Annotated in this window: 53 protein-coding genes and 1 tRNA gene (2 of these 54 cut by a window edge); 17 read left to right on the forward strand and 37 right to left on the reverse strand. The window is 69.6% G+C overall.

From position 1 onward, the window contains the following. A protein-coding gene (locus QSJ33_RS04335) for a S9 family peptidase (RefSeq protein ID WP_285723321.1) crosses the window boundary here: on the forward strand, positions 1-1,248 show its 3' portion. 918 nt of this gene lie to the left of the window's left edge; only the last 1,248 of its 2,166 coding nucleotides appear in the window; its start codon lies beyond the left edge, outside the window; it ends in the stop codon at positions 1,246-1,248. Positions 1,249-1,305: 57 nt separating this feature from the next. Continuing rightward, positions 1,306-2,691, forward strand: coding sequence for a peptide MFS transporter (locus QSJ33_RS04340; protein ID WP_285723322.1), 1,386 nt, complete (start codon positions 1,306-1,308; stop codon positions 2,689-2,691). Between the two features lie 3 nt (positions 2,692-2,694). Here the strand turns inward: QSJ33_RS04340 and QSJ33_RS04345 are convergent, their stop codons facing one another. The 8 genes from QSJ33_RS04345 to QSJ33_RS04380 all read right to left on the reverse strand — a co-directional run bounded on the left by QSJ33_RS04345 (position 2,695) and on the right by QSJ33_RS04380 (position 11,051). Then, a complete protein-coding gene (locus tag QSJ33_RS04345) occupies positions 2,695-3,126 on the reverse strand; it encodes a CBS domain-containing protein (protein ID WP_285723323.1) in 432 nt (143 codons plus the stop codon). Between the two features lie 10 nt (positions 3,127-3,136). Further along, a complete protein-coding gene (locus QSJ33_RS04350; RefSeq protein ID WP_285723324.1) occupies positions 3,137-3,841 on the reverse strand; it encodes an ABC transporter ATP-binding protein in 705 nt (234 codons plus the stop codon). Next, complete coding sequence (locus QSJ33_RS04355) at positions 3,834-4,553, reverse strand: ABC transporter ATP-binding protein (RefSeq protein ID WP_285723325.1); 720 nt, start codon at positions 4,551-4,553, stop codon at positions 3,834-3,836. The genes QSJ33_RS04350 and QSJ33_RS04355 overlap by 8 nt, the downstream gene beginning before the upstream one ends. Next, positions 4,553-5,602, reverse strand: a complete 1,050-nt coding sequence (locus tag QSJ33_RS04360) for a branched-chain amino acid ABC transporter permease (protein WP_285723326.1) — start codon at positions 5,600-5,602, stop codon at positions 4,553-4,555. The genes QSJ33_RS04355 and QSJ33_RS04360 overlap by 1 nt, the downstream gene beginning before the upstream one ends. Positions 5,603-5,612: 10 nt before the next feature. Continuing rightward, entirely contained in the window at positions 5,613-6,482 is an 870-nt protein-coding gene (locus QSJ33_RS04365) for a branched-chain amino acid ABC transporter permease (protein ID WP_285723327.1), read from the reverse strand. A gap of 63 nt (positions 6,483-6,545) precedes the next feature. After that, positions 6,546-7,688, reverse strand: a complete 1,143-nt coding sequence (locus tag QSJ33_RS04370) for an ABC transporter substrate-binding protein (protein WP_285723328.1) — start codon at positions 7,686-7,688, stop codon at positions 6,546-6,548. A gap of 145 nt (positions 7,689-7,833) precedes the next feature. Beyond that, positions 7,834-9,096: a porin gene (locus tag QSJ33_RS04375; RefSeq protein ID WP_285723329.1), complete on the reverse strand. Its 1,263-nt coding sequence runs from the start codon at positions 9,094-9,096 to the stop codon at positions 7,834-7,836. A 278-nt stretch (positions 9,097-9,374) separates the two neighbouring features. Continuing rightward, a complete protein-coding gene (locus tag QSJ33_RS04380) occupies positions 9,375-11,051 on the reverse strand; it encodes an AMP-binding protein (protein ID WP_285723330.1) in 1,677 nt (558 codons plus the stop codon). Positions 11,052-11,265: 214 nt separating this feature from the next. Between QSJ33_RS04380 and QSJ33_RS04385 the strand changes: the two genes are divergently transcribed. The 6 genes from QSJ33_RS04385 to QSJ33_RS04410 all read left to right on the forward strand — a co-directional run bounded on the left by QSJ33_RS04385 (position 11,266) and on the right by QSJ33_RS04410 (position 19,635). Beyond that, positions 11,266-12,405, forward strand: a complete 1,140-nt coding sequence (locus QSJ33_RS04385; protein ID WP_285723331.1) for a porin — start codon at positions 11,266-11,268, stop codon at positions 12,403-12,405. Positions 12,406-12,479: 74 nt separating this feature from the next. After that, positions 12,480-13,400 (forward strand): MBL fold metallo-hydrolase, encoded by a 921-nt coding sequence (locus QSJ33_RS04390; protein ID WP_285723332.1) that lies wholly within the window; start codon positions 12,480-12,482, stop codon positions 13,398-13,400. A gap of 19 nt (positions 13,401-13,419) precedes the next feature. Next, the gene (locus tag QSJ33_RS04395) at positions 13,420-15,363 is read left to right on the forward strand and encodes an acetate--CoA ligase (RefSeq protein WP_285723333.1); all 1,944 of its coding nucleotides are present in this window, start codon (positions 13,420-13,422) and stop codon (positions 15,361-15,363) included. Between the two features lie 71 nt (positions 15,364-15,434). Continuing rightward, complete coding sequence (locus tag QSJ33_RS04400) at positions 15,435-17,870, forward strand: bifunctional acetate--CoA ligase family protein/GNAT family N-acetyltransferase (protein ID WP_285723334.1); 2,436 nt, start codon at positions 15,435-15,437, stop codon at positions 17,868-17,870. Positions 17,871-17,884: 14 nt separating this feature from the next. Then, positions 17,885-18,514 (forward strand): CBS and ACT domain-containing protein, encoded by a 630-nt coding sequence (locus QSJ33_RS04405; protein ID WP_285723335.1) that lies wholly within the window; start codon positions 17,885-17,887, stop codon positions 18,512-18,514. Continuing rightward, on the forward strand, positions 18,502-19,635 hold the full coding sequence (locus tag QSJ33_RS04410; RefSeq protein WP_285723336.1) for an acetoin utilization protein AcuC: 1,134 nt from the start codon (positions 18,502-18,504) through the stop codon (positions 19,633-19,635). The genes QSJ33_RS04405 and QSJ33_RS04410 overlap by 13 nt, the downstream gene beginning before the upstream one ends. A 4-nt stretch (positions 19,636-19,639) precedes the next feature. Here the strand turns inward: QSJ33_RS04410 and QSJ33_RS04415 are convergent, their stop codons facing one another. The 4 genes from QSJ33_RS04415 to QSJ33_RS04430 form a co-directional block, all read right to left on the reverse strand. Further along, positions 19,640-20,404, reverse strand: a complete 765-nt coding sequence (locus tag QSJ33_RS04415) for an SDR family oxidoreductase (protein WP_285723337.1) — start codon at positions 20,402-20,404, stop codon at positions 19,640-19,642. A gap of 71 nt (positions 20,405-20,475) precedes the next feature. Beyond that, positions 20,476-21,222, reverse strand: a complete 747-nt coding sequence (locus QSJ33_RS04420; protein ID WP_285723338.1) for a hypothetical protein — start codon at positions 21,220-21,222, stop codon at positions 20,476-20,478. Positions 21,223-21,415: 193 nt separating this feature from the next. After that, positions 21,416-21,492, reverse strand: a tRNA-Arg gene (locus QSJ33_RS04425). Between the two features lie 17 nt (positions 21,493-21,509). Then, positions 21,510-22,742: an FAD-dependent oxidoreductase gene (locus QSJ33_RS04430; protein ID WP_285723339.1), complete on the reverse strand. Its 1,233-nt coding sequence runs from the start codon at positions 22,740-22,742 to the stop codon at positions 21,510-21,512. Between the two features lie 50 nt (positions 22,743-22,792). Between QSJ33_RS04430 and QSJ33_RS04435 the strand changes: the two genes are divergently transcribed. Next, positions 22,793-24,016, forward strand: coding sequence for an MFS transporter (locus tag QSJ33_RS04435; RefSeq protein ID WP_285723340.1), 1,224 nt, complete (start codon positions 22,793-22,795; stop codon positions 24,014-24,016). Positions 24,017-24,026: 10 nt separating this feature from the next. Here QSJ33_RS04435 and QSJ33_RS04440 read toward each other — a convergent pair whose 3' ends face one another. Genes QSJ33_RS04440 through QSJ33_RS04460 form a run of 5 tightly spaced genes read right to left on the reverse strand, consistent with a single transcriptional unit; the run spans position 24,027 to position 27,248 of the window. Continuing rightward, positions 24,027-24,554 carry a hypothetical protein gene (locus tag QSJ33_RS04440; RefSeq protein ID WP_285723341.1) on the reverse strand — a complete coding sequence of 176 codons (528 nt, stop codon included), beginning with the start codon at positions 24,552-24,554 and terminating at the stop codon, positions 24,027-24,029. A 51-nt stretch (positions 24,555-24,605) separates the two neighbouring features. Then, positions 24,606-25,334: an SDR family NAD(P)-dependent oxidoreductase gene (locus QSJ33_RS04445; RefSeq protein WP_285723342.1), complete on the reverse strand. Its 729-nt coding sequence runs from the start codon at positions 25,332-25,334 to the stop codon at positions 24,606-24,608. Then, positions 25,331-25,969, reverse strand: a complete 639-nt coding sequence (locus QSJ33_RS04450; RefSeq protein WP_285723343.1) for a DUF502 domain-containing protein — start codon at positions 25,967-25,969, stop codon at positions 25,331-25,333. Before QSJ33_RS04450 ends, QSJ33_RS04445 begins: the two co-directional genes overlap by 4 nt. Further along, positions 25,966-26,619: a CDP-diacylglycerol--glycerol-3-phosphate 3-phosphatidyltransferase gene (gene pgsA / locus QSJ33_RS04455; protein ID WP_285723344.1), complete on the reverse strand. Its 654-nt coding sequence runs from the start codon at positions 26,617-26,619 to the stop codon at positions 25,966-25,968. Before pgsA ends, QSJ33_RS04450 begins: the two co-directional genes overlap by 4 nt. A gap of 56 nt (positions 26,620-26,675) precedes the next feature. Beyond that, positions 26,676-27,248: a hypothetical protein gene (locus QSJ33_RS04460; RefSeq protein WP_285723345.1), complete on the reverse strand. Its 573-nt coding sequence runs from the start codon at positions 27,246-27,248 to the stop codon at positions 26,676-26,678. Between the two features lie 16 nt (positions 27,249-27,264). Between QSJ33_RS04460 and QSJ33_RS04465 the strand changes: the two genes are divergently transcribed. After that, on the forward strand, positions 27,265-28,209 hold the full coding sequence (locus QSJ33_RS04465) for an epoxyqueuosine reductase (protein WP_285723346.1): 945 nt from the start codon (positions 27,265-27,267) through the stop codon (positions 28,207-28,209). Positions 28,210-28,300: 91 nt separating this feature from the next. Further along, complete coding sequence (gene speA, locus QSJ33_RS04470) at positions 28,301-30,190, forward strand: biosynthetic arginine decarboxylase (RefSeq protein ID WP_285723347.1); 1,890 nt, start codon at positions 28,301-28,303, stop codon at positions 30,188-30,190. A 2-nt stretch (positions 30,191-30,192) separates the two neighbouring features. On the opposite strand, the gene QSJ33_RS04475 is transcribed toward speA, so the two are convergent. Then, positions 30,193-30,675, reverse strand: a complete 483-nt coding sequence (locus QSJ33_RS04475) for a nucleoside deaminase (RefSeq protein ID WP_285723348.1) — start codon at positions 30,673-30,675, stop codon at positions 30,193-30,195. Between the two features lie 8 nt (positions 30,676-30,683). Further along, on the reverse strand, positions 30,684-31,163 hold the full coding sequence (locus QSJ33_RS04480) for a DinB family protein (protein WP_285723349.1): 480 nt from the start codon (positions 31,161-31,163) through the stop codon (positions 30,684-30,686). Positions 31,164-31,271: 108 nt separating this feature from the next. Between QSJ33_RS04480 and QSJ33_RS04485 the strand changes: the two genes are divergently transcribed. Continuing rightward, positions 31,272-32,159, forward strand: coding sequence for a 3-hydroxyacyl-CoA dehydrogenase family protein (locus QSJ33_RS04485; RefSeq protein WP_285723350.1), 888 nt, complete (start codon positions 31,272-31,274; stop codon positions 32,157-32,159). 1 nt (position 32,160) lies between these two features. Further along, entirely contained in the window at positions 32,161-32,511 is a 351-nt protein-coding gene (locus QSJ33_RS04490; RefSeq protein WP_285723351.1) for a hypothetical protein, read from the forward strand. Here the strand turns inward: QSJ33_RS04490 and QSJ33_RS04495 are convergent, their stop codons facing one another. The 4 genes from QSJ33_RS04495 to QSJ33_RS04510 all read right to left on the reverse strand — a co-directional run bounded on the left by QSJ33_RS04495 (position 32,512) and on the right by QSJ33_RS04510 (position 36,376). Further along, positions 32,512-33,195 carry a LytR/AlgR family response regulator transcription factor gene (locus QSJ33_RS04495; RefSeq protein WP_285723352.1) on the reverse strand — a complete coding sequence of 228 codons (684 nt, stop codon included), beginning with the start codon at positions 33,193-33,195 and terminating at the stop codon, positions 32,512-32,514. Next, the gene (locus tag QSJ33_RS04500) at positions 33,192-34,187 is read right to left on the reverse strand and encodes a sensor histidine kinase (RefSeq protein ID WP_285723353.1); all 996 of its coding nucleotides are present in this window, start codon (positions 34,185-34,187) and stop codon (positions 33,192-33,194) included. Before QSJ33_RS04500 ends, QSJ33_RS04495 begins: the two co-directional genes overlap by 4 nt. 88 nt (positions 34,188-34,275) lie before the next feature. Continuing rightward, a complete protein-coding gene (purD, locus tag QSJ33_RS04505; protein WP_285723354.1) occupies positions 34,276-35,580 on the reverse strand; it encodes a phosphoribosylamine--glycine ligase in 1,305 nt (434 codons plus the stop codon). Between the two features lie 40 nt (positions 35,581-35,620). Then, positions 35,621-36,376, reverse strand: coding sequence for a metal-dependent hydrolase (locus tag QSJ33_RS04510; protein ID WP_285723355.1), 756 nt, complete (start codon positions 36,374-36,376; stop codon positions 35,621-35,623). A gap of 283 nt (positions 36,377-36,659) precedes the next feature. On the opposite strand from QSJ33_RS04510, the gene QSJ33_RS04515 reads away from it, so the two are divergent. After that, complete coding sequence (locus tag QSJ33_RS04515) at positions 36,660-37,232, forward strand: hypothetical protein (protein ID WP_285723356.1); 573 nt, start codon at positions 36,660-36,662, stop codon at positions 37,230-37,232. Between the two features lie 52 nt (positions 37,233-37,284). Here the strand turns inward: QSJ33_RS04515 and QSJ33_RS04520 are convergent, their stop codons facing one another. Both QSJ33_RS04520 and QSJ33_RS04525 read right to left on the reverse strand, forming a co-directional pair. Beyond that, on the reverse strand, positions 37,285-38,046 hold the full coding sequence (locus tag QSJ33_RS04520) for a LytR/AlgR family response regulator transcription factor (RefSeq protein WP_285723357.1): 762 nt from the start codon (positions 38,044-38,046) through the stop codon (positions 37,285-37,287). Continuing rightward, the gene (locus tag QSJ33_RS04525; protein ID WP_285723358.1) at positions 38,043-39,137 is read right to left on the reverse strand and encodes a sensor histidine kinase; all 1,095 of its coding nucleotides are present in this window, start codon (positions 39,135-39,137) and stop codon (positions 38,043-38,045) included. The genes QSJ33_RS04520 and QSJ33_RS04525 overlap by 4 nt, the downstream gene beginning before the upstream one ends. 168 nt (positions 39,138-39,305) lie before the next feature. On the opposite strand from QSJ33_RS04525, the gene tpx reads away from it, so the two are divergent. Next, positions 39,306-39,851, forward strand: a complete 546-nt coding sequence (tpx, locus tag QSJ33_RS04530) for a thiol peroxidase (protein WP_285723359.1) — start codon at positions 39,306-39,308, stop codon at positions 39,849-39,851. A 112-nt stretch (positions 39,852-39,963) separates the two neighbouring features. On the opposite strand, the gene QSJ33_RS04535 is transcribed toward tpx, so the two are convergent. The 6 genes from QSJ33_RS04535 to polA form a co-directional block, all read right to left on the reverse strand. After that, a complete protein-coding gene (locus QSJ33_RS04535; protein ID WP_285723360.1) occupies positions 39,964-40,455 on the reverse strand; it encodes a 3-isopropylmalate dehydratase small subunit in 492 nt (163 codons plus the stop codon). A gap of 2 nt (positions 40,456-40,457) precedes the next feature. Continuing rightward, positions 40,458-41,747 (reverse strand): 3-isopropylmalate dehydratase large subunit, encoded by a 1,290-nt coding sequence (locus tag QSJ33_RS04540; RefSeq protein WP_285723361.1) that lies wholly within the window; start codon positions 41,745-41,747, stop codon positions 40,458-40,460. Between the two features lie 10 nt (positions 41,748-41,757). Beyond that, positions 41,758-42,957 (reverse strand): CaiB/BaiF CoA transferase family protein, encoded by a 1,200-nt coding sequence (locus QSJ33_RS04545; RefSeq protein WP_285723362.1) that lies wholly within the window; start codon positions 42,955-42,957, stop codon positions 41,758-41,760. Continuing rightward, positions 42,954-43,862 carry a hydroxymethylglutaryl-CoA lyase gene (locus QSJ33_RS04550; RefSeq protein WP_285723363.1) on the reverse strand — a complete coding sequence of 303 codons (909 nt, stop codon included), beginning with the start codon at positions 43,860-43,862 and terminating at the stop codon, positions 42,954-42,956. The genes QSJ33_RS04545 and QSJ33_RS04550 overlap by 4 nt, the downstream gene beginning before the upstream one ends. 8 nt (positions 43,863-43,870) lie before the next feature. Next, positions 43,871-44,989, reverse strand: coding sequence for an isocitrate/isopropylmalate dehydrogenase family protein (locus QSJ33_RS04555; RefSeq protein WP_285723364.1), 1,119 nt, complete (start codon positions 44,987-44,989; stop codon positions 43,871-43,873). A 158-nt stretch (positions 44,990-45,147) separates the two neighbouring features. Continuing rightward, positions 45,148-47,958: a DNA polymerase I gene (gene polA, locus QSJ33_RS04560; RefSeq protein ID WP_285723365.1), complete on the reverse strand. Its 2,811-nt coding sequence runs from the start codon at positions 47,956-47,958 to the stop codon at positions 45,148-45,150. Positions 47,959-48,147: 189 nt separating this feature from the next. Here polA and QSJ33_RS04565 point away from each other — a divergent pair, with 189 nt between their 5' ends. Both QSJ33_RS04565 and QSJ33_RS04570 read left to right on the forward strand, forming a co-directional pair. Further along, positions 48,148-48,600 (forward strand): cache domain-containing protein, encoded by a 453-nt coding sequence (locus QSJ33_RS04565; protein WP_285723366.1) that lies wholly within the window; start codon positions 48,148-48,150, stop codon positions 48,598-48,600. Between the two features lie 91 nt (positions 48,601-48,691). Continuing rightward, positions 48,692-49,147, forward strand: a complete 456-nt coding sequence (locus QSJ33_RS04570) for a cache domain-containing protein (RefSeq protein ID WP_285723367.1) — start codon at positions 48,692-48,694, stop codon at positions 49,145-49,147. 6 nt (positions 49,148-49,153) lie between these two features. Here the strand turns inward: QSJ33_RS04570 and QSJ33_RS04575 are convergent, their stop codons facing one another. The 6 genes from QSJ33_RS04575 to QSJ33_RS04600 all read right to left on the reverse strand — a co-directional run. Then, a complete protein-coding gene (locus tag QSJ33_RS04575; protein WP_285723368.1) occupies positions 49,154-50,008 on the reverse strand; it encodes an SDR family oxidoreductase in 855 nt (284 codons plus the stop codon). Positions 50,009-50,011: 3 nt separating this feature from the next. Next, entirely contained in the window at positions 50,012-50,299 is a 288-nt protein-coding gene (locus tag QSJ33_RS04580; RefSeq protein WP_285723369.1) for a hypothetical protein, read from the reverse strand. A gap of 30 nt (positions 50,300-50,329) precedes the next feature. Further along, the gene (locus QSJ33_RS04585; RefSeq protein WP_285723370.1) at positions 50,330-52,336 is read right to left on the reverse strand and encodes a hypothetical protein; all 2,007 of its coding nucleotides are present in this window, start codon (positions 52,334-52,336) and stop codon (positions 50,330-50,332) included. A 43-nt stretch (positions 52,337-52,379) separates the two neighbouring features. Continuing rightward, positions 52,380-54,101, reverse strand: a complete 1,722-nt coding sequence (ispH, locus tag QSJ33_RS04590) for a 4-hydroxy-3-methylbut-2-enyl diphosphate reductase (RefSeq protein ID WP_285723371.1) — start codon at positions 54,099-54,101, stop codon at positions 52,380-52,382. 77 nt (positions 54,102-54,178) lie between these two features. Further along, on the reverse strand, positions 54,179-55,069 hold the full coding sequence (locus QSJ33_RS04595) for a hypothetical protein (RefSeq protein ID WP_285723372.1): 891 nt from the start codon (positions 55,067-55,069) through the stop codon (positions 54,179-54,181). Further along, a protein-coding gene (locus QSJ33_RS04600; protein WP_285723373.1) for a J domain-containing protein crosses the window boundary here: on the reverse strand, positions 55,066-55,088 show its 3' end. Its footprint extends 721 nt past the window's final position; only the last 23 of its 744 coding nucleotides appear in the window; the start codon falls outside the window, past its right edge; the stop codon is at positions 55,066-55,068. The genes QSJ33_RS04595 and QSJ33_RS04600 overlap by 4 nt, the downstream gene beginning before the upstream one ends.

The following is a 55,088-nucleotide window of genomic DNA, read 5'->3' on the forward strand; positions in this document are numbered from 1 at the left end:
CGCTTCGAGGGCGCCACCTCGAAGGCCCTCCTCCACGAGCAGGGCCCGGCCTGGCAGGAGCGCCTGCCCCTGCCGGTCTTCCTGAAGGACGGCGGCTTCCTCTGGGAATCGGACCGCACGGGCCGCCACCACCTCTACCGCTACGCGGCGGACGGCCGACTCGTCGGCCCCGTGACCTCCGGCCCCTGGGATGTCCGCGCTCTCCTCGGCGTGGATCCCCAGGGCCGCCACGCCTACTTCGAGGCCACGGAGCGCGGCCCCCTCGGCCTGGACGCCTACCGCGTCGGCCTCGACGGGAAGGGCCTGACGCGCCTGACGGAACGCCCCGGCACCCACCAGGTCCGCTTCAACAAGGCCTTCACCGCCTTCCTGGACACCTGGAGCGACATCCACACGCCGCCCCAGCAGGCCCTCTGCGACGCCACGGGGAAGCAGCTCCGCGTCCTCCAGGCCAACCCCGCCACGGCCTGGAAGGCCCTGGCGCTCGGGCAGGTGACCTTCCAGCAGGTGAAGACCCGCGACGGCTTCCCCATGGCGACGATGCTGGTGAAACCCACGGACTTCACCCCCACGAAGCAGTACCCGGTGTTCCAGTACATCTACGGCGGTCCCGGCGCCCAGGTGGTGCGCGACGCCTGGAACCCCCAGATGCCCTGGTTCCAGTTCCTCGCCCAGCACGGCATCGCCGTGTGGCTGTGCGACAACCGCAGCGCCTCGGCCCAGGGGCAGGCCAGCGCCTGGGGCATCTACCGCAACCTGGGGGCCCAGGAGCTGCAGGACCAGCTGGACGGCCTGGCCTGGCTGAAGGCCCAGGGCTGGGCCGACATGGATCGTGTCTGTCTGGACGGCTGGAGCTACGGCGGCTTCATGACCTCGTACGCCCTCACCCACAGCACCGCCTGGAAGCTGGGCATCGTGGGCGCCCCCGTCACCGACTGGCACCTCTACGACAGCATCTACACCGAGCGGTACATGGGCCTGCCCGCGGACAACCAGGAAGGCTACACGACCAGCTCGGTGGTGAATGCCGCCGCGGCCCTGCACGGGAAGCTCCTGCTCCTGCACGGCACCCTGGACGACAACGTGCATCCGCAGAACACCATCGAACTGCTCGACGCAATCCAGAAGGCGGCCCTGCCCACGCCCCCGCTGATCCTGCTGCCCGGCTCGGACCACAGCCCCCGCGCCCCCCAGCACGGCTGGGCCCGCTACCAGGCCATGTGGGACTTCCTCGAGCGCAACCTGTAGCCGGCAGCTGACAGCGGTCCCGCCCTGCCCCCATACTGGCCCTTTCCCGGATGTGACATGAGCGAAGCCATTCCCCACCAGGATCCCCGTCTGCTCGACAACCGGGGCATCGCGGGCCACCCGCGGGGCCTGATGGTCCTCTTCTTCACGGAGATGTGGGAGCGCTTCAGCTACTACGGCATGCGGGCCCTGCTCATCCTCTTCCTGGTGGCCCCGGCCGCCCAGGGGGGCATGGGCATCCCCCTGGCCAAGGCCGCGGGCATCTACGGCACCTACGAGATGTCCGTGTACCTGGCCAGCCTCCCCGGCGGCTGGGTGGCGGACCGCTGGCTCGGCCAGCGGAAGGCCGTGGCGCTCGGGGCCGCCCTCATCGCCCTGGGCGAGTTCATCCTGGCCGCCTCGCCCACGATCCACGTCTTCTTCGCCGGCCTGGCGGTGATCGTGGCGGGCACCGGCCTGCTGAAGCCCAACGCCGCCACCCTGGTGGGCGCCCTCTACGCCGACAACGACGCCCGGCGCGATCCCGGCTTCACCATCTACTACATGGGCGTGAACCTCGGCGCCCTCATCGCCCCCCTCATCTGCGGCTTCCTGGCCCAGGACCCCGTGTTCCTGAACTTCCTGACCCGCATGGGCCTGGCCAGCACCAGCGGGTGGCGCTGGGGCTTCGGCGCCGCCGGGGCGGCCATGGTGCTGGGGCTCATCCAGTTCGGGCTGCAGCAGGCGAAGTTCGGCAGCGCCGGCCTGAAGCCCGGGTCCCAGCAGGTGGAGCACGGCCACGCCAGCACCCGCGAGCCCCTGACGCCGGAGGAGCGCAAGCGCCTCTGGGTGGTGGCCATCCTCTTCGTGTTCTCCGTGATCTTCTGGATGACCTACCAGCAGGCGGGCTCCAGCCTGAACCTCTTCGCCGACCGCCTCACCCGCTCGCAGGTCCTGGGCTGGAGCTTCCCCTCCACCTGGTTCCAGAGCGTCAATTCCGCCTGGCTGCTCCTCCTGGCGCCCATCCTTTCCTGGCTGTGGGTGCGGATGGGCCACCGGGATCCATCCAGCCCCGCCAAGTTCGCCCTGGGCCTGCTCTTCGTGGGCCTCGGCATGCTCCTCCTGGTGCCCGCGGCCAGGATGGCCACACCCCTCACCCGCGTGGCCCCCTGGTGGCTGGTAGGCACCTACGGCCTGCACACCATCGGCGAGCTGCTGCTCTCCCCCGTGGGCCTCAGCACCACCACCAAGCTGGCACCGGCCCGCTACCAGGGCCTGATGATGGGCGTCTGGTATGTCTCCCTGGGCCTGGGCAGCAAGCTGGCAGGCAAGGTTGCGGGACTCTTCGAGACCCTGCCCCTGCCCACCATCTTCGGCAGCCTGTTCGTGATGACGGCCGTGGCGGCCCTGGTCCTGGCCCTGCTGACGCCCAGGATCAAGCGGCTCATGGGCGGGGTGCGCTGACCCTCACTTGCAGGTGCCGGAGGCCCGGCAGAACTCCACCATGGCCCGCAGCATGTCGCCCACCGACATGATGCCCACCAGGTTGCCCTCGTGGTCCACGACGCAAAGGCCGTAGAGCTTGTGGTCCAGGAAGAGCTGGGCGGCCACGCCCAGTTCCACGTCCGGGGTGACGGTGTGCGGGTGCGGGTTCATGACCTCCCGCACCGGCGTCTTGGACAGGAGGTAGTGGACCTCCCAGGTGTCCAGGGAGGTGGCCTTGCCGGGCGCGTAGTCCTTCATCATCCGGTCGGTGACGAGTCCCACGAAGCGGCCCTTCTCCATCACCGGCAGGCGGCGGATGCCCTTCTCCCGCATCAGGTGGATGGCCTCGATCATCGAGGCATCGGCCTCGATGGTGATGGGATTCCGGGTCATCCACGTCTCGACTCTGCTCATGGCTCGCTCCTTACATGCCGAGGAAGGCCTTCTTCACGTGCTCGTTGTCCAGCAGCTCCTGGCCCCCGCCGGTGAGCACCACGCGCCCCGTCTCCATGACGTAGGCCCGGTGGGCGATGCGGAGGGACTGGTAGACGTTCTGCTCCACAAGGAGGATGGTGACGCCCTGCCTGTTGATGCCGGTGATGATGTCGAAGATGTTCTTCACCAGCAGGGGCGAGAGGCCCAGAGAGGGTTCGTCCAGCAGCAGCAGCTTGGGGTTGGCCATGAGGCCCCGCGCGATGGCCAGCATCTGCTGCTCCCCGCCGGACATGGTGCCCCCCAGCTGCTTCTGCCGCTCCTGCAGGCGCGGGAAGAGGTCGAAGACCCACTCGACGTTCCGCTCCCGGTCCTTCCGGGTGCCCTTGACGTAGGACCCCATGCGGAGGTTCTCCATCACCGTCATCTCGGGGAAGATCCGGCGCCCCTCGGGCACCTGGACCACGCCCAGCTCCACGACCCGGTGGGAGGGCAGCCGGGACAGATCCTGCCCGTCGAAGGTGAGGGCCCCGGAATCCGGCTTCACCAGGCGGGAGATGTTCTTCAGGGTGGTGGACTTCCCCGCGCCGTTGGCGCCGACCACCGTGACGATCTCCCCCTCCTTCACCTCGAGGTCCACGTCCCAGAGGACCTTGAGATCGCCGTAGGAGAAGTTCAGCTTCTCGATCCTAAGCATGGCTCTCCCCCAGGTAGGCGTCGATCACGTCCTGGTTGTTCACCACCTCCTGGGGGGTGCCCTCGGTCAGCTTCTCGCCCGAGGTGAGGACCACGATCCGGTCGGAGATCCGCATGATGGCCTTCATGTCGTGCTCGATGACCATCTGGGTGAGCCCCCGGGCCTTGATGTCGAGGATGAGCTGGATGATCTCTTCGCTCTCGGCCGGGTTGAGGCCGCCCATGACCTCGTCCAGCAGCAGGAGCTTGGGGCCGGTGGCCAGGGCCCGGGCCACCTCGAGCTTCTTGCGCTCGCCGATGGGGAGCCCCCCGGCGGGGAACGCGGCCCGATGCTCCATGCGGACGACCTTCAGCTGCTCCATGGCCATCTCCCGGGCCTTCCGCAGGGAACTGGTGCGGGCCAGGGCCCCCACCATGACGTTGTCCACCACGGAGAGCTTGGCCAGGGGGCGGACCTTCTGCCAGGTGCGGACCATGCCCAGCTTGCAGACCCGGTCCGGCTGGAGCCCGTTCATCCGCCGCCCGTCGAAGACCACCTCGCCCCTGGAGGGCGGGTAGTAGCCCGTGATGCAGTTGAAGAGCGTGGTCTTGCCCGCCCCGTTGGGACCGATGAGGCCCATGATGCTGCCGGCCTCCACGGAGAACGAGACATCGGAATTGGCGGCCAGGCCTCCGAAGAACTTGCTGACGTGGCTGATCTCCAGCATGGCCATCAGACCGCCTCCTTCCTGCGGCGCGAGGCGAGCTTCTTCACGAAGCCCATGATGCCCTCCGGCATGAAGAGGATGACCAGCACCACGAGGATCCCGTAGAGCAGGACGTGGGCATGGGCCAGGTTCTCCTTGAGGAAGAGCCCCACCTTGGAGTCCGCGCTGACCAGACCCGACTTCACGAGCAGGTCGGTGATCATGTTGCTGCGCAGGGCCTCGGAGAGGGGCACCAACACCAGGGAGCCGAGCACGGGGCCGTAGAGGGTGCCCATGCCGCCGATGATGGCGATCAGCATGATCTGGACGGACAGGTCGAGCCCCAGCACCGTCGGCGGATCCACGAAGCCCACGTAGACGCCGTAGAAGGCGCCGGCCAGGGCGGTGAGGACCGCGGAGATGACGAGGCCGATGTTCTTGTAGAGGGAGATGTGGATGCCCAGGGAGTGGGCGGCATCCTGGTCCTCGCGGATGGCCTGGAAGTAGTAGCCCAGCTTGGACCGCTCGACCCCCCAGGTGACGGCCAGGGTGAGCAGGGCCAGGCCCAGGCCGAGGTAGTAGAAGGGCACCTTGGTCATGAAATCGGTGATCACGCGCCCGCCGATCCTGAAGGCCGGGAGCTCGGTGACGAGGATGCCCTCGGCCCCGTTGGTGAGGCCCGTGAGGTTGATGGCCGACAGGCGCATGATCTCCGCCACGGCGATGGAGGCCAAGACGAAATAGGGCCCCCGGAGGCGGAAGCAGATGCTGCCGATGACGAGGGCCACGACGATCACGGCGGCCACGCCGGCCCATACGCCGATCCAGGGGGCGATGCCCTTGGCCTGCATGAGCATCATGGTGGTGTAGGCGCCCACGCCGAAGTAGGCGGCGTGGCCCACGGAATGCTGCCCGGCGTAGCCGCCCAGGATGTTCCAGCTCTCCCCCTGGGAGACGCTCAGGAAGAGCAGGATCATCATGTGCAGGGCGTAGGGGCTGTCCATGAACCGGGGCAGGGCCAGGAGGCCGCCCAGGATGGCGAGGAAGGCCGCGGCCTTGAGGAGGGTCTTGGTCATGGCCGGCTCCTCAGGTCCGCGACTTGCCCATCAGGCCCGAGGGCTTGAGGAGCAGCACCAGGAGGAAGAGGGAGAACACCACCACATCCTTCCAGCCGGAGGAGATGTAGGCCGCGCTCATGGACTCGGTGATGCCGATGAGCACCCCGCCGAGCGTCGCGCCCACCACGCTGCCCATGCCGCCCAGCACCGTGATCACGAAGGCCTTGAGCGTGAAGGTGCTGCCCACCTGGGGAAAGATGTAGTACGTCGGCGAGATCAGGGCCCCCGCCGTCCCGGCCAGGGCGGACCCCAGGCCGAAGGCGATGATGGACATCCGCTTCACGTTGATGCCCATGAGCTGCGCCGCCTCCCGGTCCTGGGCCGTGGCGCGGATGGCCTGGCCGGTATCGGTCTTCAACAGGAACCAGTAGAGCACCGCCGTGATGGCCGAGGTGATGAGGAAGGAGATGAGCAGGGGCCAGGACACCGAGACGCCCCCGCCCAGCTGGAAGGTCGAGGAGGAATACGAGGTCGTGATGATCTTGTAGTCGGAGGTGAAGATCAGCATCACCGTGTTGCTCATGATGAGGCCCAGGCCGATGGTCAGCAGGATCTGGTTCTGCGCCACCGCGTTCAGCACCCGGTTGATGAAGACCTTCTGCAGGAACCCGCCGAAGATGAACATGAGCGGGAAGCTGATCAGCACCGAAACGAAGGGATCGATCCCCGCGAAGGTGAACAGGATGTAGGTCAGGTACATCCCCACCATCAGGATGTCGCCGTGGGCGAAGTTGATCACCCGCATCACGCCGAAGATCAGCGTCAGGCCGATGCCGATGAGGGCGTACACCCCGCCGATCAGGATGCCGCTGATGAGGGATTGCAGGAAGACAGCCATGGCGCAGCGGCACTCCTCATGATGCGGCCGGGGCGCCCTCGGGCGCCCCGGTCCCGGGTTGCGTCACTTCCAGCGGGGGAAGGGGTAGACCGCCTTCTTGGTGGCGAATTCCTTCGGGAAGATGGTCTCGTAGCCCCCGGCCTGGATCTGCTGCACCAGCATCGGGTGGTTGTTCTGGTTGGTGAAGCCGTCGTAGTCGGCGAACTGGACGGGGCCCATGATGCCGTTCCATTTGCCGGCCTTGAGGAGGGCCTGAGTCTTGTCGCGGTCAGAGCCGGACTTCGCGGCGGACTCGGCCATGATCATCATGGACTCGTAGGCGCAGGCGGCATGATAGGTGGCGTCCTTCCCGAACTTCGCCTTGTAGCGCTTGCCGAAGTCCCGGGCCCCGGGCCAGTTCACGTCATCGGTCCACTGGGTGCAGGAGATGACGTTCTCGGAGATGGCGTGCTCCCGGGCGAACTCGGCGGTGGTGAAGCCCGCGCCGCCGCCCAGGAAGGCCTGGGGCTGCAGACCGACCTCGCGGGACTGGCGCATGAGCAGGATGGCGTCCGCGACGTACGACACCATGAACACCAGATCGGGATTCTTCGATTTGATCTTGGCCAGGGTGGAGCGGTAGTCGGCGGAGCCCTTGGGGTAGGGCTCGTCGGCCACCACCTGGATGCCCTTGGTCGCCACGTAGTCCTTGGCGGTCTTCGAGGTGGAGGTGCCGAAGTCCGTGTTCTCGTAGATGAAGGCGATGGTCTTCGGCTTGCCGAGGGTGAGCGAGGCGTCGATGAGGCTGGAGGCGTAGCGGTCCGCCGGGGCGTTCATGCGGAACACGTACTTGAAGCCCTGGCGCGTGATCTCCTCCTTCGCGGCGGCCGGGATGAGCAGCGGCACCCGGTACTTCTGGGCCAGCTTGGAGACGGCGTTCGAGCAGGCCGAGGTGTACGGACCCACCACGCCCACCACGTTGTCGCGGGTGGCCAGCTTCTCCATGGCGCTCATGGAGATCTGCGGCTTGCCCGTGTCGTCCTCCCAGACCAGCTGCACGCGGATCCCCTTCTTCGCGAGATCCTCCTCCGCGAGCTTGATCCCGTTGGTGATGCTCTCCCCGATGGGGGCCTCCGGCCCGCTCATCGAGTTGATGACGCCGATCTTCTGCGCCATCAGGGGGGACATCGCGAGAGTTGCGCCCAGGGCCAGCAGGTGCTTTCGCATGGCAGCTCCGATAAAGATGATCTTTGGGGTAAGAATGCTTGATTCTACACCCATCCCGGCATGAAAAACACGGAACCCCATGGATGAATCCATGGGGTTCCGTGGCGGTCCAGCCGGAAGCTCCGGCCGGGGAATCAGGCTCGGATCAGAATCCGACCATGATCCCGGCGACGATGCTGTCACCGCCCTGCTCGCCGGTCTGGCCGACGCGGGGCTGCAGGAAGTTCTTGCTGCGGTGGATGTAGTTCACCTTGAACTTCGCGAAGGTGGCCTTGGCGGGGTTGAAGATGTAGTTGTAGCCCAGGATCGCCTCGGTGTACTTCGGCGAGTAGTCGTTGCCGGTCGCCGCGCCCGTCGCCACGGTGGTGGTGTAGGGGTTGGTGGCGGTGTACCAGTCGTCGCCCTGGTTGAAGTTCAGGTAGTCGTAGCGGGCGGTGATCCAGTGATTGCCCATCTTGTAGATGCCCGTCAGGGTGTAGCCGAGGAACTTCTGGTCCAGGTGCTGGCGCTTCACGGCCGCGGTGGTCGTGTCGTACAGGCTGGGGTAGCGGCGGCCGAGCAGGCCGTTGATCATCTCCACGGAGCCCAGCCACTTGCTGGTCTCGTAGACGTAGTAGGCGCCCAGGTTCGTGGTCTTGTCCTTGTTGTCGAGGATCTGGGTGTTCGAGGGGACGGTCACATAGCCCGCGCCGCTCCAGCCGGTGCCGGCGACCATGGTGGAATCCTTCAGGTTCGTCACGCCTTCGCGGTAGTAGACGCCGAAGTTGTGGTCGGTGCCATAGCTCATCTCGAGGCGCGAGACCACGTCCTTCTGGGCGTTCGAGTCGTTGCTCTTGCCGGCGCTGCCGTCATCCGTGTTGCCGTTGGTGAAGCCCAGGTTGAACTTGCCGCTGAAGCCCTTGGGGTCGCCGAAGCCGTAGGTGGCCACGATGCCGCGGTCGCGCTTGTCGCCGAAGTAGCGGGCGTGCATGGAGCGGTCGTAGAAGTTCACGAAGGCGGAGCCCTTCATCGAGGCTTCCCAGGTCTGCAGGGGCTTGAACTGGCCGACCTTCAGGGAGAAGTCCTTGGTGGGCTGCCAGGTGATGAAGGCGTCGTTCAGGATGTTGCCGTAGGTGGAGGCGTTCCCGCTGTTGTTCGGGTCGAACATGATGTTCCAGCTCAGGGTGTCGCCGATCTTGCTGCCGAGGTAGATCTCCGTCCGGCGGACGTAGAACTGGTTCTCCTTGAACGCGGCGTTCAGGGAGGGGTTCGACATGTACCCGTTGGGCTCGGCCTTGTCGAGGCGCAGGTTGTTGTCGAGCATCTGGGTGTACCAGACTTCGACGATGGCGTTGAGCTTCACGTCCTGCGCCTGGGCGAACCCGGCGGCGAGGAGCACGGCGAGGCCGGCGAGCTTGGAGGTCTTCATGGAGACTCCTAGGAGGGAGGTTGGGGGGGCGGATCAGGGGAGTCGATCCCGGTAGGGATTCAGGCAGGACGAGGCCCTGGGATCGGTTGCCAACAAGCTAGAGGCTGGGCGTGCAAGCGTCCATCGATTTAAGAGAAGGTTCCCGGCGTTGTGATGTATGCCACAGACCCACCCTAGATCCTTGGTTGTACGCGGGCTTGACGGTCCTGTAACAAAGCGGCGACAGGCCGCCCTGCGATCGAGTCGAAATTGCTCCTGGGGGCGTCCGTCCCCTGTCCCTATTTCAGTTCCGCGAACTGCTCCTCCCGGAACTCCGCCGTGGACTGCCCGCCGGCGGCGGCCCGTTTCCGCAGCTCCACCCGCCGGATCTTGCCGGAGATGGTCTTGGGCAGGTCGCTGAACTCGATGATGCGGATCCGCTTGTAGGGGGAGAGCCGCTCGCGGATGAACCGGAACAGCGAGAGGGCCGTGGCGCGGTCGGGCTCGAAGCCGGCCCGGAGGATGATGTAGGCCTTGGGCACAGCGAGCTTCACCGGGTCGGGGCTGGGCACCACCGCGGCCTCGGCCACGGCCTCGTGCTCGATGAGGAACGATTCCAACTCGAAGGGGCTGATGCGGTAGTCCGAGCTCTTGAAGACGTCATCGGCCCGGCCCACGAAGAACAGGTAGCCCTCCTCGTCCCGGGTGGCCACGTCGCCGGTGCGGTAGTAGCCCTCCGCCAGGGCCTTCTCCATCTTCGTCGGATCGTCCTTGTAGCCCTGCATGAGCCCCAGCGGCGGCGGGTCCAGGCGCAGGGAGATCTCCCCTTCGTCGGCCTCCCGGCCCTCCGCATCGAGCAGGGCGATCCGGTATCCCGGCAGGGGATGGCCCATGGAGCCCGCCTTCACCTTCCGGCCCGGGGCGTTGCCGGCCTGGGCCGTGGTCTCCGTCTGCCCATAGCCGTCCCGGATGGTGATGCCCCAGGCCTGCTCCACCTGGTGGATCACCTCCGGATTCAGGGGTTCCCCGGCGCCGACCAGTTCGCGGAGCTTCACGGGATAGGCCCTGAGGTCCTCCTGGATGAAGAGGCGCCACACGGTCGGCGGGGCGCACAGCGTGGTCACGCCCTTCTCCACGATCACCTTCAGGGTGGCCGCCGCGCTGAACCGGGCCGCGCGGTAGACGAAGATGCAGGCCCCGGCGTTCCAGGGGGCGAAGAAGCTGCTCCAGGCGTGCTTGGCCCAGCCGGGGGAGCTGATGTTGTAGTGGACGTCCCCCGCCTGGAGGCCGATCCAGAACATGGTGGAGAGATGGCCCACGGGATAGCTCTGGTGGGTGTGCAGCACGAGCTTGGGCTTGGCCGTGGTGCCGGACGTGAAGTAGAGCAGCATGGGATCCGTGGCCCGGGTGGGACCGTCGGGCCTGAAATCCGGCGAGCCGGCGTACAGCTCGTCGAAGGACCGCCAGCCGGCCGCCTGCCCCCCTACGCAGATGCGCGTGAGGGCGGCATCCATGCCGTCGAACTTGGCCGTCTGGGCGGCATCCACGATCAGGTGCCGGATCCCGCCGCGCTCGATGCGGTCCTGGAGGTCGGCCTGGGACAGGAGCAGCGTGGAGGGCACCAGGACCGCCCCCAGCTTCATGCAGGCCAGCATCGCCTCCCAGAGCGGCTGGACGTTGTCGAGCATGAGCAGCACCCCATCGCCCCGCTGCACACCCAGGGCCCTCAAGGCATTGGCCACCTGGCTGCTGCGCCGGCTCATCTCCCGGTAGCTCACCTTGGCTTCCGTCCCGTTCTCCTCGACGATCCAGAGGGCCGGGCGGTCGTTGCCCTCGGCCTGGACATCGAAATGGTCGAGGGCCCAGTTGAACTGCTCCAGCCGGGGCCACTGGAACCCTTGGCAGGCCTTCGCGTAGTCCTCGCGATGCCGGACCAGGAAGTCCCGAGCCTCGAGAAAGGCCTGCCGCTCGTTCATGCGCTCCTCCGGATGGGGTGGGTGGGCCAAATCTAGGCTGATCCCCCGCGCCGAGTCCAGCCGGATCCCACCCTCAACGGCTTGCTTTCCACAAGAGTCATGGTGCTATCTGATTTTATATAACTACTTAATTAATTATTTGCGACACCGACTCACTCGGAGTAGGCTCCCGTCAGCCTTACATCCCACAACCCCATACTCCAAGGAGGATCCCATGCGGGGATTCCATCGTTACCTGGCCCTCGGCGCAGGACTCGCGGCCGCGTTTCCGCTCGGAGCCCAGGGCCTTGCGATCACGACGCCGCAGGCTTCCATGAAGTTCGGCGTGCTCTTCCAGCCCCAGTACGAGGCCATCGGGAATCAGACCCTGGACGGGACCACGCAGAACCTCTACATGCGGCGCATGCGGCTCTACATCCTCGGCAACGTCGGAGACAAATGGGAATACTGGATCGACACCGATTCCCCGAACATGGGCAAGGCCAACGCGGACGGCACCCGGAACGGCATGGGCCCCAACGGGAACCTGATCCTCCAGGACGCCTACATCACCTACAAGTTCACCCCGAACCTGAAGCTGGACGCGGGCCTCACCCTGATGCCCCTGGCCCACCACAACTTCCAGGGAGCCACCAGCCTCCTGGGCGTGGACTACAGCCCCTATGCCTTCCTCTCCAGCGCAGGCCTGGGGAACAACGTCGGCCGGGACACGGGCCTCCTCCTCCGCGGCTTCGCATGGAACCACCTCGACTTCCGGCTCGGCGTGTCGGAAGGCAAGCGCGCCAAGGAGGTCACCGGCCAGGCCATCCCCACGAACAACCACGTGGCCTCCAACAATGCGATGCGGGTGTCCGGACGCCTCCAGTGGAACTTCTTCGACCTGGAATCCACGGCCAACGCCTACTACGCCGGCACCTACTTCGGCACCAAGAAGATCTTCTCCATCGGCGCGGGGCACGACCAGCAGGACGACTACAAGGCCACCGCCTTCGACATCTTCCTGGACTGGCCCGTGGGGAACGATTCCGTCACCTTCCAGGCCGACCACTGGGACTGGGACGGCGGCACCTGGATCCCCACCCTCACCAAGCGGAAGAACCTGTTCAGCGAGGCGGGCTACCGGTTCGGCGCCACCAACCTGATGCCCTATGTCCGCTACGAATTCCAGCGGCCGGACGTCGAGACCACCGCCGTGCCCAAGGAGGACCGCCTCGGGGGCGGGCTGGCCTGGTGGATCAAGGGCCACACCTCCAACCTCAAGGTGCAGTACCTGCGCATCAAGCCCACCGCGCCGGGCGTGAGCCTGAACGACTACAACCAGGTGAACATCCAGTTCCAGTTCTTCTACCTCTAGGCTGTTGACCGCCCTCCGCCCCGGCTCCGGTCCACCCGGATCCGGGGCGGAGCCCGACGACGAAGGAGGCTGGCATGGACCGCGGGGATTCGCAGGGCCAGGTGTCCCTGCTGGACCTGCACTTCCAGGCCGAAGGCACGGTCGGGGCCTTCCTGGTGCGCACCTCCGGAGGGCCCGTCCTGGTGGAGACCGGGCCCGAATCCCTCGTCGACCACCTCGAGGCCGCGGTGCAGGCCCAGGGCTTCGACCTGGCGGACATCCGGGATGTCTTCGTCACCCATGTCCACCTGGACCATGCGGGCGCGGCCTGGCGGCTGGCCCGGAACGGGGCCCGGATCTACGTCCACCCCAAGGGCGCCGCCCACCTGGCGGATCCCGGCAGGCTGCTGGGCTCGGCCCGGCGGATCTACGGCGAGGCGATGGAGCGCCTCTGGGGTCGCCTGGAGCCCATCCCCCCCGGGCAGATCATCGCCCTCGGGGATGGCGAGACCGTACGGATCGGCGACACGGCCCTCGAGGCCATCCACACCCCCGGCCATGCCATCCACCACATCACGTACCGCCTGGACGACGGCCTCTTCACGGGGGACGTGGGCGGCATCCGCATCGGCGACGGGCCGGTGATTCCGCCCTTCCCGCCCCCCGACATCGACCTCGAGGCCTGGAGGGATTCCATCCTCCGGATGAAGGCCGTGCATCCCGCCTTCATCTATCCCACCCACTTCGGCATCAAGCGCGATGGCCCCGCCCACTTGGACTCCCTGGAGGAGAACCTCCACCGCATCGCCCAGTGGATGCGGGGGGAGCTGGCCACGGGGATCGCCGAGCAGGCCCTGGTCCCCCGCTTCCAGGACTTCCTGCGGGACCTCCTGTCCGGGCACGGCCTGACGGAGGAGGCCCTCCAGGACTACGAGATCGCCGATCCGGCCTTCATGAGCGTGTACGGGCTCGCGCGCTACTGGCGGAAGCGGGAGACCGGCGGACCCTCTGCCTGAGCCCCCCGGAGACCCGGCCATGTCCCATGCCGCCGCACCCATCTACGCCGACAAGCCACTGATCCCACCCACCCCGGCGCTCAGGGCCCAGGCGCCCATGTCGCCTGATGCCGCCGTGGCGTATCTTTCGGAGGCGCGGCGGAATCCGGAAGGCTACTGGGCGGGCATCGCCGGCGAACTGGAGTGGCTGCACCCCTGGGACAGCGTCCTGGAAGGCGGGTTCCCCGATTTCCGCTATTTCCCGGGTGCCCTCGGCAATGTCTCCGTCAACTGCGTGGACCGGCACGCCCGCGCCCACCCGGACAAGGTGGCCATCCATTGGGAGCGGGAGGACGGGGTCCGGGAGACCTGGACCTATGCCCGGCTCCTGGACGCCGTCGCCCGCTTCGCCAACGTGCTCAGGACGCTGGGGGTGCGGAAGGGCGACCGGGTGGGCATCTACATGGCCAACATCCCCGAAGCCTTCGTCGCCTGCCACGCCTGCTACCGCATCGGGGCCATCTACGGCGTGATCTTCGCGGGCTTCTCCGCCCAGGCCGTGCGGGAGCGACTGGTGGACGCCCAGCCCAGGGTCGTCGTGGCCGCCGATGCGAGCGTCCGGCGCGGCAAGCGGGTGCCCCTCATGGAGACCCTGGATGTCGCCATGGAGGGCCTGGCTTCCATCGAGACCGTGGTGGTGGTCCACCGGATGGGCGGCGAGGTGCCCATGACCTCCGGACGCGACCGCTGGTACGGCGACCTGATGGCGGTCGCCTCCCCCGTCTGCCCGCCCGAGCCCATGGAGGCCAACGAGCCGGGCTTCATCATCCACACCTCGGGCACCTCGGCGAAACCCAAGGGCCTCATCCACGCGGGCCTGGGCTTCCTGGTGGGCGTCTACGCCAACACCAGGTGGTCCCTGCTGCCCCAGCCCGACGACGTGCTCTGGTGCACGGCCGACGTGGGCTGGCTCACCTTCCCCATCTGGGCGCTGGTGGGGGGGCTGGCGAACGGGGCCACCCTGGTGGCCTACGAGGGGGCCCTCGATTGGCCGGATCCGGGCCACTTCTACGAGGTGCTGGAGCGGCTGCGGGTGTCGAAGCTGTTCACGGCGCCCACGGCGCTCCGCATGTTCCGGCGGGCCGGGGACGCCTGGCTGCGGGGCCGCGACCTGAGCCGCCTCACGCTCATCAGCTGCGTGGGCGAACCGCTGGATCCCGACACCTGGTACTGGAGCCGGGACGTGCTCTGCGGCGGCCGGATCTTCTTCAACAACACCTACGGCCAGACGGAGACCGGCACGGGCTGGACCTCCTCCATGGTGGGGATGACCCCCACGAAGCCGGGCTCCTGCGGCCATCCGCTGCCCGGCTACCAGGCCGAAGTGGTGGACGAGTCGGGCCATCCCCTTCCGGCCGGAGCCCTTGGCGTGCTGACCCTCACGGCCCCCTTCCCCAGCCTGGTCCGCGGGGTCTGGGGAGATCCCGCCCGCTACAAGGCCACCTACTTTTCCCGCTTCCCGGGCCGCTACAACAGCTTCGACGCCGCCATCCTGGACCCGGACGGACAGGTGTGGGTGACGGGGCGCGTGGACGATGTCATCAACGTGGCGGCCCACCGCATCGGCACCATGGAGGTGGAGGCAGCCCTCATCGGCCATCCCGCCGTCAGCGAAGCCGCCGTGGTGGGCGTGCCCGATCCCGTGAAGGGGGAGGTGCCCCTGGCCTTCGTGATCCTGCGCGGCGGTGTCCAGGCCACCCCGGGCCTGGAGGACGAACTGGTGCGGCGGGTGGCCGACGAGCTGGGGGCCTTCGCCAGGCCCCACCGGGTGATCCTCACGCCCACCCTGCCCCGCACCCGCAGCGGGAAGATCATGCGTCGGCTGCTGCGCGACATGGTTCGCGAGGGCCAGGTGACGGGCGACCTGAGCGCCCTCGAGAACCCGGAGGCCATCGACCTGGTGCGCGGCCTCCTACGAGGCTGACCCGCCGAAGATCACCCCCGGGATGCCTATTCTTGGTAGGGTGGTCCTGACCATCCCTGCCGAGGCCACCCGTGTTTGCCATCCTCCCCGACGGCGCCGACTACCGGGAATTCGTCCTGCTGAAGGACGGCCGGAGCATCCTGCTGCGCCTGGCTGCGCCGGAGGACGCGGACCGCGTGGAGCAGTTCATCAACAGCCGCACCAAGCAGACCCTGGCCCTGCGCTTCATGGCCGGCGTGGCCCGGGTGTCGCGGAAGTTCGTGGAGGACCTCTGCGAGTGCGACCCCCGCCGCTGGGCCTGCCTCCTGGCCGTGGAGGGCGAGGACCAGCGCATCCTGGGCCTGGGCAACTACGTGGGCGACGGGGGCAACCTGGCGGAGGTGGCCTTCCTCGTGGCCGAGGAGGACCAGGGCCGGGGCATCGCCACCCTCATCCTGGAGAAGCTGGGCGGGCTGGCCGCCGGAGCCGGGTACGTGGGCTTCGAGGCCGAGGTGCTCTTCGAGAACCAGAAGATGATCCACGTCTTCCGGGACTCGGGCTTCGAGACCCGGCAGGCCCTGGAGGGGGGCATCATCCACGTCCGGTTCCCCCTGAACGCCCCGGAAGCCTTGCGCGAACGCGCCGCCACCCGGGAGCGGGTGGCCGTGGCCAACTCCCTCGTGCCCCTGTTCCGGCCGAAGACCGTGGCCGTGGTGGGCGCCTCGCGGGACCCCTCCTCCCTGGGCAACGCCCTTTTCCGGAACATCCTCCAGGGACGGTTCAAGGGCACCGTCTTCCCCGTCAATCCCCGGGCCCAGGCCATCGAGGGCGTCCGGGCCTACGCCTCGCTGTCGGACCTGCCGGAGGCGCCGGACCTGGTGATCCTGGCCGTGCCGGCTTCGAAGGTGCTGTCGGTGGCCCGGCGGGCCCTGGACATGGGTTCGCGGGGACTGCTGGTCCTGGCGGCCGGGTTCGCGGAGACCGGGCCGGAGGGCGCCCGGCGACAGGAGCGCCTGGAGCGGCTGGTGCGGAGCCGGGGAGCACGGCTGGTGGGGCCGAACTGCCTGGGGCTGCTGAACACCGACGCCTCGATCCAGCTGAACGCCAGCCTGGCCACCGCCCTGCCGCCGCGGGGCCGGGTGGGATTCTTCAGCCACTCCGCCGCCCTGGGCGTGGTGATCCTGCAGTACGCCGCGGAGCGCGGCCTGGGGTTCTCCACCTTCGTCTCCGCCGGCAACCGGGCGGACGTCTCCGGCAACGACCTGCTCCAGTACTGGGACGAGGATCCCAACACCGACCTGGCCCTGCTCTACCTGGAGACCTTCGGCAATGCCCGCCGCTTCGCGCGCCTGGCCCGGCGCATGTCCCACCGCAAGCCCATCCTCTGCGTGAAGAGCGCCCGCAGCCACGCGGGGCGCCGGATGGCCCAGGCCCACATCGGGGCCAGCCCGCAGAACGACGCCGAGGTGGAGGCCCTCTTCCAGCAGGCCGGCGTCATCCGCGCCAACACCCTGGAGGAGCTCTTCGACATCGCCCTGCTGCTGTCCCACCAGCCCCTCCCCAAGGGCAACCGGGTGGCGGTCATCAGCAATTCCGGCGGCGTGGCCACCATCTGCGCCGACGCCTGCGAGTCCAGCGGGATGCAGATCGGCGGCCCCGGCGTGGTGGACCTCCAGGCCACGGCCACGGCGGAGCAGTACGAGAAGGCCTGCCAGCAGGCCCTGGAACACCCCGAGGTGGACGCCCTCATCGCCACCTTCGCCTGCGTGGGTTCCTGCGATCCCAACGCCGTGGCCCGGGCCATCCGCCGCGCGGCCATCCAGGCCGAGCGGAGGACCGGCATCGCCAAGCCCACCCTGCTCTCGCTCATGGGCGTCAGTGGCGCCGTGGCCGTGGGACTGGCGCCCGCCGGCGGCTCGGCCCGCACCTTCCCCTCCTACCGCTTTCCCGAGTCGGCGGCCCTGGCCCTCTCCAAGGCCGTGGAGTACGCCCGGTTCCGCATGCTCCCGCCCGGCCGGATCCTCGGCTACGAGGGCACCGATCCCATGGCGGCCCGGATGCTCGTCGAGCAGGCCCTCCAGAGTGTCCCCAAGGACGCTCCCCCGCTGGCCCTCAAGGGGCCCCAGGCCCGCACGCTCCTGGGCCACTTCGGCCTCCCCATCCAGACCACCCCCGCTCCCGTGGAGGGGAAGCGGACCAGCCTCCGGGTGATCATCTCCCTGACGGTGGATCCCGATTTCGGTCCCATCTGGCGCTTCCACCGCCGGGGCGGGGACTCCCTCCTGCGGATCACGCCGATGACGGACCTGGACATCGCGGGCGTGATCGAGCGGCTCCGCCTGCCCGCCCAGCGCGGATTCTCCGAGACCCTCGGCCGGCTCACCCTGATGGTGGAGGAGCTCCCCTGGATCCACGCCTTCAGCGCCCAGGTCGACGTGCCCACCGCTGAACCCGCGCCGGCCGGTCCCCTGCCCCTCCTGCCGGGGCATGCCCTGTCCTTCTCCGTCCCGGCGTTCCGCCAGGCCTGAACCCGGAGGCTCCCGTGCTCGTCCAGGAAATGATGCACAGTCCCGTGGTCACCATCCCGCCTGGAGCCAGTCTCCAGGAGGCCTGCAACCTGTTCAGCTCGCGGGGCTTCCGCCACCTGCCCGTGGTGGACGGGGAGCGGCTCGTGGGCGTCCTCACGGATCGCGACCTCCGCTGGGCCACCAGCGCCCTCTGCCCGGAACCCCGGAAGCTCGACGAGCCCGTCCACACCGCCATGAGCCGGCCGCCCATCACCATCGACCCCCTCGACCCGGTGGAGGACGCGGCCCGCATCATGCGGGAGCACAAGATCGGCTGCCTGCCCGTCATGGATGGACCGGCGCTGGTGGGCATCCTCACGGGCATGGACATCCTGGACACCCTCATCAAGCTCACGGGCATCTCGCTGCCCTCCTCCCGCCTGGAGGTGGCCCTGGACGACCGGCCCGGCGAGCTGGCCCACCTCACGGCCTTCCTGGCCGCCCGGAACGTGAACATCCACTCCATCCTCACCTACCCGGATGCCGACCGCCTGGTGCGCACGGTGCTCCGGGTGGGCTCGAGCCAGGTCCGCACCCTGGCGGAGGAGCTCCGCCAGGAGGGTTTCCGCATCCTCTGGCCCAGGCCCAAGCCATGGCCGCACTGATCCACCGCGCGGAGTACGCGCAGTACGACTTCGGCCCCGAGCACCCCTTCACGCCCGCCCGCCTCGAGATGCTGCTGGACCTGCTGCGGGAGCTGGGGGTCGAGCTGGCCCCCCTGGCGGCCCCGCCGGCCACCCGGGAGGAGATCCTCACCGTCCACGATCCCGCCTACGTGGAGGTCGTGGAGGCCCTCTCCCGGGGCGAGTCCCGGCCGGAGGCCGAGGCCTTCGGCCTGGGCACGCCGGACAATCCCATCTTCCCCGGCATGGACCTGGCCGCCCGCTGGCTGGCGGGCGGCGCCCTGCATGGCGCCCGCCTGCTCATGTCCGGCGCAGAACAGCGCGTGCTCCAGCTGGGCGGCGGCCTCCACCACGCCCAGCGGAACCGGGCCGCGGGCTTCTGCCTCTACAACGACCTGGCCGTGGCCATCCAGGCCATGGTGGAGCACGGCTGGCGGGTGGCCTACCTGGACATCGACCTCCACCACGGCGATGGCGTCCAGAGCCTCTTCTACGACCACGACCGGGTGCTGACCATCAGCCTCCACGAGTCCGGCCACTACCTGTTCCCGGGCACGGGCCACATCCAGGAGCTGGGCGGCGGCTACGCGCGCGGGCTCTCGCTGAACCTGCCCTTCGAGCCCTTCACGGGCACCGAGGACTACCTCGAGGCCTTCGATACCGTCGTGCCCCAGGCCCTGGCCATGTTCTCCCCCCATGTGCTGGTGGTGCAGGCCGGGGCGGACGCCCACTTCGCGGATCCCATGGGCGACCTGGCCCTCACCACCCAGGCCTTCGAGACCCTCTACCATCGCATCCTGGACCTGGCCCACCGGCACGCCCAGGGACGGCTCCTCGCCACCCTCGGCGGAGGCTACGACGCGCAGGTGGTCTCGCGGGTGTGGACCATCCTGGCCCTCACCCTGTTCGACCAGCCGCTGCCGGAGACCCTCCCCCCGGCCTGGATCGAGCGGTGGCGGCCCCTGCTGGGCGAGACGCCGCCCACGCACCTCCATGATCCGGTGCCCGCGTACCCACCCATGCCCGGCGCGGAGCTACGGAGCCGCCACAACCGGGACACCGTCTCGCGCCTGCTGGACGCCCTCAGCCGCTACTGGCTCTGATCCGTCAGTGCGGATCCTTCACCATGGCCTCGTTGAAGCCCTGGAACACCTCGCCGTACTTCCCCGTCTCCGCGGCGAAGCGCAGGCGCTTCACGTTCTCGACGCAGATCTCCTGGGCCTCCGGCTGCGTCTCCAGCAGGTGCATCACCTCCGCGATGTAGGCCGGAAGCGGCATGGCCCTGGGATCCGAGGCGCCGTTCATGAGGTCCGTCGCCACGTAGGGCGGGATGAGCTCGAGCACCTCCGTGGAGGTCTCCCGGAGCTGGAAGCGGAGGGACTCGGTGTAGGAGTGGATCGCGGCCTTGGTGGCGCAGTAGGTCGGGGTCGTGGCCAGGGGCAGGAAGGCCAGCCCGGAGGAGACGTTCATGACCACCGAGCGGGCCTGCCGCTGGAGCAGGGGCAGCAGGGCCGCCGTGAGGCGGAGGGGCCCCAGCAGGTTGGTGGCGACGATGGCCTCCATGTCCGAGAGGTCGTCCGCCTGGACCCGCAGATCCTCGGCCCGCATGATCCCGGAGTTGTTGACGAGGACGTTCAGGCGGGGGAAGTCCGCCGTCACCTTCGCGGCGAACCCGCGGATCGCGGAAGGGTCCTGGAGGTCCACGACGTACGAGGCCATGCCGGGATTCGCCCGGACCGTGTCCTCCAGCACCTCCCGCCGCCTCCCCGCGATGACCACCTGGTTCCCGCGGGCGTGGAAGGCCTCCGCCAGCCCCCGCCCGATGCCCGAGCCGCCGCCGGTGATGAGGATGGTGTTGCCGCGCATGTCCATGGTGCCTCCCGCAACGTGCCCCCGTACGGTAGTCCAGGGCACCAGCCGGAACAACCACGGGCCCTGCGGATTCAGCAGCCCCGGGCCCGGGCCTCGGACACCAGGAACACGGCCAGATCCGCCGGATCCACCGAGAGGACCGGCAGCCCCGCCAGGAAACCGGGGCGGGTGATCCGGTCGTCCACGGGGGCACCGGCTGCGAGGGCCCGCAAGCGCGCGAGGAGGGCCGTGAAGTTCGCGGACCGGGAAGGCTGGAGGGCCGGCCCCAGGCACTGGTAGTTGAGCCGGCCCTCGTAGAGCATGATCCCGGGAAGCCCGTCGTTCCGCTGCACCAGGATGAACGGCTCCCTCGAGGAGGTCCGCCGTTCCAAGGTGGTCTCCACCTTCTTGGTGATCGCCAGGCCGCTCGTCAGCAGGGCCTTGCCCAGGTCCAGCTTCCGCTCCGTGGTCTTGACCAGCTCCGAGGTCTCCATCGTGCGGTGGCCGCGCAGGAAGGCCGCGATGGAGGCGGCCGGGCATTCATGCCGCTGGCCCCGCCCATCCACGGCCACGAACCCCTCGGAAGCACATTCCAGGTTCCGGGCCACCACGCGGTCCTTGTCCCCCTGGATGGCGGCCACCTCGCCGACGAAGGCCGTGAACCCCGCCGCCGCCAGGGCCTCCACGATCCGGGCACCGTCCTGGGTGGCGCGGACCAGCACCCTCGGGGGCGTCCCGGCAAGCAGGCGCGCGGCATCCACCTGGGCGATCCCGGCGATGTCGGCCGCCCGCCGGACACCATCGGGATCAGTAGGAAGGCTTGCGACCGCAACGAACATGGCACCCACCCGGAATGATCATCCCCCGCCCGCGGCGATGGTGCAGCCCTTTCCCCAGGAACGCCCGCCCGGCCACGGACCTGGGCTTGCTACGGCAGGGCCACCGGCCGGGCGCACGGATCGGCAGATTGCAGGCCGGAGGCAGGACGAAAAAGGCCTGCCGTGAAGGGCAGGCCTGCGTGGTAAATCAGAGTGGTGGTCCCGGAGCGACTCGAACGCCCGACCCTCAGATTCGTAGTCTGATGCTCTATCCAGCTGAGCTACGGGACCGCACTGAACCATCGATTCTACCGGATTCCCTCCGGCTGTCCATCCCAAACCCGCAGGGGCGCGGTGCGGGAGGTGGGGCAGGCGCGGCCGGTGAGGCCCGTGGCCAGGCGGTCCATGAGGGCCCGGGCGGTGGTGAGCTTGCCGCCCAGCACCAGGGTGAGGTTCCCGAAGCGCGCGTGCCGCTCCAGCACGGCCTCCCGGCTGAGGTGGGTGGTGAGGCCCGAGGCGGCCACCAGGGGCCGGACACCCAGTTCCTCGGCGCGGAGGGGCAGGCTCCGCCAGGGGATGGCGGGCAGGTTCGCCGCCAGCGCGTCGAACAGCTCCTCCCGCTCGGCCTCGAGGATGGGCACCCAGCCGTCGCCCACCTCGCGCTCGGTGGTGCCCACCTGGAGGAGGCCGTCGCGGGGGATCACGAAGAGGATCCGCCCCTTGGGCCGGCGGATGGCCCAGGGGCGCTCGCAGCCCGGCACGGCGTCGAACCAGAGGTGGATGCCTGACGAAAGCCGCAGGCGCTTCCGGTCCTCCCCGAACCAGCCCGCCATGGCACCGTCCGTCCAGGGCCCCAGGGCGAAGACCCAGCGGCGGGCGGAGAGGCGGCGGGTGGCGCCATCCCGCCGGTCCCGCAGGACCGCCCTGTGCAGCTCCCCCGCGGTGTCCTCGAAGGAGGCGACGTCATGGAAATCCAGGCGCAGGGCCTCGCTGGAGGCGGCGAGGTCCCGGGTCAGCTCCCGGTCCCAGGTCATGAGGTCGGCGTAGGCCGTCGCGCCCCGGAAGGGGCCGCCCGCGGACCGGGGATCGGCCTGGAAGGTGGAGGGAGGCACGCCGCCCAGGCGCAGCTCCGGCGGCCAGCCCGGCCGCTCGGCGCCCCAGTGGTCGTAGAGGCCGATGCCGAGGCGGTGGGCCAGGCCCTCGGGCCAGGAGCGGTGGGGCATCCAGAAGGCCTCCCAGCGGCAGCGGCGCGGCGCGATGCGGGACCAGGTGGCCCGTTCCGCCAGGCCCTCCCGCATCTGCCGGATGTCGCCGGTGAGCAGGTAGCGGATGCCGCCGTGGAGGAGCTGGCTGGACCACTGGCTGGTGCCGCCGCCCACCTCGCCGCGGTCCACCAGGGCGCAGGCGATGCCCCGGAGGGTGAGCTCCCGGGCCAGGGCCGCCCCGTGGATGCCCGCCCCGACGATCGCGATTTCCGTGTCCAGGACCGCCGGCAGATCGCAGCGGCCTTCGGGCGGGGCGGGCCAGGCGGGCTCGGACATGGGCACCTCGCCCCCAGTGTGACGGCACGGTGTGCTTCAATGAAGCCACCATGAGCCCCACCCGCCTCCGTTCCGTCCTGAACCTCACGGTCCTCGTGGCCGCGCTGGGCTACTTCGTCGACATGTTCGACCTGCTGCTGTTCCCCATCGTGCGGCAGCCGAGCCTCACGGCCCTGGGCGTGCCCCCGGGGGACGCCCAGGTGTCGGCCACCTTCCTGCTGCTCAACGCGCAGATGGTGGGCATGCTCCTGGGGGGCATCCTCTGGGGCATCCTGGGCGACAAGAAGGGGCGGCTGAGCACCCTCTTCGGCAGCATCGCGCTCTACTCCGTGGCCAACATCGCCAACGCCTTCGTCCATTCCATCCCGTCCTACGTGGTGTGGCGGTTCCTCGCAGGGCTGGGCCTGGCCGGCGAACTCGGTGCCGCCGTGACGCTGGTGAGCGAGATCCTGCCCCGGGACCTGCGGGCCTACGGCACGGCCATCGTCGCCGCCGTGGGCATCTTCGGGACCGTGACCGCCAGCCTCGTGGGCAAGTACCTGCCTTGGCGCGTGGCCTACCTGGCCGGAGGCGGCCTCGGGCTGCTGCTCCTGGTGACCCGCTTCAGCCTGCGGGAGAGCGCCATGTTCCGCGACCTGGGGAGCCACGAGGTGAAGCGGGGCGACTTCCTCTGCCTCTTCACCAGCGGCGAGCGGTTCCTGCGCTACCTCCGCTGCATCCTCATCGGCCTCCCCACCTGGTTCGTGGTGGCCATTCTCATCACCTCGGCCCCGGAGTTCGCGCCGAAGATCGGGGTGACGGGCCCCGTGGCCGCGGGCACCGCGGTGGCCTTCTGCTACACCGGCATCACGCTGGGCAGCCTGGCCTCCGGCATCCTCAGCCAGCTCTGGGGCAGCCGCAAGAAGGTGGTGCTGGTCTTCATCCTGGGCGCCCTGGCGGGCGTGGCGACCTACCTGAGCCTGCGGGGCCTCACCCCCGCCGCCTTCTACCTGCTCGCCGGCTTCCTCGGGCTCGCCACCGGGTACTGGGCCGTCTTCGTCACCATCGCGGCGGAGCAGTTCGGCACCAACCTGCGCTCTACCGTGGCCACCACGGTGCCCAACTTCGTCCGCGGCTCGGTCCCCCTCATCACCGGGAGCTTCATCGCGCTGAGGAACCACCTCGGCTTCATCGGCTCCGCCTGGGTGGTGGGGCTGGCCTGCTTCGTCCTGGCCCTGGTCTCGCTCTGGGGCATGGCGGAGACCCACGGCCGGGACCTCGACTTCGTGGAGTAGCGGCCTCCTCCTAGCGGGGCGGCAGCACCTTGGCGTCCCGCACCGTCGCGAGGTCCACCTCGACGGTCCTCCCATCCTTCAGCGTCAGGCGCAGGGTCCCCCTCGCCGGCAGGTCCAGGGATTCAGCCCCGCCGTTCACCGCACCCTCCACCCGGATGCGGAAGGTCCCGCTGCCGCCGTAGTGGTTCCGGCCCACCCGCATGACCAGATGCTCAGCCCTGGGAAGGACGATGCGCTTCGTCTCCCTCACGCTCTTGTCGTTGTAGGCCCGGGGATTCATGGCCAGCTTCGCGTGGCCGGCCTGGTCGGACAGGCCCAGGTCCACGTTGATGTTGGCGTCGCTGGGGGTGATGTCCACGGTCACCACCAGCGGACCCGGCCCGGCCGTGAAGGCGTAGTAGGCCTCGCCCCTGTCGTCCTCGGCGATGCGCCCGGTGATGACCCCATCCGAAGGCAGGGGCAGCGGATGTGCCCGGTCCATGCGGGTCTGCGCCGCAAGGGGGAGGACGAGGATGGCGAGCAGGGCCGCGGTCTTCATGCTGGAGCCTCGGGAGGATTTCCCCCGAGCTTAGCATTCCCTCCGACCGGCCTAGAAGACGGCGTCGGCCCCGCCGTCGATCGGGATCACCACCCCCGTCGTCCAGGTGCTCTCGTCGCTCAGCAGGTGGGCGGCCAGCAGGGCCACCTCCACTTCGGTGCCCAGGCGCTTGAGCGGGTTCACCGAGGAGAGGCGCGCCAGGTCGCCGGCGGGATCCTCGCTGGCGGCGAGGCGCGTGTCCACCATGGGCGTGTGGACGGGACCGGGGGCGATGGCGTTGCAGCGGATGCGCCGGGGCGCCCATTCCTGCGCCAGCACCCGGGCCAGCATGTGGACCCCGGCCTTGGAGACGCTGTAGGCGGCGCTGTCCGGGATGGCCCGCAGGCCGATGTTGGAGCCGACCAGGACGACGCTGCCGCCCTCGCGCAGTTTCGGCCCCAGGTGGTGGCAGAGGAGCCAGGGTCCCCGCAGGTTGGCGGCGAGGGTGGCGTCGAAGGCGGCGATGGGCGTGGAGGCCACGCTGCCTGTCAGCAGCTGGCCCGCGGCTAGGAACATGCCGTCCAGGTCCGGGCACTGCTCCGCGAAGGCGGCCACGGCGGCCTCGTCGGAGTGGTCCAGGGCCACGTGCCTGGCCACCCACAGGGTCTCCTGGAGTTCGGCGAGCCGGCGTCCGGCGAGCACCAGGTCCGCCCCGCTGTCCCAGAAGAGCCGGGCCGCGGCCCGGCCGATGCCGCTGCCCGCTCCGGTCACCAGGATGCGCTTGCCGCGCAGGCTGCTCACGGGGTCTCCGTCACCCGGAAGGTTCCCGTCCCCGTACGGGGCGGGGCCACCACGCCGCCGCTGACGGCCCAGGTGAGGGCCTGGTCGGCGCTGATCTCCAGCGGCCGGACCTGGGAGGCGTCCATCATCACCACGTAGCCCGAGGTGGGATTGGGCGAGGTGGGGACATAGACCGCCAGCATCTTCTCGCCCCCGGGGACGGCCCAGGCGCAGTCGCGGCTGGCCACGAACCCGAGGGTGTAGGCCCCCGGATGGGGCCACTCGACCAGCACCACCTCCTTGAAGCTGCCCCCCTGCCCCGACTGGATGGCGCCCATGAGCTGGCGCGTGGCGCCGTAGATGCTCTTCACCACGGGGACGTGGAGCATGAGCTCGTCCAGCCACTCCATGAGCTGGCGACCCGCGAAGTTGCTCATGAGGGCGCCCACGGCGGCCAGCATGAGGAGGGTCACCAGGGCCGAGAACAGGGCCAGGGCCCAGTAGGGCAGGTCCGGCGCATGGAGGTGCTGGGCGACCCAGGTGAGGGGGCCGCGGAAGATCCCCACCAGCGCGTTGAAGATCCCGTTGAGGATCCACAGCGTCACCACCAGGGGCAGCAGGGTGAAAACGCCTGCGATGAGGTACTTTCGGATCATTCGGGATCCCCCTTCTGCTTGCCGGTGAGGTTGCCGTCCTCGGCCATGATCCGGGGACCGACCACCTTCCAGAAGGCGTGGAAGTAGGACACCGCGCTCCAGACCGCCAGGATCAGCGCGGCCCAGAGCAGCAGGACGCCCATGCCCCAGAAGAAGGTGTAGGGCCGGTTCAGCTGGATGAAGAACCGGAAGATCTCCTTGTGGGTCCACTCGTAGAGCCAGTAGTCCAGCCGGGGGCCGAGGATCAGGCAGGAGATGGCCGCCACCTGGAAGCCCATCTTCCACTTGCCCACGGTGCCCGCGGGGATGGTGAGGCCCTCCTCGCTGGCGATGCCGCGGAGACCCGTGACCGCGAACTCCCGGGCCAGGATGATGAAGGTCATCCAGGCGGGCGCGAGGTTCAGCTCCACGAGGGAGATCAGGGCCCCGGCCACCAGCAGCTTGTCCGCCAGGGGATCCAGGAGCTTGCCCAGGGTGGTCACCTGCTTCCAGCGCCGGGCCAGGTAGCCGTCCAGCCAGTCCGTGATGGAGGCGGCCCAGAACACCACCACCCCGATGACCTCGTGGTTGGTCACCTTGGTCATCAGGACGACGACCAGGATGGGAACCATCAGGATCCGGGCCAGCGACAGGAGGTTGGGGAGGTTCATGGGGGAGGTCGTTCCTGGACAGGGCGGCCGCAGCCGGACCTCCAGCCTACCTGCTTTCAGAGCACGTTCAGGCCCCCCCGGGCCAGGAGCCCCTGCCAGCCGGCATCGGGGACCACCGCGAAGGTGCCGGGATCGGCCTCCCCCTGGGCCAGACTGGCGAGGGAGACATGGACGGGGATCCCCCGGGCCTGGACGCCGGCCAGCACCTCGACAGCCACGGGATCCTCCAGCAGTTCCAGGGCCTGGTGGGCCAGGCAGAGCCAGGGCGTGCCAGGCTCCAGGTAGGCGAGGGTCTCCAGGAGCAGGCGCCGGCCCAGGGCCCGGTCGCCGGGGGCGAAGGCGCTGCGGAGGAGGAGGACCGGACGCGGGGCCGGACCCGCCGCCAGGGAGGACGGCGTTGGCGCCGGTCGCCGGCCCGCGGCCAATTCCAGTTCCCAGGTGCCGCCGCGGGAGGTCGCCCGGGGCCTGAGGCCCTGCCGCTCGAGGAAGCCCGCCACGTTCACCCGCAGGGTCTCGTCCTGGCCCACGATCCGCAGGGCCTCGCCGGGATGCTCCGCCAGCAGGGACCGGAGTTCCACCAGGGCCTGGAAGACCGTGACATCGCGCAGCTCGAGGGTGAGGATATCCATGGGAGGGAGCCTTCGCGTGCCAGTTGAACACCCGGATCCGCTGGCATTCAAGGACTGGCTTCGCCAGGAGGCCCGGAGCCTCGGGTTCTCCCATGCGGGTTTCGCCGGCTGCGGGCCCTTCGAGACGGAGCGGCCGCGCCTCGAGGCCTGGTTCGCCGAGGGCCGCGGCGAGCCCCTGCCCTACCTGGACCCGGCCGCCCTGCTGGATCCCCGCACCGTCTTCCCCGGCGCCCACACGGCCCTCGTGGGTTTCTTCCCCTACGCCCGGCCCGGGGCCGTCCCCGGGGCCGCCCCCGGCAGCCTCAAGCTCAGCCGGTATCTCTGGGGACCGGACTATCACCTGGTCCTCAAGTCCCGGCTGGCCCGCCTGCTGGAGGCCGCCCAGGCCCGCTGGCCGGGCCTGGAGGGCCGGGTCTGCGTGGACACGGCCCCCCTGCTGGAGCGCCAGCTGGCGGTCCGCGCCGGCCTCGGCTGGCAGGGCAAGCACACCCTCCTCATCGCCGGGAAGGACGGCTCCTGGGGCTTCCTGGGGGTCCTGCTGCTGTCCACGGAGCTCCCTCCGGACCCGCCCTTCGCCGCGGACCGCTGCGGCACCTGCACCGCCTGCCTGGCGGCCTGCCCCACCGGGGCCCTGGCCCCCTTCCGCCTGGACCCGGCCCGCTGCCTCACCACCTACACCCTGGAGACGGAGGCCGAGCCGCCCCCCGACGTCGTCGCGGCGCTGGCGGAGACCCGCTGGGCCGCGGGCTGCGACATCTGCCAGGAGGTCTGCCCCTGGAACCGGGCCCCGCTCTGGGGGGATCCGGACCTCTGGGGGGGCCCGAGCCCCCTCCACACCCGCCCCGCGGCGGACCTGCCCCGGGGCGCCGCCCAGTGGCGGAAGCTCACCCGGAGGACCGCCCTGAGGCGCGTCCGGGACCGCCATTGGCGCGCCACCTTGGCCAGGATACAAGGCTCGTGATTTTTCATTGGAAGTGAAGGGCTTTTGCCCATATAAACGAACTTCCGGCCGAAGGTGGCCGCCCCGGTTTGAGGAGGCACCTCGGATGCCCATGAAGCACTGGACGGTCCAGGACGCCGCGACCCTGTACGGCGTGAAGGAGTGGGGCAACGGCTACTTCGGCATCAACGCCAAGGGCCATCTGGAGATCACGCCCACCCAGGACGAGTCCCTCAGTTGCGACGTCTACGAGATCGTCCAGCACCTGAAGAAGAAGGGGCTCCGCACCCCGCTGAACCTGCGCTTCCCGCAGGTCCTGGCCCATCGCGTGGTGGAGGTGAACGAAGCCTTCCGCAAGGCCATCATCGAGTTCGGCTACGAGGGCAGCTACCAGGGCGTCTACCCGGTCAAGACCAACCAGATCAAGGAAGTGGTCGAGGAGATCGTCCGCGCCGGGAACAAGTACCACTACGGCCTGGAAGCCGGCTCCAAGCCCGAGCTGATGATCGCCCTGAGCCTGGACCTGCATCCCGAGGCCCTGGTGCTCTGCAACGGCTACAAGGACGAATCCTTCATCCGCATGGCCCTGCTGGCCCGGAAGGCCGGCCGCAAGGTGGTCATCACCGTCGAGAAGATGACCGAGCTGCCCCTGATCCTGAAGGTGGCGAAGGAGCTGAAGGTGGAGCCGCTCATCGGCCTCCGCGCCAAGCTCAACGCCCAGGGTTCCGGCAAGTGGGAGACCAGCGCCGGCGACCACGCCAAGTTCGGCCTCACCACCAGCGAGATCCTGGACGCCATCGAGGTGCTGGAGAAGCGCGACCTCCTGGACAGCGTCATCGAGCTGCACTTCCACATCGGGAGCCAGATCACCGACATCCGCAAGATCAAGTCGGCCATGAAGGAGGCCACCCGCATCTACGCCAAGCTGCGGAAGATGGGCGTGCCCATCCGCTACCTCAACGTGGGCGGCGGCCTGGGCGTGGACTACGACGGCAGCAAGACCACCTTCAGCAGCTCCATGAACTACACCATCTCGGAGTACGCGGCGGACGTGGTCTACACCACCAAGGACATCTGCGCCCAGGAGCAGGTGCCCATGCCGGACCTGCTCAGCGAGTCCGGCCGCGCCATCGTGGCCTACCACGAGGTTGTGGTCGTGGACATCATCGGCCTCATCGACACCACCCACACGAAGTACAAGGTGGAGCTCACGGGCCGGGAGCCCCAGATCCTCAAGGAGCTGGCCTACACCCGGGACAACATCTCCGTGAAGAACTTCGCCGAGATGTACCACGACGCCATCACCCAGAAGGACGAGCTCCTCACCCTCTTCAACCTGGGCTACCTGAGCCTGGAGGATCGCAGCAAGGGCGAGACGCTGTTCTGGGAGGTCTGCCGCAAGCTCTCCCGCATCCTCAGCAGCAAGAGCCTGAAATACGTGCCCGAGGAGTTCCAGGACCTGAACAAGAGCCTGGCCGACAAGCTCATCGGCAACTTCAGCCTCTTCCAGTCCATGCCCGACCACTGGGCCATCGAGCAGCTCTTCCCCGTCATGCCCATCCACCGGCTGAAGGAGAAGCCCGCACTGTCCGCCACGCTCTGCGACATCACCTGCGACAGCGACGGCAAGATGGAGAAGTTCATCGACCTGAAGGACGTCCGCGACGAGATCCCGCTCCACGAGCCCCGCGGCGGCGAGGCCTACTACGTGGCCTTCTTCCTCACCGGGGCCTACCAGGACATCCTGGGCATGCGGCACAACCTCTTCGGGGCCCCCAACGAGGCCCACATCGTGGTGGACGAGGACGACACGTTCAAGGTCCAGCACATCGTGAAGGGCGACACGGTGGATCACGTCCTCCGCAGCGTCCACTACGATCCGGATGCCCTCATCCAGGGGCCCGCCTCCAAGCGGAAGGCCAGTGCCAAGAGTGACGCGGCCGAGGCCCTGAAGGCCCTCCTCACCGAGGAACGGAAGCTCCACACCTACCTGGAGATCTAAGGTCAGTAGGGGGTCTTGTCGGGCTTGGCGTCCCAGGCCCGGAAGGCCTCCAGGGCCTCGTCCCTCATCAGCTGGGCCGAGGGCAGGCTCCGTTCGCCCAGGGGCAGGGCCACTTCGTGGTACAGCCACGCGTCGTCGAACCGGATCCCGGCCGCGTCCTGCCGCGTGTTGGCGTACCAGATGCGGTCCAGCCGCGCCCAGTAGATGGCGGCCAGGCACATGGGGCAGGGTTCGCAGCTGGTGTAGATCTCGCACCCCCGCAGCTCGAAGGTGCCCAGGGCACGACAGGCCTCGCGGATGGCCGTGATCTCGGCGTGGGCCGTGGGATCGCAGGCGGAGGTCACCCGGTTCCAGCCCTCGCCCACGATCCTCCCGTCCCGGACCACCACCGCGCCGAAGGGACCGCCCTCGCCCGCGAGCATGTGGGTCCGGGAGAGCTCGATGGCCCGGCGCATGAAGGGGGATCGGTCGGCGGAGGCGTCCATGGGCGGCCTCAATCCCAACGCGGTTCCGGCTTCTGCTTCCAGAGCCAGATGAGGTAGTCGACGTTCTTCGGGGGGACCCCGAGGACCTTCAGCCGGCTCATGTTCTGGCCCCGGTGGTGCTGGGTGTGCAGGCAGACCTGCATCAGGGCGTCCGTCCCGGAGACGATGCAGGGCGGTTCCGGAAACCAGGGGATCCGCACCGGCTGGGCGAGGGTCAGCTCGTCGAGGGTCCTGGCCAGGGCGGCATAGACCTCGTGGCTGGCCCGGGCCCGGAGCTTGAGTCCGGCGAAGTCCGGCAGGGGCCGCTCCTGGAAGGCGAGCGCCTCTCCCTTGAGCACCTTCAGGAAGCCCTCCTGCACCTCCACGATGTGGGCCACGCGGGTGCGCAGCTCGACATCCTCCTGGGCCGGCGAGGCCCCCCAGGCATGGAAGAACACAGCGTCCGCCCAGGCGTGGTGGGCCAGGAGATCCTTGAGATGGCTGGTCATGGCGCCTCCGGGGCCAGCCTGATTCTACTCGATGCCCCCCGCCGGGCCCGATTCGTCGGAGAATGAGGACCTGATCATCCCCAAGCCCAACACCCCGAAGGAGGTCCCGTGAACATCCAGCGCATCGGCATCGTCGGCTGCGGCCTCATGGGAGCCGGCATCGCCCAGTCCGCCGCCGAGGCGGGCTTCAATGTCCGGGTGAAGGAGGTGGACGAGGCCCTGCTCGCCAAGGGCCTGGCCCGGATCCACGCCGCCTGGGAGCGGGCGCTGGCCAAGGGGAAGCTGACGGAGGACCGGCATGCCGAGTACGCCGCCCGGCTGCACGGCACCCTGGACTTCGCCACCCTGGCGGACTGCGACCTCGTCATCGAGGCCGTGCCCGAGTGCCTCGACCTCAAGCTCCGCACCCTCGCAGAGCTGGATCGGGTCCTGGAGACGGGATCCCTGCTCTGCTCGAACACCTCCAGCCTCTCCATCGCCCAGCTCGGGGCCGCCCTCGATCCCGCCCGCCTGTCCCGGCTGGCCGGGCTCCACTTCTTCAATCCCGTGCCCGCCATGCCCCTGGTGGAGATCGTGCGGACCCTGGCCACCTCGGAGGACACCACGGCCGCCCTGAAGGGGTTCGTCGGGGCCCTGGGCAAGACCGCCGTGCTCGCCCCTGACGCACCGGGCTTCGTCGTGAACCGCCTCCTGGTGCCCTACCTCCTGGACGCCGTCCGCTGCGCCGAGCAGCGCCTGGCCACCGTGGAGGACCTGGATGCCGCGATGAAGCTGGGCGCCGGTCACCCGATGGGCCCTCTGCATCTCAGCGACTTCATCGGCCTGGACACGATGGTCAGCGTGGCCGACGTCTTCTTCGAGGCTTTCGGCGAACCTCGCTTCAAGGCCCCCTCCCTGCTCCGCCAGCTGGTGGCGGCGGGCCGGCTGGGGCGGAAATCCGGCTCCGGCTTCTACCGCTGGGAAGGCGAGAAGCGCCTGGAAGCCCTGCCCCTCTGACGTGCTCGACCTGATCCTGCTCCCCGTCGCCCTGCTGCTGGCCCTGGGCCTGCGCGCCGCACGGCGGGGCGATCCCCGGCACCACGGCCACCTGATGACCGCGGCCTTCACCCTGGTGGGCATCCGCCTGGCCCTGCCCTTCCCCTACCTGCCCCACGCCCACCGCAGCCTGGGGCTCGGGCTCCTTGCCCTGGCCGCCGGCACCATCCTCCTGGGCCGCCAGGCCCTCGCCTGGCGGGAGGGCCGCAGCCAGCGCGCGGCCGCCCCCCGCATCCACCGCGCCGCAGGCACGTTCACGCTGGTGGTGGCCGCCCTGGCCGCCGTGGCGTGGCTGCTCAGGCGCGGCTTCTGATCACAGCCCCAGGGACCGGCGCACTTCCTCCATGCGCCGGCGGCTGATGGAGAGGCGGCCGGTGGCCAGCACCAGCTCGTCCTCCGCCGTCATCTCCCGCACGGCGTCCAGGCGCACCAGGGCGTTGCGGTGGACCCGCATGAAGCCGTGGTCGGAGAGCCGCTCCTCCCAGTGGGCCAGGGTGCCGTCCACGGGCAGGCGGCCCCCCGGCGTCCAGGCCACGCAGTCCCCCAGGTCCGCCACCAGCGCCTCCACCTCCTCGGGCCTCAGCAGGCGCGTCGTGCCCTTCTTCCGCACGGGGATGCGCAGCCATTCCTTCTGGAGCGGCTCGTCCTTCGGGCGGATGCGCGACAGGGCCTGGGCCACGCCCACCCGCGAGATGGGCTTGAGCAGGTAGTGCACCGCCCCGCCTGCGAAGGCCTCGATGGCGTGCTGCGGATAGGCCGTCACGAAGACCAGCGAGGGCCGGGGTTCCGGCAGCATGTGCATCAGCTCCGTGCCCTTGATGCCCGGCATCTCGATGTCGAGGAATACCGCGTCCGGCCGGTGCTCCGCGACGGCCGCCAGGCCCAGCCGCCCGTTCTCCGCCGCGGCCACCACCGCCACGCCCGGCAGCTCGCCCAGCAACTCCACCAGATGCTGCCGGGCCAGGGGCTCGTCCTCCACGACGACGATCCGGATCATGCCTGCCTCCACCGGAAGCCCACGCGATGCCGGCCATCGACCATTCCCATCTCCAGATCCCCGGGCCGTTCCAGGCGCTGGCGGAGGGTCTCCAGGGCCGTGCCCGTGCCATTGACCGGGCTGCTGCCAGTGCCGGGGTCCTCCACCCAGATCCTCAAGGCACCCTCCGCCCGCTCGGCTCCGATGCGGATCTCGCCGCCCTTTTCGAGGGGTGCCACCCCGTGCTTCACGGCGTTCTCCACCAGCACCTGGAGGGATAGGGGCGGGATCTCCACGGACTCCAGTTCCTCCGGGATGGCCACGACCACCTTCAACCGTTCTCCCAACCGCGCCTGCTCGATGCCAAGGTAGGCCTCCACGAAGGCCAGTTCCTTTTTGATGGGGATGGTGGGCCGCTCCGAGACCTCCACCACTTGCCGGAAGAGCTGGGCCAGCCGTTCGGTGGTGGCCTGGGCGCCCCGGGGATCGGCCTCGATCTGGGCGTGGAGGGTGTTCAGGGTGTTGAAGATGAAGTGGGGGGCCAGGCGGGCCTGGAGGGCCTCCTCCCGGGCCGCCAGCAGGTCGAAGCTGGCGCGCTTGGCCGCCATGGCCTGCTCCATGAGGAAGACCAGTCCCACGAAGATGCTCAAGGGGAGGATGGTCGACACCAGGAAGGAGGCGGGCCGAACCCCCAGGATCAGGGCCGGGAGCAGGACCAGCATCGGGACGGCTCCGCGCCACCCTCCCAGCCGTCCCGAGCTTTCCTTGCGCTCGATCCGAAGCCGTTCCCGCTCGTAGAGGCGGGCGGCCAGCCACCAGAGCGAAGCTGCACCCGCCAGGATCACCGGAAACAGGACAAGCGCCCACTCACCCCGATCGCGGACCAGGAGCAGGATGGGTCCATTGAGCAGACCCACGGTGATGACCACCCGCAGCGCCCACCAGAGGCGCGTGCCCGGCTTCTGCTGCTGGAGCTTGTCCCGTTCGCATCGAAGGTTCGACGGAATCGCCATGGCATTCCCTCCTCACCCCAGTCTGCGGCAGGCCCGCAGCCGCCGAAGCGACCTCCAGCCGGACGGACGGGAATCCGTCACGAACGGCCTACCAGGGGTCCTGGACGGTCCTCCCCGCCTGGGCATGCGCCAGCGCCTTGAGGCCGATGTCCCGGCGGACCTGCATGCCGGGCCAGTGGACGGCGGGGAGGGCGGCGGCGATGGCGGCGCGGGCGGCGGCCAGGTCCGGCGCCGCTGTCGCCAGGTTCAGCACCCGGCCGCCGTGGGTCAGCCACTGCCCCTCCTGCCGGCGGGTGCCCGCATGGATGACCGTGACGGGCGTTCGCCCCAGGGTGATGGGCACGCCCTTCACGGCGGATTCCGGATAGCCCTGGGCCGCCAGCACCACGGTGATGGCCGTGCCGGGCTTCAGGTGGAGCTCACGGGCGACCAGGCGGCCCTGGGCCACCTCCATGAGGAGGGACGGCAGGTCCTCGTCCAGGAGCTGCATGAGGACCTGGGTCTCCGGGTCGCCGAAGCGCACGTTGTACTCCAGCAGCTTCGGCCCCGCGGCGGTCCACATCACGCCCAGGAAGAGCACGCCCCGGGCCAACAGCCCGTCCTTCTGGAGGCCGCGCACCGTGGGCTCCACCAGCTCGCGGCGCATCCGCTCGACATCCCCCGGACGCAGGAAGGGGATGGGCCCGAAGGCGCCCATGCCGCCGGTGTTGGGGCCGCGGTCCTCCTCGAAGATGCGCTTGTGGTCCTGGCAGGCGGGCAGGAGGGCGTAGGCCGCATGGTCCGCGTCCACGTCCACCAGCACGTGCAGGGACAGCTCCATGCCCACCAGGGGCTCCTCGAACACCACGGTCCGGCTGGCCTCCCCGAACTGGCCCGCCAGGAAGGCCTGGAAGGTGGCCAGGGCCTCGGCCTCGTCCTGGGCCAGGACCACGCCCTTGCCGGCCGCCAGGCCGTCCGCCTTCAGCACGATGGGGTAGCCGTGGGGCCAGGACCGGATGAGGGCCTCGCCCTCCGCCAGGTCCGTCACCGTGCGGCTGGCGGCGCAGGGGATGCCGTGCCGTTCCATGAAGGCCTTGGCGAAGGCCTTGCTGCCCTCCAGGCGCGCGGTGGCGGCCCCATGGCCGAAGACCGGCACATCCACGGCGCGCACCGCATCGGCCACGCCGGCCACCAGGGGCGCCTCGGGCCCGACCACCACCAGATCCGGCCGGTGGGCGGCGCACCACGCGGCCACCACCGTCGGGTCCTCCGAATCCAGGGAGTGACAGGTGCCCAGCTCGGCCAGGCCGTCGCTGCCGGGAGCCGCGAACAGCTCCACAGGCGTGGCCGAAGCCTTGAGCTTCAGGGCCATCGCATATTCCCGGCCGCCGGAGCCGAGGAGCAGAACCTTCATGGGGACCTCCGAGGCCCCCAGTATCGCAAAGGATGGGCGCTCAGAACGTGAGCGTCTCGCCGGTCTTCATCACTCGGAGCCGCTTGTCCCCCGCGAAGGCCTTCCGGACCTCGTCCTCCTTGGCCAGGGGCGGGAAGGTGCCGTAGTGCATGGGCACGATGGCCGAGGGGTGGAAGTATTTCCTCACCGCCAGGGCGGCCGTGGCCGGGTCCTCGGTGTAGGGGCCGCCACCCACGCAGAGCAGCAGCAGGTCGGGATGGTACAGCTCCTGGATGAGGGACATGTCCCCGAAGATCCACGTGTCGCCGGTGTGGTAGAGGCTGCGGCCGTCCTTGAAGGTGAGGACGAAGCCCACGGGCCGGCCGCCGGGGGTGCTGCCGTGCATGGCGGGCACCACGTGGATGGTGACGTCGCCCACCTGGAGCCGGCCACCCACATTGCAGCCGAGGATCTGGTCCCCGGGAAGGCCCAGGCTGGAGGCCAGCTCATAGGCCGCGATCACCTTGGCGCCGCTGGCCTTGGCGATGGCCACCGTGTCGCCCACGTGGTCGCCGTGGCTGTGGGTCACCAGGATGGCGGCGGGCTTGTACTTCGCCAGGTCCTTGTCGGCCGCGGGGGTGGCCGGGTCCTGGGTGAGGAAGGGATCGATGAGCAGGTCCGTGCCGCCAGGGGAGACCACCTCGAAGGCGGCATGACCCAGCCAGGTGACCTTGAAGGGCGCCTTGGCCCTGGGGGCCGGCGCGGCGGCCAGGAGCACCGGAACGGCCACCAGGGACAGGAGCATGGATCGGCGCATGGGGACCTCCTCGAAGGCCCATTATGCCCAATTGGCCGTTGCGACATGTTTTTTTCGGATGTTCCCGGCATCCTGTCGGGAATCCCGCCCCTCGAAATCGCCCCTCGCCCCCGGTTCCCCGCGGATCGCCCCCGAATCCTGGTCGCGTCCAGGGACGGTCCACATCCTTCCCGCGTCCTTCCTCTGCCCGCCGGTGCTTCCGCCGGGCAGCCTTCCCGGTTCCCGGACCGGACCCGTCTCCCACCGCCGGGCGCTCCCCGGCCTTTCCCTCCAAGGAGGTCCCATGCGGCCCCTCACGCACTCCCTCGGCGCGGCCATGCTGGCCCTCGCCTCCCTCGGCCTGCAGGCCGAGGACTTCCAGCCCCTGATGAAGGTGACCGAGGCCACCTGGCCCGAAAAGCACCACATCGGGGTGATCTGCGACTACCGGAACAGCCAGGCCGAGGTGAAGGCCCTGGCCCGGGCCGCGGGGCCCGGCACCCTCATCACCGTGGCGGACACCCGCCTGATGGACCACGCCGAAAAAGCCGCCACCCTGCTGGCCTGGCGGAACACCTCCTTCGTGGTGCTGATGCCCCATGACCGGCTGTTCCGCGACGGGTCCTTCGGCGCCAGCCTCGCGGTGAGCGCCCTCGGTCGCAAGGGCGTCCCGGCGGTCGGTACTACCCCCGTGGCCCTCCGGCAGGGTGCGGTCTTCAGCGTGGGCGACGGCACCCGCGGCGAGATCCTCGTGACGGACCGGCTCATCGGCACCGTCGACGTCATCCTGCCGCCGCGCGTCTTCTACGAGCAGAAAGTCGGGCGGCTGCAGCCCGAGGCCGGCTCCGCCGCCATCACGGTCCTGTCCATGCCCTGAACCCCCGCCGCTTCCCGCAGCTCCGGCCCGGCACCCGCCGGGCCGTTTCGCGTCAGGACCACTCCCCGACCTGGTCGCGGTAGGTGCGGCTGAGGGTGAGACGGGTGCCGTCGCGCATGATCACGAGCTGGTCACCGCTGGTCCAGGGCTGGAACTCGCGGATGAAATCCAGGTTCACGATGGCCGAGCGGTGGATGCGCCGGAAGAGCCGGGGATCCAGGCGTTCCAGCAGTCCGGCCATGGTCTGGCGGAGGAGGTGCGAGGTGCCCTCCACGTGCAGGCGGACGTAGTTGTCCTCGGCCTCGATCCACTGGACGGCAGCCATCCGCACGAGGAGGTGCCGATCGCCCTGCTTCACCAGCACCCGGTCCAGCCAGGGGCGTTCCTTGCGCAGGCCCGCCATCAGGGACTCCAGATCGGGCCGGGCCCCCTGCGGGCCGCCCGCCTCCCGGGCGCACCAGCGCCGCGCCCGGGCCAGGGCCGCCTGGAAGCGGGCCGCGTCGAAGGGCTTCAGGAGGTAGTCCAGGGCGTGGACCTCGAAGGCGCGGAGGGCGTGCTGGTCGTAGGCGGTGATGAAGAGGGTCGCGGGCATCCGATCGGCCCCCACGGCCTCGATGACGCCGAAGCCGTCCAGCTCGGGCATCTGGATGTCGAGAAAGACGAGATCGGGCGCGAGATCCTCGATGGCCTGGACCGCCTCCAGCCCGCTGGCGCACTCGGCCACCACGGTCACGTCTGGCGCCTTCTGCAGGAGCTGCCGGATGCGTTGGCGGGCCAGGGTCTCGTCATCCACGATGAGGGCGCGGAGGGTCATGCGCCCCCCGCATCCGGGCCCAGGGGCAGGCGCAGGGCCACCAGGGTGCCATGCCCGGCCATCCCCAGGATGTCGATGCAGTGCCCGCCCTTGTAGAGGAGCCCCAGGCGCGCCCGGACGTTGGAGAGGCCCACCCCTTCCCGGTCCGCCACGAAGCCCTCCCCGTCGTCCTGGACCTCCAGCACCAGAAGATCCGAATCCCGCTTGGCCCGCAGCGTGAGCACGCCCCGCGGCCGGTCCGAAAGGCCATGCTTCAGGGCGTTCTCCACCAGGGGCTGGAGGATGAAGCTGGGGACCTTCGCCTCCAGGAGTTCCTGGGCGATCTCCACCCGCACGGACAGGCGGTCCTGGAAACGGATGCGCTCGATGGCCAGGTAGGATTCGATGAAGGCCAGCTCCTTCCGCAGGGGCACCAGCTGGTCCGGGGGCGCCTCGAGCGTCATGCGGAGGAAGTCCCCCAGCCGGCTGATCATGCTGTCGGCGGCATCGGGATCGGCATGGATGAGCGCCGAGATGGAATGGAGCGTGTTGAAGAGGAAGTGCGGCTGGAGTTGCATGCGCAGGGCCAGGTTCTGCGCCTCCGCGAACCGGGCCTCCAGGCGGGCCGCCTCCACCTCCCGTGCCTTGTACCGCCGGTAGATGCGCAGGCCGTGGAAGGCCGCCACCAGGGCCCACATGAACAGGAGGTTCGTATGGAAGTAGGCCCGGTAGAACCGCGGGAGCCCCTTGGCGGCCTTGGCGAGATCCAGGGGTCCCTTCCATTCGGAGAGGTTGAAGAGGATCGAGATGACGTAGGCCAGAAAGAGGCCGAGGGCCGCCACCAGCACGCTGGCCAGGAGGTGGAGGCCCCAGGTGCGCCATTCCCGCCAGGCGAAGGATTCGATGGGCCTCCGGTTCGCCAGCCAGACCAGGAAGAGCCCCAGCAGGCCCCAGGTACCGTTCTGGAGCAGGTTGAGGGCCAGCAGGCGGAGGGGCGAGGACGAGGGATAGAGCGCCCAGTCCCAGGAGGCCATGTAGAGCCCCAGCAGGCCCCAGATGCCCCAGTACCACGCCCACCTGCGGTCGAAGGCCGCCCCCCGGGAGTCCGACATGGCCCCAGGCTAGAGACAGATCTCGTCCCTGGCCAGCACTTGGGGGCGAGCCGCACGGAGGCGGGGGTGGGCCGCCGGCCGGATTCAGCCCCCTTCCAGGTGGAATGATCATCACCCATGGATCTCTTTTGGGGCCTGGCGTATGTTGTGGGCGGCACCGGAGGTCCCATGGCCACGATCCTGCTGAACGGCAAGCCCACCCACACCCGCGGCGAGCTGCCCACCGTCGGCTACGCCACGCCCGACTTCACCCTCACGCGGAAGGACCTCGGCGAGGTCACGAACGTGGACCTGGAGGGGAAGCGGGTGCTGATGAGCCTCTTCCCCAGCCTGGACACCGCCACCTGCGCCCAGAGCGTGCGGACCTTCAACCGCCTGTCGGCGGACCTGGCCGACACCATCCTGCTCTGCGTCTCCATGGACCTGCCCTTCGCCCAGTCCCTGTTCTGTGCTGCCGAGCACACGGATCGCGTGGTGACGGCCTCGGCCTTCCGGCATCCCGAGTTCGCCGAGGCCTTCGGCGTGCTGCTCGTGGATGGCCCCATGCGCGGCCTCCTGGCTCGCGCCGTGGTGGCCCTCGACGAGAACGGCACCGTGGTCCACACGGAGCTGGTCCGCGAACTGACGGACGAGCCGGACTACGACGCCGCCATCCACGCCATCCGCAACCACCACCACCCCTGCCCCGAGGACGCGGCGTTCACGACCGAGTAGCGGGGACAAGGCGGGACGCAGAGGACGCAGAAATCCGCGGGGGACACAGGGAAGATCCTCTTTAGGGTCCTTCTCTGTGTCCTCAGTGTTCCAGCTTTGGCTCCAGGCCCGCTCAGGCCTTGGCCATCAGCCGGGCGCGGGTGTAGGGGATGAGCCCGCCGGCATCCATGATGCCCTTGCGGGCGGCGGGCAGCTGGACCTGGTCGAAGGCCCTGCCGGTGGTGCGGTTGAGCACCTGGTCCGCGGTGATCTCCAGCTCGTCGCCCTCGCCGGCTTCGATGCCCGGGCAGATCACGACCTTCAGGCCGAGGTTGATGCTGTTCTGGAGGAAGATCCGGGCGATGCTCCGCGCCACCACGACCACCTCGTGACCCTTGAGGGTGGAGCAGGCCTGCTCGCGGCTGGAGCCGCAGCCGAAGTTCTCGCCGCCCACGATGACGGAACCCGCGGGGAAAGCCTTGGCCTTCAGCTGGGCGTTGAAGTCCGTGCGGTCGAAGAAGGCGAACTGGGGGGTCTCGGAGGGCAGCACCGTGGCCATGAAGCGGCCCGGGTAGATGTCGTCCGTGCTGATGTCGTTGCCGAGCGCGAGGATGACCTTCGACATGATCAGGCTCCCTTCCGAGGATCGGTGATGACGCCGGTGAGGGCCGAGGCCGCCGCCACCGCCGGGCTGCAGAGGTAGACGTCGCCGGTGGGATTGCCCATGCGCCCCTTGAAGTTCCGGTTGGTGGTGCTGAGGGCCACCTCGTGGTCGCCCAGGGCGCCCTCGTGGACGCCCAGGCACGGGCCGCAGCCGGAGTTCATCACCACCGCCCCGGCCTTCATCAGGTCGAGGACATAGCCCTTGTCCAGGGCCTGGGCGAAGATCCGGGTGGAGGCCGGGAACACCAGCATGCGCGTCCCCTCGGCCACCTTCTTCCCCCGCAGGGTGTCGGCGGCGATGGCCAGGTCGTCCAGCCGGCCGTTGGTGCAGCTGCCGATGACAATCTGCTGCACCTTCGTGCCCTGCACCTGCTCGATGGGCTTCACGTTGTCCACCATGTGGGGGCAGGCGATCTGGGGCGCCAGCGTCGAGACGTCGATCTCCACGGTCTGGACGTAGGCGGCGTCCGCGTCCGCGGTCACGCAGGGGATGGCCTCCGTCACGCCCGCCTCCTCGCGGAGGTAGCGCACCGTCTCCTCGTCGCCGGGGACGATGCCGGAGGTGGCGCCCGCCTCCACGCTCATGTTGCAGATGGCGATGCGGCCGCTGGTGCTCATCCTCCGGATGGTCTCGCCGTGGAACTCCAGCACCTTGTAGTTGGCGCCCTGGGCGGTGAGCCGCCCGATGAGGTGGAGGATGAGGTCCTTCGGGCCCACGAAGGGCGGGAACTCGCCCGTCACCACCACCTTGATGGTGGCGGGCACCTCGATGTTCACGGCGATGCCCAGGCTCCAGGCCGAGGCCATCTCCGTGGCGCCGATGCCGAAGCTGAAGGCGCCGAGGGCCCCGTGGCTGGTGGTGTGGGAGTCGGTGCCCACCACCACGAAGCCCGGCCGGACATAGCCGTACTCGGGGAGGATCTGGTGGCAGATGCCGCCCCGGTCGCCGCGGATGTCGTGGAACTTCGAGATCCCGTTGGCCGCCACGAACTCGCGGATCTTCTTCTGGTTGGTGGCGGTCTTGGGGGATTCCGCCGGCACGCGGTGGTCGAAGATGATGGCGATGCGGGAGGGATCCCACACCTTCGGGGCCAGGCCCGTGCCCGCGAACACCTCCTGGAACTGGTTGATGACCAGGGCCGCGTTCTCGTGGGACATGGCGAGGTCCACCTTCGGCTCCACCACGTCCCCGACCTGAACGGACGGCAGGCCCGCCGCGCGGGCCAGGATCTTCTCGACGACGGTCATGCCCATGGGAATCTCCTCAGATGACGCCTTTGGATTTCAGTTCAGCCAGATCGGACGCCCCGAGGCCCAGGGCGGCGTAGACCTCGGCGTTGTGCTCGCCAAGGGTGGGCGGCGGCGTGTCCACGGTTCCCGGCGTCTTCCCGAACAAGGCCGTGAGGCCGAAGACCTCGACGTCCCCGAGTCCCGCCACCGGCACCTTCTGGAGGACGCCCCGGTGCTGGATCTGCGGCTGCCGCAGCGCAGCCTCCAAATCAAGGATCTCCCCGCTGGGCACGTCCTTCGCATTCAGTTCCTCTACCCAGAAACCGGTAGGTTTCTGGGTGAGCCGGGCCTCCAGCAGGGGGGTGAGCGCCTTCCGGTTCTGCTTGCGGGTGTCCCGCTCCTGGAAGCGCGGATCGGTCTTCAGCTCCGGCACCTCCAGCACGTCGCAGACCGCCTCCCATTGCTCCTGCTTGTTGGCGGCGATGTTGATGTGGCCATCCTGCGTGCGGAACGTGCCGCTGGGGGCCGCCGTGAAGTTGTCATTGCCCATGAGCACGGGCTGCTGGCCGCCGATGAGCAGGTTGGCCGCCACCCAGCCCATGAGGGGCATGATGCTGTCCAGCAGGGCCACGTCGATGAACTGGCCCTCGCCGGTTCGCTCCCGGTGGAAGAGGGCCGCCATGACGGCGAAGGCCGCGTTGAGGCCGCCCACCGTATCGCAGACGGGGAAGCCGGTCCGGAGAGGGTTCAGCCGCTCGTCGCCGTTCACCGCCATCTCGCCCGAGAGGCCCTGGATGATCTGGTCGTAGGCGGGCTTGAGCGCGTCGGGGCCCGTCTGCCCAAAGCCCGAGATGGCGCAGTAGATGAGTTTCGGATTGAGCTCCGCGAGGGCCGCATAGCCGAGGCCCAGCCGGTCCATGACGCCCGGGCGGAAGTTCTCCACCACCACGTCCGCGTCCTTCACCAGCCTGCGGAAAAGCTCCTTGCCTTCGGGGGCCTTGGTGTTCAGGGTGATCGACTTCTTGTTGCAGTTCTGGGCCAGGAAGCTGGTGCCCATGAGCCGCTTGTTCAGGTCGGGCAGGATGCCCAGCTTGCGGGCCAGGTCGCCATCCTTGGGGTTCTCCACCTTGATCACGTCCGCGCCCAGCAGGGCCAGGTGCAGCGTGGTGAAGGGCCCGGACAGGACGTTCGTGAGGTCCAGGACCTTGATGCCCTCGAGGATCCTCCGGCTCATGCCTTCCCCTTCGCGGTGATGGGCCCGGTCTTGTAGACGCAGCCCGGCAGCTCGCGGCCGAAGAAGGCGGCAACCTCCTGGGCGACGCCCACGAGGGCGCCGATGTCGATGTCGGCCCGCTGCCCGTTGCGCTGGAGGCCGTGCACCAGGTCCTCGGTGGCCACGTTCCCGGCGGCGACCTTGGTGAAGGGGCAGCCCCCGAGGCCGCCGAAGCTGGTCTCGATGGCGCTGGCGCCCGCGTCAAGGGCGGCATAGACACTGGCCATGCCCAGGCCGTAGGTGTTGTGGATGTGGGCGGTGACCTCGGCGGAGGGATCCAGCTCGCGCACGCAGCGGATGTAGCGCCGGACCTGGGCGGGGTGGGCGTGGCCCGCGGTGTCGGCGAGGCTGATGCTGTGCAGGCCCGCCTCGAGGTAGGCTTCCACGATGCCACGGACGCGATCGAAGGGGATGGCGCCCTCGAAGCCGCAGCCGAAGGCGCTCTGCACGCTGACCTGGACGCGCCGCCCGGCCTTCTGGGCCGCCCGGGCCATGGCCACGATCCGCTCCGTGGCCTCCTCCGTGGACATGCCCGTGTTCTTCAGGCTGTGGGTGCCCGAGGCGGAGACCCCCATGCAGATGAGCCCGACCCCCACCTCCAGGGCCCGCTCCAGGCCCTTCTCGTTGAGCACCAGGCCCGAGAAGGTGGCGGTGTGGGACGCTGCGGCGAGGACCCGGAAGAGCTCGTCCGTGTCCGCCATCTGGGGCAGCTTGTCCCCCCGGACGAAGGACCCCACCTGGACGATGTCCACGCCGGAATCCGCCACCCGGCGGATCCAGTCGAGCTTCACCTCCGTCGGGACGACCTGCCTCTCGGCCTGCAGGCCATCGCGGGGGCCGACTTCGTGGATGAGGATCCGTTTCATGGCCGGCCTCAGAGCTTCCTGGCGATCGCCTCGCCCATGTCGAGGGTCGTGGCGCTGCCGCCCATGTCGTAAGTTCGGACCTTCCCTTCGGCGATGACGGCCGCCACGGCCTTCTCCAGGCGGGTGCCCTTCTCGGTCTCGCCCAGCCAGTCCAGCATCATCTTGGCGGCCAGGATGGTGGCGATGGGGTTCACCTTGTACTGGCCGGCGTACTTCGGCGCGCTGCCGTGGCTGGGCTCGAAGACCGCCAGCTTCTCCCCGATGTTGCCGGAGCAGCCGAAGCCCAGGCCGCCCACCATCTGGGCCGCCAGGTCGCTGATGATGTCGCCGAAGAGGTTCGTGGCCACCATCACGCCGTAGTTCTTCGGGTTCTTCAGCATCCACATGGTGATGGCGTCCACGTTGGCGTCGTCCATGGCGATGCCGGGGTATTCCTTGGCGATGCGCTTGCCGGTCTCCAGGAACATGCCCTCCGTGGCGCGCACCACGTTCGCCTTGTGGATGACGGTCACCTTGGGATAGCCGAACCGCTTCGCGTACTCGAAGGCGGCACGGATGATCCGCTCGCAGCCCTTCTTCGTGTTCACCTTGCAGGTGATGGCGAACGCGTCCCCGGGCAGGTCGGCGAAGTGGCCGAAGGGCTTGCTGTGGGCCTTCAGGACGGCCTTGACGTCGTCGGGCACGGGGCTGAACTCCACGCCGGCGTAGAGGTCCTCCGTGTTCTCCCGGAACACCACCATGTCGATGCCGTCCTGGTAGTTCAGGGGATTGCCGGGATAGGCCTTGCAGGGGCGGAGGCAGGTGTAGAGGTCGAACATCTGGCGCATGCGGACGATCGGACTCCGGTACACCAGCCCCTTGCCCCTCAGCTCGGGCACCAGCTCCGCTTCGGCATCCTTCACGGGCTTCGAGGTGATGGCGCCGAACATGGCCGCATGGCTCTGCTTCAGGAGGTCGACGGTGCGCTGGGGGAAGGCCTCGCCCTCCTTGCACCAGAACTCCCAGCCGATGTCCCCGTGGGTGTAGGCGGCATCGAACTTCAGGGCGTCGAGGCAGATCTTCGCAGCCTCCATGACCTCCACGCCGACGCCGTCACCCGGCAACCACGCGATGTTGAACTGGCTCATGTTCGGATCTCCTGGCAGACGGATGGACGCGGCCTTCCCGCGAGGAAGGGCCGCAACAATGATGACGTCCAGGGGGTTTTTACGACCTGACCGCCGTCACAAGTCCCCCGGAACACCAGGGAAAAACGAGATCCGCCGTACGAACTGTCAAGCGCCTGTCACTTGCAGGCCAGCCAGCTGGCCCCGGTCCTGACCTCGGCGGCCAGCTTCACGCCCAGGGGGCCCAGGTCGTCGGCGCCCTCCATGGCCTCCCGGAGCATCCCCGAGGCCCGATCCACCTCCTCCGGCGGAGCCTCCATCAGCAGCTCGTCATGGACCTGCAGGAGGAGCCGCGCCTTCAGGCCCGAGGCCTCGAGGTCGCGATGGAGCCGGACCATGGCCCGGCGCATGAGGTCCGCCGCCGTGCCCTGGACGATGGTGTTCACCGCTTCCCGGAGTCCCTGCGCCTGCAGCTGCTTGTTGGGGCTCTCCAGCTCGGGGATGCGGCGGATGCGGCCCCAGTGGGTGCGGACCAGTCCCTCGGCGAGGGCCTGGGCCTTGGCGCCCTCGATCCAGGCGGCGACCTTGGGCATCCGCTCGAAATAGCGCTCGATGAAGGCCTTGGCCTCCTTCTGGGTGATCCCCAGGTTGGCGGCGAGGGCGAAGGCACCCTGGCCGTACAGCAGGCCGAAGTTCACGGCCTTGGAGGCGCTGCGCTGCTCGGGGGTGACCTGGTCCATGGGGACGTTGAAGACTTCCGAGGCCGTCCGGCGGTGGATGTCCTCGCCGGCCTCGAAGGCCCCGAGCAGCACCGGATCCTGGGCCAGGGCCGCCACCACCCGCAGCTCGATCTGGCTGTAGTCCGCATCCAGGAGCACCCAGCCCGGTTCAGGCACGAAGGCCCCGCGGATGGCCCGGCCCTCCTCGGTGCGGATGGGGATGTTCTGCAGGTTGGGATCGCTGGAGGCCAGGCGTCCGGAAGCCACCGCCGCCTGGTGCAGGCGCGTGTGCACCCGGCCCGTGACGGGGTTCACCATCTGGGGCAGCGCCTCCACGTAGGTGCCCAGCAGCTTCACCATCTGGCGATGGCGCAGCAGCTCGCTGGCGATCTCGGCGCCCTGGGTCTCCGCCAGCTCCTGCAGCACGTCCTCGTCGGTGCTGGGGGCCTTGGTCTTGCCGGTGAACTTCACGGGCTTGAAGCCCAGCTTGTCGAAGAGGATGCGGCCCAGCTGGGCCGGGCTGTTGAGGTTGAAGGGCTCGCCGGCGAGCTCCAGCACCCTCGCCTGGGCCCGTTCGCGCTCCGCGTGCATGCGCGCCGCCAGCCGGGCGAGCTCACCCAGATCCAGGCGGACCCCGTGGCCTTCCAGGGCCGCCAGCACCGCCACCAGGGGCAGGTCCACCTCCGCATAGAGCCTCGCCAGCCGGCCGTCCGTGAGCCCCTGGCGGAGCCTGTCGCAGAGCTGCAGGGCCAGGTCCGCGTCCTCGGCGGCGTACTGCACCGCCCGCTCGAACTCAGCCTCGTCGAATCGCTTCTGGCCCTTCCCCTTCCCCACCACCTCCTCGAAGGCAATGGGCTTCACGTCCAGCAGCCGCACGGACAGGTCGTCCAGGTTGTGCCGGACGCCGCTCTCCAGAAGGAAGCTCAGCACCATGCTGTCGTCCGCCACACCGCGCACGGGCAGGCCGTGGCGGGCCAGCACCTGGAGGTCGTACTTCAGGTTCTGCCCGCACTTCGCCACCGCCGGGTCCGCCAGCAGGGGCGCCAGCACGCGGCGCGCCTGGGCGAAGGGGAGGTTCCGGCCATCCAGGTGCGGCGCCAGCTCGGCGAAGAATCGTTCCGGGTCGCCCCGCAGGTCCAGCATCGAATCCGGCAGGCCGCTGTCCGGCAGGAGGCCGGGGAGCGCGCCTTCGGTATCCGCCGTGGGCGGTTTGAGGTGGGCAAGGGGCACGTAGAGCCCCTCGTTGGCGTTCCAGGCGAGGCTCAGGCCCACGAGGTGCCCCCGGGTGGGATCGATGCTCGTGGTCTCGGTGTCCAGCCCGAAGCGGCCCGCGGCGCGGCAGGCGGCCACGGCCTCCTCCAGGTCCATGAGTGTGGCCGCGGCCCGGTACCGGCGCACGGAACCGGCCTGCTCGGCGCTCTGGGTGAACTCCTTGGTGAGGGTCTGGAAGCCCAGCTCCTTGAAGGTGGTCCGCGCCCGCTGCTCGTCCACACCGCCGTAGGCGAGGTCCCTGGGATGCAGGGGCAGGGCCAGGTCCGTCACCACGGTGACGAGGCGCCGGGTCAGGTCAAGCCAGCCGGTCTCGGGATCCGTGGCCGTCTCCAGGCCCTCGCGCTGCTTCGGCTTCAGGAGGGCCTTCGCCGCCAGCACGCCGTCCAGGCTGCCGTGCTGCTCCAGGAGCAGGGCCGCGCCCTTCTCGCCGATCCCGGGCACGCCCTTCACGTTGTCCGAGGCGTCGCCCACGAGGCTGAGGAAGTCCACGATCTGCTCGGGCCACACGCCCATGCGGGCCTTCACGCCCTCGCGGTCGTGCCAGACCTCCCCGTCCTTGGTGTTGAGCACCTGGATCCTGCGGGTGTCGTCCACGAGCTGGAGCAGGTCCTTGTCCGGGCTCACGATCACCGAAGGCAGGCCGTGCTCCGCGGATTCCCGGGCCAGGGTGCCCATCACGTCGTCGGCCTCGTAGCCGTGCAGCTCCACGATGGGAATCCCCAGGGCCTCCACCAGCTGGCGGATCATGGGGATCTGGGGCCGCAGGTCCTCCGGCATCTCGGCCCGGTTGGCCTTGTACTCGGGGTAGAGCTCGTGGCGGAAGGTGGGCTCCGGCGTGTCGAACACGCAGGCGATGTGGGTCGGCTTGTGCTTCTCCAGCAGCTGCAGCACCAGCCGCGTGAAGGTGTACGCCGCCCCGTTCTTCAGCCGCGGATTGGCGAAGTACGCACGAAAAATGAAGGCGAAGGTGTCGATGAGGTAAAGGCGATCCTCAGCCATGGGCCGCCTCCGTGCCGAACGGCGAGGTCTCGCGTATCTGCGCAGCGGATACCGAGAGAATGAAGGCGAAGGTATCGATGAGGTAGAGGCGGTCTTCGGACATGGCCCCAGTCTGGCAGGCCCGCCCGGATTCATGCTCCCCCGGAGCCTGACGATAGGCTGGTGCACAGCCCGAACCGGGAGGAACCCATGGCGTCCCGCACCCTCGTCCTTCCCCTCCTCGTCTGCCTCGCCGGCTCCCTGGCCGCCCAGGACCAGAAGGCCAAGGCCCAGGCCCTCGTGAAGGAGGCCATCGCCTTCGAGCGCTCGAACGGGCGGGAGGCCCTGCTGCGGGAGACCAACCAGGGTTCCGGCCGGTTCCATGTGAAGAGCGGGGACGACCTCTACATCTTCGTCTACGACCTGAAAGGCACCTGCCTGGCCATCGGGTTCCAGAGCCAGCTGGTGGGCGTCAACCGGTGGAACGTCCGGGATCCCGACGGGAAGTACTTCCTGCAGGAGATCCTCCAGACCGGGCAGGCCAAAGGGGGCGGCTGGGTGGACTACAAGTACCCCAACCCCAAATCCGGCAAGATCGAGGCGAAGACCTCCTTCGTCGAGGCGGTGGATGGCATGGTGGTGGGCTGCGGCATCTACAAGTAGCCACGGCGGCCCCGGGTCCCGAACGCGCGACGAAAATTCAGGACTTCCCCGGTCGGGGCGATAATGGATCCAGGCATCCAGAGGAGGACCCATGCGTCTCCGCCTACCCATCTCCGTCCTGGCCTGTGTCCTGGCCCTGCCCCTGGCCTCCCAGGCCAGCGAACGCCCCAAGGCCGAGGCCCTGGTCAAGGAAGGGGTCGCCTACCTGAAGGCCCATGGCAAGGAGGCCTTCCTCGCCGAGATCCAGTCCGGCACTGGACGATTCCACTTCAAGCCCGGCAGTCCCCTCTACCTGTTCGTCTACGACACCAAGGGGATCACCCTCGCCCACGGCGCCACGCCCGGCGCCGCCGGGACCAACCGCTGGGGCATGAAGGACCCGGACGGCAAGCTGCTGATCCAGGAGATCATCAAGGTGGCGCAGCAGAAGGGGGGAGGCTGGGTGGACTACAAGTTCCCCAACCCGGCCAACGGCAAGGTCGAGGACAAGACCTCCTACTGCCTGGCCGAGAACGGCCTCGTCATCGGCTGCGGGATCTACAAGTAGCCGGCCTCACCGCAACCCATAGGCCCGGCGCAGGAGCGCCTCCCACCAGGCGGCGGGCAGGAGCGCCTTCGCCTTCCCGGCCCAGAAGGCGTCCCGTCCGATCACCACGCGCCGGGGAGGACGCGCGGCCGTCAGGGCCTTGAGGATCCTCCGGGCGCAGGGCTCCACCGCCATGGCGAACCGCTGGCTCTGGTCCTTGCGGACGGCCAGGTACCGCGCGAGGATCCTCTCGTAGCGGGAGCCCCGGGCCCGCTCGGGGAGGTCGCCCCACGCCTTCGCCAGCGACTCCCGGAACTCCGTACGGATGGCCCCGGGCTCCACCAGGACCACGGCCACCTCCCCGCCGACCTCCAGGCGCAGGGTCTCCGCCAGTGCCACCACCGCGTGCTTGGAGGCGTTGTAGGGCCCCGCGAGCGGGATGGAGAGGCGGCCCAGCATGGAGGCCACCTGCAGGATCCTCGCCCCGCGCTCCCGCCTCAGGAGGGGCAGGAAGGCCTGCGTCATGGCGTGGAGGCCGATGACGTTGGTCTCGAACTGGGCCCGCAGCTCCTCGGGGCGCAGGAGCTCCAGGGGCCCCACCTGGCCGTAGCCCGCGTTGTTCACGAGGGCCTTCAGGGGCAGGTCCGCGCAGGCCGCCGCGGCGGCGGCGATGCTCCCGGCCTCCGTCACGTCCAGGGCCAGCACCCGCAAATCCGGCCCCGGCGGCATGTCCGCCATCGTCTCCGGCCGGCGGGCCGTGGCCACCACGCCCCAGCCCGCCGCGCGGCAGAGGGGCACCAGGGCCCGTCCGATGCCCGTCGAACAGCCCGTGATGATCACCCAGGGCCGGATCGCCGTCCCTGGGCCTTCCGGTGAACCCATCCCCTACTTCTTCTTGGCCGGGGCCTTCGCGGCGCCCTTGCCTTCGATCTTCGTGGCCACCTGCTTGTAGGTGACGGTCACCTTGTCGCCGACCTTGAGGGCATCCTTGCCCTGGGTGCCGCCGTCGGTGTAGAAGCGCCAGGCCTCCTTGCCGAGGTCGAGGGTGAAGCTGTCGCCCGAGACCTCCTTCACGGTACCGGTCTTCTGGTAGCTGGCCGCCGCGGCGGCCCAGCCGAGGACCCCGCCGAGCATGGTGCCGGCGAGAACCAGAGCCAAGGTCTGTTTGCGCATGGGACCTCCTTGTTGGAAAGGGGCCCCAGGTTAGCACTCCTGCCGGGCGCGGCGAACCTCCAACAGCGTCCAGATGCCGCCTGCCACTAGGCAGGCCAGCCCCACCCAGGCGAGGCCCAGGCCGGGATCCGTGGCCAGCAGGAGGCGGGCGGAGGCCGGCGGCCCCGGCAGCCACCCGTCCAGGTAGAGGCGGTGGCCCCGCCAGGTGAAGGGGGTGCCCACGGTGACGGGGCCCTGGCCCAGCTCAGACCCGGTCGGGTCCAGGACCGACAGGGTGCCCGCCAGGTCCCACGGATCCGGCGCCTTCGGTCGGTACGCGAGGCGGATCCGGCCCCCCAGGAAGGCGGCGTCCACGGGCTGGTCGTCCCCGCCCCGGGCCTGCAGCCAGCGGCTGTCGGCGGCGCCCGTGGCGGGATCCCAGACCCGCAGCCGCAGGACGGGCCGCTCGGACTGGGCCGTCACGTCCACGTCCGGGTCGGGCACGAAGTCCGGCTCGAAGCGGGCCCGGTCGTAGCGGGCCAGCAGGGTGACGGAAAGCCCCTTCTCCACGATGAAGGGCCGGTTCGGCGACAGCTCGGCGGTGCGCGTCACGCGACCGTCCTCCACCAGCCGCACCTTGCCATCCTCCCGGGTGAGGAGCACGAAACGGTCCTGGAGCTCCTCGCCCTCGGGGACATATCGGAGGGTCATGCCCGGCGGCAGGGTGCGCGCCAGGTAGTCGGCGTAGTCCTTGTCCTGAATGGGCCGGGCGCTCAGCAGGAGGTCCGCCTGGGCGCCGCTGGCCTGCCGGAGCCGCACCTGGAGCCAGGGATTCCGGTAGAAGGGGGACCGGCTGAAGAGCTCCTGGCGGCCGTCCGCCCCCTTCCGCAGGCCGCCGAGGTCGGGGTAGATCCCCGCCACCGTGAGGCTGAAGCCCGGCAAGTCCCAGGTCCTGCCCGGCTGGACCGGGTGTTCCAGGGTCTTCCCCATGAACGTGAGCACGAGCTTCTGGCTCACCGGGGGGTGGGGGCGCAGTGCCGCCAGGAGGGCGGGCTCGAAGCGTTCCCGGTAGACCACCGCGAAGCGGCCCTGGGGCTCGTCCCGGCGCCACCCCTCCGGCTCCCGGGCGAAGAGGATCCCCACCAGGGGCTCCGTGCTCCCCAGGCCCAGCATCACCTGGACGGCGGGGTTCTCCGGGCCCTGGGGATCCTCCACCACCTGCCCGCTGGGCAGGGCGTCCGGGATGAGGCGCTCCACCTGGTAGCGCAGGCCGCCGGGCAGGTCGCCGCTCTGGCCGGATTCGACACGGGCGGTCCACCGGCTGGCCTGCCCTTCCGTCTCAAGCCGGAAGGCGGGTTCGCGCCGGGCTGCGTCGAGGCTCTCCAGCCGCACCCGGAAGTCCTTGAGCGGAACGGGGCGCCCGGAGGGCCAGGCCGGCTCGAACACCGCCGCAGTCCCCCCGACCGGGATCACCTGGGTGGCCCGCACCCCCCCGACCCGGTTTCCCAGGGCGGCGGCCGCCAGCAGCACCGGCGAGGCGAGCAGGAGGCCCAGTCCGGGCCGCCGGCGCAGTTCCCCGCGGCGGGCCCGGGCGACGGCCAGGGCCTGCACCGCCAGGGGCAGCAGCAGGGCCTCCAGCCAGAGGCTGCGGAGGAGATCCGGGGGCCGCACCGTGGCCAGGATCGACAGCGGGAGGTCCAGGACGCCGCCGGGCAGCACCTCCCCGCCCCGCGCCCGGGCCACGGCCCAGCCCGCCGCCAGGCCGAGGAGGATCGCCCCGGCCAGGAGCCGGCCGAGGGGCCGGGAGGCGGCCAGGCGGCGGCCCAGGCCGGGCGCACCGAGGGCCAGGCCCCCGGCGAGGAGCAGGCTGGCCGCCACGGGGGCGAGCGCCTGCGCCAGCGGGCCCGTCCCCCGGCGCCCGAACCAGGTCTCCAGGGCCATCCAGGCCAGGGCCCAGGCCAGGACCGCCAGGGCGAGCAGGACGGGGCTGCCGGTGAAGGCCTGCGCCAGGCTCCGCCGGGGCTCGGAAGGGTGGGGATCGGGGGCCGGGTCGGTCATCGGGGCTCGCCTGCAGTGAGCCCCCAGTATGGCCCGGGGCGGATCAGACCAGGGCCAGCAGGGCCACCAGGTAGAAGCTGAGGTCCACGCTCAGCTCGAAGCGGTGGCGGCCGGCCGTGAACCGCTCATGGTAGAGCCAGAGGTAGAGCATGGGGTAGCTGGCGCAGACCACCAGCACCAGGGCCACGGCCAAGGGATGGCCCTCGGCCCGGTTCTGGAAGGTGAGCCAGAGGGTGCCCGCGAGGAGCGTGCCCAGCAGCACCGCCAGCACGACCTTGGTGACACGCTTCCCGAAGAGGATCGGCAGGGTCTCCTTGCCCACGATCTGGTCGTTCTGCATGTCGCGGATCTCGTAGATCACCGTGCGGACGAAGGCCAGCACGCCCACCAGGAACAGGGCGGCGAAGGCGCGGAGGTCCCAGGCGCGGCCCTCCTGCCACACGGGCATGGCCACGGAGACCGTGGCCAGGGCCATGGCCACCAGCACGTCCTTCGAGCCCGGGATGGCCCGCAGGCTCAGGTTCAGCGGGCCCAGCCGGAAGCGTCGCTTGTAGCCGACCCCGACCAGGGAGGCGCCGAGGGCCACGGCCAGGGCCTTGGAGCCGAGGCTGGCCGCGATCCCGAGGGTGAGGGCCAGGGCCAGGCCCCCGCAGGCCAGGAGGATCTTCCGGTTCCGCTCCAGGAACCGCGCCCGGGCCGGGCCCTTGGCGCCCAGGCCCAGGGGATCGAGGAAGGGGCTGAAGAGGTACATGGCCAGCACGTAGCTGGCCGTCACCAGGGGGTAGCGCAGGCTGGGCGCGAGGCCCAGCCACTTGTGCACCCCGGCCGTCATGAGGGCCGCGCCCAGGGCCATGATCGACGAGCTGCCGAAGGCGGCCTGGAGGAAGCTGCGCCACCGGCTGGGACCGTCGCCCAGCTGCTCGAGCACGTCCACCACCTCGTCCACGAGCCAGGTGGGCGTCGAGGCACCGGCCAGCACGCCCACCGTCTCGCTGCCCTTGAAAGCCGAGAGGTCCAGCTCCGCGGCCGTCTCCACGTACTGCACGGGCCTGCCGTAGTGGTGGGCCAGCTCGGCCAGGTGCTTGGTGTTGCTGGAGGCCTTGCCCCCCACGACGATCACCGTGTCCACCGTGCGGGCCAGTTCCCTGGCCTCGTCCTGGCGCATCCAGGTGTCCTCGCAGATGGTGTTCTCGAAGATGGCGTCGCCCGCCCGCCCCCGGATGTAGTCCGTGATCTCGTGGTAGTCCTTCACCGTGAAGGTCGTCTGGGCCACCACCAGCACCTTCTGGAGCTGCTCGTCCGTGAGGGCCTCAGCCTCGGCCATGCTGGCGACGATTTGGCTGCCGTGCTCCGCGAAGCTGCGGTGGGCCACGCTCTCCGCGTGGCCGTGGCTGCCGAGGATCACCGTGAAATAGCCCTTGGGGCTCCACTTCTTGATCTTGTTGTGGACCTTGGCGACCTCGGGACAGGTGGCGTTGACGATCTTCAGTTCGCCCTTCTTCTGCCGCTCCTTCAGGCCGCGCAGGTCCTGGATGGGGATGCCGTGGGCGCGGATGACCACCGTGCCGTCCGCCACCTGGTCCGGGGCTGCGGCCACCGCCACCCCCCGCCGGCCGATGAGCTCCAGGGCCTGGGGGTTGTGGATGAGGGGCCCCAGCGTCTGCACCGTGCGCCCATCGTTCCTGACCGAGGCCTCCAGCACCGCGTCCATGGCGCGCTTCACGCCCCAGCAGAAGCCCGCGGTCTTGGCGACGATGACTTTCATGGCAGCCCCAGAATCCTGACCGGATTGGTCGGGTTATTCATCATAGCGCCCAGAGGCCGGGGGCGCACGAAAGGGGATCAGGGGCGAAGGGACGGCGGCGGGTCGTCGGGCCCATCCAGCGGCGCGACGGGCGACCCTTCGCTGCCGGAAGCATGGAGGCACAGGCTCCAGGTCCAGGTATCGTCCGGTCCCGCCTGGATCCGGAAAATCTGGGGGGCATTCACCGATTTGGCCTCCAGGGCGAAGCCCCGGCGGGGGCCCAGCCACCCGGACCCCGAGGCATAGACCAGCCGGAAGGAACCCTCCGGAGCCAGCCCCTGGTAGGACACGCCGCCGCAGAGGTACAGCGTCAGGACCGCGACCTGGGATCGTGCGTCCACCAGGGACAGGAAGTAGTCCCGACCCGGGTCTGTCTCGATGCGCCAGGGGACGCAAGGATGAACCCCAGGCTCGATCTGGAGGGCCCCGTGTTCGGGCGTGGGGAGGGAGGGCGGCCCTTCTCCGGCCACGATCGGGGAGGAGCCCCCCCTCGGCCGGGATTCTGTTCCGGGGCCGGGTCCTGCCGCCAAGGGGGTTCCCCGGTCCGCCCGCCGCCCGCCCGGGCGGGCCTGGGGCCAGGCCAACGCCACCAGAAGGACCAGCCCGCCCGCTCCGATCGCACCCACCCGGAGCAGCAGGTCTCCCTGGCCGGGGCTCATTCCTGGTCGTCGGTTCGGCCACCGCCGGGGGGCCTTCACCCCAGGGAGCAGCGGGTCGGGGGGTAGCCCCAGCCCCGCGCGGACCTCCGCCAGTCCACGACCGACCCGGAGCAGCTCGTCGTAGCGGGCCTTCCGGGCGGGATCGAGCAGCACGAACCGGACGTCCTCCACCAGGTCCCGGGACAGCCCGACCTCTTCCAGCCTGGAGATCACCCGATCGACCCGGGCCCCCGCACCATCCAGGCCCAGTGCCCGGTAGAGGTCCCTCATGCCTCCTCCCCGGTCAGGA

Origin of the sequence: Geothrix rubra, assembly GCF_030268065.1 — a bacterium.
Classification (GTDB): Bacteria; Acidobacteriota; Holophagae; order Holophagales; family Holophagaceae; genus Geothrix; species Geothrix rubra.

What these genes read in the sequence shown, in the direction of transcription:
- QSJ33_RS04340 (WP_285723322.1), top strand. Translation starts at nt 1,306, where the DNA reads ATGAGCGAAGCCATTCCCCACCAGGATCCCCGTCTGCTCGACAACCGG.
- QSJ33_RS04345 (WP_285723323.1), bottom strand. Translation starts at nt 3,126, where the DNA reads ATGAGCAGAGTCGAGACGTGGATGACCCGGAATCCCATCACCATCGAG.
- QSJ33_RS04350 (WP_285723324.1), bottom strand. Translation starts at nt 3,841, where the DNA reads ATGCTTAGGATCGAGAAGCTGAACTTCTCCTACGGCGATCTCAAGGTC.
- QSJ33_RS04355 (WP_285723325.1), bottom strand. Translation starts at nt 4,553, where the DNA reads ATGGCCATGCTGGAGATCAGCCACGTCAGCAAGTTCTTCGGAGGCCTG.
- QSJ33_RS04360 (WP_285723326.1), bottom strand. Translation starts at nt 5,602, where the DNA reads ATGACCAAGACCCTCCTCAAGGCCGCGGCCTTCCTCGCCATCCTGGGC.
- QSJ33_RS04365 (WP_285723327.1), bottom strand. Translation starts at nt 6,482, where the DNA reads ATGGCTGTCTTCCTGCAATCCCTCATCAGCGGCATCCTGATCGGCGGG.
- QSJ33_RS04370 (WP_285723328.1), bottom strand. Translation starts at nt 7,688, where the DNA reads ATGCGAAAGCACCTGCTGGCCCTGGGCGCAACTCTCGCGATGTCCCCC.
- QSJ33_RS04375 (WP_285723329.1), bottom strand. Translation starts at nt 9,096, where the DNA reads ATGAAGACCTCCAAGCTCGCCGGCCTCGCCGTGCTCCTCGCCGCCGGG.
- QSJ33_RS04380 (WP_285723330.1), bottom strand. Translation starts at nt 11,051, where the DNA reads ATGAACGAGCGGCAGGCCTTTCTCGAGGCTCGGGACTTCCTGGTCCGG.
- QSJ33_RS04385 (WP_285723331.1), top strand. Translation starts at nt 11,266, where the DNA reads ATGCGGGGATTCCATCGTTACCTGGCCCTCGGCGCAGGACTCGCGGCC.
- QSJ33_RS04390 (WP_285723332.1), top strand. Translation starts at nt 12,480, where the DNA reads ATGGACCGCGGGGATTCGCAGGGCCAGGTGTCCCTGCTGGACCTGCAC.
- QSJ33_RS04395 (WP_285723333.1), top strand. Translation starts at nt 13,420, where the DNA reads ATGTCCCATGCCGCCGCACCCATCTACGCCGACAAGCCACTGATCCCA.
- QSJ33_RS04410 (WP_285723336.1), top strand. Translation starts at nt 18,502, where the DNA reads ATGGCCGCACTGATCCACCGCGCGGAGTACGCGCAGTACGACTTCGGC.
- QSJ33_RS04415 (WP_285723337.1), bottom strand. Translation starts at nt 20,404, where the DNA reads ATGGACATGCGCGGCAACACCATCCTCATCACCGGCGGCGGCTCGGGC.
- QSJ33_RS04420 (WP_285723338.1), bottom strand. Translation starts at nt 21,222, where the DNA reads ATGTTCGTTGCGGTCGCAAGCCTTCCTACTGATCCCGATGGTGTCCGG.
- QSJ33_RS04430 (WP_285723339.1), bottom strand. Translation starts at nt 22,742, where the DNA reads ATGTCCGAGCCCGCCTGGCCCGCCCCGCCCGAAGGCCGCTGCGATCTG.
- QSJ33_RS04435 (WP_285723340.1), top strand. Translation starts at nt 22,793, where the DNA reads ATGAGCCCCACCCGCCTCCGTTCCGTCCTGAACCTCACGGTCCTCGTG.
- QSJ33_RS04440 (WP_285723341.1), bottom strand. Translation starts at nt 24,554, where the DNA reads ATGAAGACCGCGGCCCTGCTCGCCATCCTCGTCCTCCCCCTTGCGGCG.
- QSJ33_RS04450 (WP_285723343.1), bottom strand. Translation starts at nt 25,969, where the DNA reads ATGATCCGAAAGTACCTCATCGCAGGCGTTTTCACCCTGCTGCCCCTG.
- pgsA (WP_285723344.1), bottom strand. Translation starts at nt 26,619, where the DNA reads ATGAACCTCCCCAACCTCCTGTCGCTGGCCCGGATCCTGATGGTTCCC.
- QSJ33_RS04460 (WP_285723345.1), bottom strand. Translation starts at nt 27,248, where the DNA reads ATGGATATCCTCACCCTCGAGCTGCGCGATGTCACGGTCTTCCAGGCC.
- speA (WP_285723347.1), top strand. Translation starts at nt 28,301, where the DNA reads ATGAAGCACTGGACGGTCCAGGACGCCGCGACCCTGTACGGCGTGAAG.
- QSJ33_RS04475 (WP_285723348.1), bottom strand. Translation starts at nt 30,675, where the DNA reads ATGGACGCCTCCGCCGACCGATCCCCCTTCATGCGCCGGGCCATCGAG.
- QSJ33_RS04480 (WP_285723349.1), bottom strand. Translation starts at nt 31,163, where the DNA reads ATGACCAGCCATCTCAAGGATCTCCTGGCCCACCACGCCTGGGCGGAC.
- QSJ33_RS04495 (WP_285723352.1), bottom strand. Translation starts at nt 33,195, where the DNA reads ATGATCCGGATCGTCGTCGTGGAGGACGAGCCCCTGGCCCGGCAGCAT.
- QSJ33_RS04500 (WP_285723353.1), bottom strand. Translation starts at nt 34,187, where the DNA reads ATGGCGATTCCGTCGAACCTTCGATGCGAACGGGACAAGCTCCAGCAG.
- purD (WP_285723354.1), bottom strand. Translation starts at nt 35,580, where the DNA reads ATGAAGGTTCTGCTCCTCGGCTCCGGCGGCCGGGAATATGCGATGGCC.
- QSJ33_RS04510 (WP_285723355.1), bottom strand. Translation starts at nt 36,376, where the DNA reads ATGCGCCGATCCATGCTCCTGTCCCTGGTGGCCGTTCCGGTGCTCCTG.
- QSJ33_RS04515 (WP_285723356.1), top strand. Translation starts at nt 36,660, where the DNA reads ATGCGGCCCCTCACGCACTCCCTCGGCGCGGCCATGCTGGCCCTCGCC.
- QSJ33_RS04520 (WP_285723357.1), bottom strand. Translation starts at nt 38,046, where the DNA reads ATGACCCTCCGCGCCCTCATCGTGGATGACGAGACCCTGGCCCGCCAA.
- QSJ33_RS04525 (WP_285723358.1), bottom strand. Translation starts at nt 39,137, where the DNA reads ATGTCGGACTCCCGGGGGGCGGCCTTCGACCGCAGGTGGGCGTGGTAC.
- tpx (WP_285723359.1), top strand. Translation starts at nt 39,306, where the DNA reads ATGGCCACGATCCTGCTGAACGGCAAGCCCACCCACACCCGCGGCGAG.
- QSJ33_RS04535 (WP_285723360.1), bottom strand. Translation starts at nt 40,455, where the DNA reads ATGTCGAAGGTCATCCTCGCGCTCGGCAACGACATCAGCACGGACGAC.
- QSJ33_RS04540 (WP_285723361.1), bottom strand. Translation starts at nt 41,747, where the DNA reads ATGGGCATGACCGTCGTCGAGAAGATCCTGGCCCGCGCGGCGGGCCTG.
- QSJ33_RS04545 (WP_285723362.1), bottom strand. Translation starts at nt 42,957, where the DNA reads ATGAGCCGGAGGATCCTCGAGGGCATCAAGGTCCTGGACCTCACGAAC.
- QSJ33_RS04550 (WP_285723363.1), bottom strand. Translation starts at nt 43,862, where the DNA reads ATGAAACGGATCCTCATCCACGAAGTCGGCCCCCGCGATGGCCTGCAG.
- QSJ33_RS04555 (WP_285723364.1), bottom strand. Translation starts at nt 44,989, where the DNA reads ATGAGCCAGTTCAACATCGCGTGGTTGCCGGGTGACGGCGTCGGCGTG.
- polA (WP_285723365.1), bottom strand. Translation starts at nt 47,958, where the DNA reads ATGGCTGAGGATCGCCTTTACCTCATCGACACCTTCGCCTTCATTTTT.
- QSJ33_RS04565 (WP_285723366.1), top strand. Translation starts at nt 48,148, where the DNA reads ATGGCGTCCCGCACCCTCGTCCTTCCCCTCCTCGTCTGCCTCGCCGGC.
- QSJ33_RS04570 (WP_285723367.1), top strand. Translation starts at nt 48,692, where the DNA reads ATGCGTCTCCGCCTACCCATCTCCGTCCTGGCCTGTGTCCTGGCCCTG.
- QSJ33_RS04575 (WP_285723368.1), bottom strand. Translation starts at nt 50,008, where the DNA reads ATGGGTTCACCGGAAGGCCCAGGGACGGCGATCCGGCCCTGGGTGATC.
- QSJ33_RS04580 (WP_285723369.1), bottom strand. Translation starts at nt 50,299, where the DNA reads ATGCGCAAACAGACCTTGGCTCTGGTTCTCGCCGGCACCATGCTCGGC.
- QSJ33_RS04585 (WP_285723370.1), bottom strand. Translation starts at nt 52,336, where the DNA reads ATGACCGACCCGGCCCCCGATCCCCACCCTTCCGAGCCCCGGCGGAGC.
- ispH (WP_285723371.1), bottom strand. Translation starts at nt 54,101, where the DNA reads ATGAAAGTCATCGTCGCCAAGACCGCGGGCTTCTGCTGGGGCGTGAAG.
- QSJ33_RS04595 (WP_285723372.1), bottom strand. Translation starts at nt 55,069, where the DNA reads ATGAGGGACCTCTACCGGGCACTGGGCCTGGATGGTGCGGGGGCCCGG.